This is a genomic window from Rufibacter roseus (assembly GCF_001647285.1).
In the GTDB taxonomy this organism is placed as follows: Bacteria; Bacteroidota; Bacteroidia; order Cytophagales; family Hymenobacteraceae; genus Nibribacter; species Nibribacter roseus.
Genome location: NZ_LRML01000001.1, coordinates 519,044 through 566,856, shown reverse-complemented (window position 1 = coordinate 566,856; position 47,813 = coordinate 519,044). Strand labels below are relative to the sequence as shown.

At 46.3% G+C, this 47,813-nt stretch carries 37 protein-coding genes and 2 tRNA genes; 23 read left to right on the top strand and 16 right to left on the bottom strand.

Going from position 1 to position 47,813, the window contains the following annotated elements:
- Positions 1-132: 132 nt before the first annotated feature.
- On the bottom strand, positions 133-330 hold the full coding sequence (locus A8O23_RS01910; protein ID WP_066615792.1) for a hypothetical protein: 198 nt from the start codon (positions 328-330) through the stop codon (positions 133-135).
- A 213-nt stretch (positions 331-543) separates the two neighbouring features.
- On the opposite strand from A8O23_RS01910, the gene A8O23_RS01905 reads away from it, so the two are divergent.
- Together A8O23_RS01905 and A8O23_RS01900 are read left to right on the top strand one after the other, a co-directional pair.
- On the top strand, positions 544-1,509 hold the full coding sequence (locus tag A8O23_RS01905) for a YheT family hydrolase (RefSeq protein ID WP_066615789.1): 966 nt from the start codon (positions 544-546) through the stop codon (positions 1,507-1,509).
- A 319-nt stretch (positions 1,510-1,828) separates the two neighbouring features.
- A complete protein-coding gene (locus tag A8O23_RS01900) occupies positions 1,829-2,482 on the top strand; it encodes a C40 family peptidase (RefSeq protein WP_239693304.1) in 654 nt (217 codons plus the stop codon).
- Positions 2,483-3,096: 614 nt separating this feature from the next.
- Here A8O23_RS01900 and A8O23_RS01895 read toward each other — a convergent pair.
- Entirely contained in the window at positions 3,097-4,245 is a 1,149-nt protein-coding gene (locus A8O23_RS01895; RefSeq protein ID WP_066615785.1) for a hypothetical protein, read from the bottom strand.
- Positions 4,246-4,255: 10 nt separating this feature from the next.
- Positions 4,256-6,844, bottom strand: coding sequence for a TonB-dependent receptor (locus A8O23_RS01890; protein ID WP_066615783.1), 2,589 nt, complete (start codon positions 6,842-6,844; stop codon positions 4,256-4,258).
- A 452-nt stretch (positions 6,845-7,296) separates the two neighbouring features.
- On the opposite strand from A8O23_RS01890, the gene A8O23_RS01885 reads away from it, so the two are divergent.
- The 3 genes from A8O23_RS01885 to A8O23_RS01875 all read left to right on the top strand — a co-directional run bounded on the left by A8O23_RS01885 (position 7,297) and on the right by A8O23_RS01875 (position 12,445).
- On the top strand, positions 7,297-10,530 hold the full coding sequence (locus A8O23_RS01885; protein WP_066615781.1) for a TonB-dependent receptor: 3,234 nt from the start codon (positions 7,297-7,299) through the stop codon (positions 10,528-10,530).
- Positions 10,531-10,718: 188 nt separating this feature from the next.
- Positions 10,719-10,792 (top strand) — tRNA-Ala (locus A8O23_RS01880).
- A gap of 150 nt (positions 10,793-10,942) precedes the next feature.
- Positions 10,943-12,445: an SLC13 family permease gene (locus A8O23_RS01875; RefSeq protein ID WP_066615779.1), complete on the top strand. Its 1,503-nt coding sequence runs from the start codon at positions 10,943-10,945 to the stop codon at positions 12,443-12,445.
- Positions 12,446-12,619: 174 nt separating this feature from the next.
- On the opposite strand, the gene cysK is transcribed toward A8O23_RS01875, so the two are convergent.
- Together cysK and A8O23_RS01865 are read right to left on the bottom strand one after the other, a co-directional pair.
- Positions 12,620-13,534, bottom strand: coding sequence for a cysteine synthase A (gene cysK / locus A8O23_RS01870; RefSeq protein ID WP_066615778.1), 915 nt, complete (start codon positions 13,532-13,534; stop codon positions 12,620-12,622).
- Between the two features lie 156 nt (positions 13,535-13,690).
- Positions 13,691-14,524, bottom strand: coding sequence for a serine O-acetyltransferase (locus A8O23_RS01865; protein ID WP_066615776.1), 834 nt, complete (start codon positions 14,522-14,524; stop codon positions 13,691-13,693).
- A 205-nt stretch (positions 14,525-14,729) separates the two neighbouring features.
- Here A8O23_RS01865 and A8O23_RS01860 point away from each other — a divergent pair, with 205 nt between their 5' ends.
- Positions 14,730-16,583, top strand: coding sequence for an ABC transporter ATP-binding protein (locus tag A8O23_RS01860; RefSeq protein ID WP_066615773.1), 1,854 nt, complete (start codon positions 14,730-14,732; stop codon positions 16,581-16,583).
- 444 nt (positions 16,584-17,027) lie between these two features.
- On the opposite strand, the gene A8O23_RS01855 is transcribed toward A8O23_RS01860, so the two are convergent.
- On the bottom strand, positions 17,028-18,215 hold the full coding sequence (locus A8O23_RS01855) for an MFS transporter (RefSeq protein WP_066615772.1): 1,188 nt from the start codon (positions 18,213-18,215) through the stop codon (positions 17,028-17,030).
- 260 nt (positions 18,216-18,475) lie between these two features.
- Between A8O23_RS01855 and A8O23_RS21315 the strand changes: the two genes are divergently transcribed.
- Positions 18,476-20,422: a peptidylprolyl isomerase gene (locus A8O23_RS21315; protein WP_082882841.1), complete on the top strand. Its 1,947-nt coding sequence runs from the start codon at positions 18,476-18,478 to the stop codon at positions 20,420-20,422.
- Positions 20,423-20,565: 143 nt separating this feature from the next.
- Complete coding sequence (locus A8O23_RS01845) at positions 20,566-21,645, top strand: AAA family ATPase (RefSeq protein ID WP_066615770.1); 1,080 nt, start codon at positions 20,566-20,568, stop codon at positions 21,643-21,645.
- Positions 21,646-21,996: 351 nt separating this feature from the next.
- Here A8O23_RS01845 and rsmG read toward each other — a convergent pair whose 3' ends face one another.
- From rsmG to A8O23_RS01825, 4 genes are all read right to left on the bottom strand, one after another.
- A complete protein-coding gene (gene rsmG, locus A8O23_RS01840) occupies positions 21,997-22,638 on the bottom strand; it encodes a 16S rRNA (guanine(527)-N(7))-methyltransferase RsmG (RefSeq protein ID WP_066615768.1) in 642 nt (213 codons plus the stop codon).
- A 554-nt stretch (positions 22,639-23,192) separates the two neighbouring features.
- Positions 23,193-23,801 carry an RNA polymerase sigma factor gene (locus A8O23_RS01835; protein WP_066615766.1) on the bottom strand — a complete coding sequence of 203 codons (609 nt, stop codon included), beginning with the start codon at positions 23,799-23,801 and terminating at the stop codon, positions 23,193-23,195.
- Positions 23,792-24,895, bottom strand: coding sequence for a glycosyltransferase (locus A8O23_RS01830; protein WP_066615912.1), 1,104 nt, complete (start codon positions 24,893-24,895; stop codon positions 23,792-23,794). The genes A8O23_RS01835 and A8O23_RS01830 overlap by 10 nt, the downstream gene beginning before the upstream one ends.
- Positions 24,896-24,985: 90 nt before the next feature.
- Positions 24,986-25,480 carry a hypothetical protein gene (locus tag A8O23_RS01825; RefSeq protein WP_066615765.1) on the bottom strand — a complete coding sequence of 165 codons (495 nt, stop codon included), beginning with the start codon at positions 25,478-25,480 and terminating at the stop codon, positions 24,986-24,988.
- A gap of 183 nt (positions 25,481-25,663) precedes the next feature.
- Between A8O23_RS01825 and tgt the strand changes: the two genes are divergently transcribed.
- The 3 genes from tgt to A8O23_RS01810 all read left to right on the top strand — a co-directional run bounded on the left by tgt (position 25,664) and on the right by A8O23_RS01810 (position 29,087).
- The gene (gene tgt / locus A8O23_RS01820) at positions 25,664-26,794 is read left to right on the top strand and encodes a tRNA guanosine(34) transglycosylase Tgt (RefSeq protein ID WP_066615764.1); all 1,131 of its coding nucleotides are present in this window, start codon (positions 25,664-25,666) and stop codon (positions 26,792-26,794) included.
- 108 nt (positions 26,795-26,902) lie between these two features.
- A complete protein-coding gene (locus tag A8O23_RS01815) occupies positions 26,903-27,979 on the top strand; it encodes an LptF/LptG family permease (RefSeq protein WP_066615762.1) in 1,077 nt (358 codons plus the stop codon).
- Between the two features lie 184 nt (positions 27,980-28,163).
- On the top strand, positions 28,164-29,087 hold the full coding sequence (locus A8O23_RS01810; protein WP_066615760.1) for a DMT family transporter: 924 nt from the start codon (positions 28,164-28,166) through the stop codon (positions 29,085-29,087).
- On the opposite strand, the gene ispE is transcribed toward A8O23_RS01810, so the two are convergent.
- On the bottom strand, positions 29,064-29,876 hold the full coding sequence (ispE, locus tag A8O23_RS01805; RefSeq protein WP_066615758.1) for a 4-(cytidine 5'-diphospho)-2-C-methyl-D-erythritol kinase: 813 nt from the start codon (positions 29,874-29,876) through the stop codon (positions 29,064-29,066). The two genes, A8O23_RS01810 and ispE, sit on opposite strands and share 24 nt — an antisense overlap.
- A 191-nt stretch (positions 29,877-30,067) precedes the next feature.
- Between ispE and A8O23_RS01800 the strand changes: the two genes are divergently transcribed.
- The 4 genes from A8O23_RS01800 (at position 30,068) to A8O23_RS01785 (ending at position 33,641) form a co-directional block, all read left to right on the top strand.
- The gene (locus A8O23_RS01800) at positions 30,068-31,165 is read left to right on the top strand and encodes a transglutaminase domain-containing protein (RefSeq protein WP_066615756.1); all 1,098 of its coding nucleotides are present in this window, start codon (positions 30,068-30,070) and stop codon (positions 31,163-31,165) included.
- 81 nt (positions 31,166-31,246) lie between these two features.
- Positions 31,247-31,861 carry a sugar transferase gene (locus A8O23_RS01795; protein ID WP_066615755.1) on the top strand — a complete coding sequence of 205 codons (615 nt, stop codon included), beginning with the start codon at positions 31,247-31,249 and terminating at the stop codon, positions 31,859-31,861.
- Complete coding sequence (locus tag A8O23_RS01790) at positions 31,858-32,508, top strand: acetyltransferase (protein ID WP_066615753.1); 651 nt, start codon at positions 31,858-31,860, stop codon at positions 32,506-32,508. The genes A8O23_RS01795 and A8O23_RS01790 overlap by 4 nt, the downstream gene beginning before the upstream one ends.
- A complete protein-coding gene (locus A8O23_RS01785; RefSeq protein WP_066615751.1) occupies positions 32,505-33,641 on the top strand; it encodes a DegT/DnrJ/EryC1/StrS family aminotransferase in 1,137 nt (378 codons plus the stop codon). The genes A8O23_RS01790 and A8O23_RS01785 overlap by 4 nt, the downstream gene beginning before the upstream one ends.
- Positions 33,642-34,378: 737 nt before the next feature.
- Here the strand turns inward: A8O23_RS01785 and A8O23_RS01780 are convergent.
- The 5 genes from A8O23_RS01780 to A8O23_RS01760 all read right to left on the bottom strand — a co-directional run bounded on the left by A8O23_RS01780 (position 34,379) and on the right by A8O23_RS01760 (position 40,621).
- Positions 34,379-34,966, bottom strand: a complete 588-nt coding sequence (locus tag A8O23_RS01780) for a 50S ribosomal protein L25/general stress protein Ctc (RefSeq protein ID WP_066615750.1) — start codon at positions 34,964-34,966, stop codon at positions 34,379-34,381.
- A gap of 99 nt (positions 34,967-35,065) precedes the next feature.
- Entirely contained in the window at positions 35,066-35,998 is a 933-nt protein-coding gene (locus A8O23_RS01775; protein ID WP_066615748.1) for a ribose-phosphate pyrophosphokinase, read from the bottom strand.
- A gap of 222 nt (positions 35,999-36,220) precedes the next feature.
- Complete coding sequence (locus A8O23_RS01770; RefSeq protein ID WP_066615746.1) at positions 36,221-37,408, bottom strand: aldose epimerase family protein; 1,188 nt, start codon at positions 37,406-37,408, stop codon at positions 36,221-36,223.
- A 174-nt stretch (positions 37,409-37,582) separates the two neighbouring features.
- Positions 37,583-40,276, bottom strand: a complete 2,694-nt coding sequence (locus A8O23_RS01765) for a metallopeptidase domain-containing protein (RefSeq protein WP_153042038.1) — start codon at positions 40,274-40,276, stop codon at positions 37,583-37,585.
- A gap of 272 nt (positions 40,277-40,548) precedes the next feature.
- Positions 40,549-40,621, bottom strand: a tRNA-Gln gene (locus A8O23_RS01760).
- Between the two features lie 456 nt (positions 40,622-41,077).
- Here A8O23_RS01760 and A8O23_RS01755 point away from each other — a divergent pair.
- The 8 genes from A8O23_RS01755 to pth all read left to right on the top strand — a co-directional run bounded on the left by A8O23_RS01755 (position 41,078) and on the right by pth (position 47,787).
- Complete coding sequence (locus A8O23_RS01755; protein ID WP_066615738.1) at positions 41,078-41,473, top strand: hypothetical protein; 396 nt, start codon at positions 41,078-41,080, stop codon at positions 41,471-41,473.
- A 4-nt stretch (positions 41,474-41,477) separates the two neighbouring features.
- Positions 41,478-41,714, top strand: a complete 237-nt coding sequence (locus A8O23_RS01750) for a hypothetical protein (RefSeq protein WP_066615736.1) — start codon at positions 41,478-41,480, stop codon at positions 41,712-41,714.
- A gap of 262 nt (positions 41,715-41,976) precedes the next feature.
- Positions 41,977-43,482: a F0F1 ATP synthase subunit beta gene (gene atpD / locus A8O23_RS01740; RefSeq protein WP_066615732.1), complete on the top strand. Its 1,506-nt coding sequence runs from the start codon at positions 41,977-41,979 to the stop codon at positions 43,480-43,482.
- A 155-nt stretch (positions 43,483-43,637) separates the two neighbouring features.
- On the top strand, positions 43,638-43,886 hold the full coding sequence (atpC, locus tag A8O23_RS01735) for an ATP synthase F1 subunit epsilon (RefSeq protein ID WP_066615730.1): 249 nt from the start codon (positions 43,638-43,640) through the stop codon (positions 43,884-43,886).
- A 234-nt stretch (positions 43,887-44,120) separates the two neighbouring features.
- The gene (locus A8O23_RS01730; protein ID WP_066615725.1) at positions 44,121-45,113 is read left to right on the top strand and encodes a potassium channel family protein; all 993 of its coding nucleotides are present in this window, start codon (positions 44,121-44,123) and stop codon (positions 45,111-45,113) included.
- Positions 45,114-45,123: 10 nt separating this feature from the next.
- Positions 45,124-45,645, top strand: a complete 522-nt coding sequence (locus tag A8O23_RS01725; protein ID WP_066615909.1) for a DUF421 domain-containing protein — start codon at positions 45,124-45,126, stop codon at positions 45,643-45,645.
- A 237-nt stretch (positions 45,646-45,882) separates the two neighbouring features.
- Entirely contained in the window at positions 45,883-47,046 is a 1,164-nt protein-coding gene (locus A8O23_RS01720) for a trans-sulfuration enzyme family protein (protein WP_066615723.1), read from the top strand.
- Positions 47,047-47,226: 180 nt separating this feature from the next.
- Positions 47,227-47,787 carry an aminoacyl-tRNA hydrolase gene (pth, locus tag A8O23_RS01715; RefSeq protein WP_066615905.1) on the top strand — a complete coding sequence of 187 codons (561 nt, stop codon included), beginning with the start codon at positions 47,227-47,229 and terminating at the stop codon, positions 47,785-47,787.
- Positions 47,788-47,813 lie beyond the last annotated feature (26 nt).

Here is a 47,813-nt window from a genome sequence, read left to right as displayed (position 1 = left end):
GAAAAGGCACCTATTATGGTGCCTTTCTGTTTTAGGGCTGGTGCATAAAAAAAGGCCGCCAGAAGGGTGACTGGCGGCCTTTAAGGGTTCAAAGACAGAGCGGATTAATTTTCTTTAGAAATGTTTAGCTGCTTAAGCAAACTTTAAAGTTGGGTCAAACCCTAGCTTCTGACGGTACAGGGCCTTCAGTTGTGCCAATCTGGCAAAGGAAGACTTTTCCAGCTGTTCACCAGTCTGAAACCCGCCTACATCACCTGCATTTACTTCCTGCTGCGCTTGAGCCCCTTTAATTAGGTGCTCATCCTGCGTATCTTTCTCTTGAGACAGCATTGTTTGAAAGAGTTAAATTAAATCTACTCTACAAATTTAAGCAGCCTTGCCCTCTGCTTTTCAAATTTTAGCCCTACCGCTTCCGGCAAACGCCGAACACCCTTTTCCACCCGACGAATCTAAAAATACAATTTAACTATTACATTACCCCTCCTTTTTGCCATCTTGGCTTGAAAATGTTATTTTTGAACTGCTCAATCAAGCAACTCTTTAATGCCCTTATTACCAACGCCAGAATATCGCCCGCCCTTTTACATGTTCAACGGGCACTTGCAAACCATTCTCCCCAGCAAACTCAGATTCAATACACCTCTCCCCTACACCAGAGAGCGCATTTCTACCCTTGACGGAGATTTTCTGGATTTAGACTGGTCCGCTACAGGCGCAGCAGACACGGTGGTCATTCTTTGCCATGGCCTTGAAGGCGACTCGCACCGACCCTACATAAAAGGCATGGCCTTGGCTATGAAAAAAGTTGGCTGGGACGTGTTAGCTTGGAATTTCAGAAGTTGTAGCGGTGAGCCTAATTTACTGCTCAGGTCTTACCACATGGGGGCAGTGGAAGACCTTGATTTGGTTGTGCGGCACGCTTTAGCCAATAAAGCATATAAAAAGGTGTTTCTAGTGGGCTTTAGCATGGGTGGCAACCTTATTTTGAACTATCTATCGCAATGGAGCCAGCAAGTGCCACCACAGGTGCAAAAAGCGGCTGTATTTTCTGTACCCTGCCACATGGAAAGCGCCTGCGTTCAATTGGCAAAGCCGCAGAATAGAATTTACATGAAGCGCTTCCTGAAAACCCTGCACCAGAAGCTACAGCATAAAGCAAAACATTTTACCATAGATTTAGAAGGCTACGAGCAAATAAGAACCTTCCAACAGTTCGATGATCGTTATACCGCCCCTTTCCATGGGTTTAAGAATGCATTAGACTACTATGAGCGCTGCAGCTCTGTGAATCATTTGCACAAGATTCGAATACCTACCCTATTGGTGAACTCCAAAAACGATCCTTTTCTATCGCCTGAGTGCTTTCCGGTAGAACAGGCCCGAAAGAGTAAGTACCTGTACCTTGAGGTACTGCAGCAAGGGGGGCATGTGGGGTTTTCTGAAAGTTTTCTGAAGGGGCTGTACTATTCTGAGCGCCGTGCCGTTGAGTTTTTGCAAAGCAATCTCTAAACATTCTTTAGGTCACAGATGAGTTGATCACTTTTTCCTTCAATAAGGAGGTGTAAAAAAGCTTTCAAGGTTAGTCTATTTTAGAGCTCTTTTTTTAAAAATCAGGCTAAAAACAGACCCATTGCTTTATTTATCAGAATTTCAGATAGTAAATCTTACGACTACATAAAGATAAAAAACGCAATAGGCGAACTTAAAGTATTGCTTTAAGCAAAATTATTTTTTAGATGAATTTTTAGGCATTTACAGCCGAGACTCATTTTAAAAGAGAGGTTAAAATTTTATCTTTACCCTTCAAACCTGATTAAATTCTGTAGCCGTGAACCATCTGTCTAACTCCTCTTTTCTGATACTGGTGGGTCTAATGTTTATATTAGGCGCCTGCGGTAAATCTGCCTATTCCACCTTCAGCAAACCTGGCGAACCTTACCGTTCTGCCCAAGAGATTGCGGAACTTAAAAAGACAGAACGGCAGCAACGGCGCTTGGCCATACAATCTGGTCTGTTGAACAGAGAAGAGAAAAAGAAGATTGCTCAGAACAACAGAGTTAGGCGCACCCGTAACCTTGGTGTACTTCCAAGCAAAGAGATTGAAACTGTAATTTCCACGGCACGTTCTTACCGTGGCACGCCTTATAAGTTTGGCGGTACTACCCGTATAGGCATGGATTGTTCTGGTTTGCTTTGCACCTCTTTCATGGCCATAAATGTACAATTACCACGTACTTCATCAGAACAGAGTGAGTTTGGGGTTCCGGTGCCTACCAGAAAGCTTCAGGCTGGCGATTTAGTTTTTTTCAGTTCAACCCGCAGCACCAATAATATTACCCACGTGGGCATGGTCACTGATGTAAAAGACGAGAAAGAGATTTACTTTATACATGCCTCTACTACGTTAGGCGTCACCGAAGACAACCTTTTCGCTCCTTATTACCAGAAGATCTTTGTGAAAGCGGTTAGGCCGAACATCTAATCTTTCTATTAAGGAAAAGGCAATTGCAAACTGCTATATTATGGCAGCAGTATTCTTTAACCCCTATAGGCTAACTGCTAAGCTCTATTGAATAGGCTCAATAGAAACTTAAAGGATATAACTTCTAGGGCTTAGTTGCACAATAACTTCCTTTACGTGCATGACTCTCTTTGATATAGCTGGGCACTTTCAACTCTATGTGTTACTAGGGGAAGAATCTATTCACCAACTCCACTCCAAACGAACTCGTGATGCATAGGTAAAAGTCAGGAGACTTAAGAAAGGGCTAGAAAATAATACAGCGGTGTATTTTAAGTACAGAAAACCGTATGGCTTTGTATCCTGCAGCCGAACGTTCCTATTATACTCCCCTTCCACTTAGAATTAACTACTGGATACAAACACTATCCCCTTCCCGGTTAGTCTCTCATAGCCTTTCTGCCCACGGTCTAATTTAATAAACATTATATTCGCCAAACACCCTGTCTGTGATGCAAGCCAGCTGAAGTGGCACAGGATTGAGGGCATCAGGAATGGAGCTACAAATAAAAACTCCCCATCAAGGACATCCTTAATGGGGAGTTTAAAAGAAAGCCAGGCTATTGGCTTATATTTTATTGCGCAACTACAAATTCGCCGTTTACCATTTGCAAAACAACTGTAGCCGGGCCGGTAGGTCCTGTATGCACGATGTAGGTAACTTCATACTTCTGACCTTCCTGAGCACCAGGGAATCTGTGCTTCAACAAAGCACTAAGGGCAGAAATTATCTCAGCTTGGGTCCAGTAGTTTGCATTGTCAGCAAATCTCTGATAGAAATTATTAAACTGCTTTAAGTTATTTCTTTTTCCTTCCGTAGCAATGTTAGGGTTGTCACCAATCCAAGTGTAATCGCTGGTAGTAAGTACATACCTAATGATTGGGTCTGCCACCCAGGCACCTTGTCTTTTAACAAAAGCAAGAGTTGCAGGAGTTGTTTTTACCCAATTTGTACCGTTAAAAAACAAAGGCATTACTTCCATTAAAGTAGAGGAAGAGCTGTAGCGTACCATGTAGCTTACATATTGTAAGTCACCCACTTGAGCTCCAATGATATTATCCTTTAAGAACTTATTCACGGCAGCAGGAATCAAAGTTTTCTCATCTCCTGCGGCAAAGGCATTGTTACGGCTACGTTCTACAGAAGCGTACTCAGCCTCAGAAACAACATAGGTATTGTGCCACGAACCGTTTGCGTAAAAGAATGAATCTGTTACCGTGCGGCTGGTTGGGCTAGTGTTCGCGTTGTACCAGGTATAAGTCAAGGTAACTAAACGCCCTTCCTTGGCAACAGGATATTTAGCGTTCAAGAATGTTTCTATTTGACCTGGAGAATCAAAGTTTTTGAAACGTGAACCACCTGTTGCATAATCATCATCAGTAACCGTGTAGGATTCCCTTTCTGTTACCGTAGCAGGAGCAGCCAAGTTATAGGTCACATCAATGGCGTCTCTGTCATTAAGGTGAGGATAAGAGGCGTTCAAGAAGAGAGGGAGAAGGTCTCCGGCTTGCTGCTCAGAAATAAAATACTTGTCTGTGTTTACATAAGAAGGAACTCCGGTCTTACCTCTCAACGACTCGTAGTTAGACGGTGTTAAGGTAATAGACATAGTTCTTCTGGCGGCAGGAGTACTGTCCAAGGCCTCATAAACTTCTTCCAGAGGCTCATCGCATGAAGTCAATGCGACCAGGAGAGAACAGAATAAATAAAATACTTTTTTCATTTTACCTTAATTAAAAGTTGATTCTTAAAGTAGTGCTCCAGGTTCTTCCGATTCCATAATAAACAGAAGCGTTTCCTGCTGTGCTAACACCAGTTTCTCTGTCAAAGTTGCCAAGCGCGTCTGAAATGTATTCTGTGTCAAACACGTTGTTTACGTTTCCGATCAAAGAGGCATTTAAGCCTGCAAACTTAAACTTAAACACTGCATTCAGGTCTAAGAGTGAATAGTTAGGCACTTTCCAAGTAGCGGACGCTCTGTTGCTTGGTAAGTTTATAGGGTTGAAGTCAGAAGAGAAGTTAGCATAATAGTTATAGTCAACTCCTATTTTGAAATCCTCTATGAATCTAAAGTCTAAACCAAGGGCAGCAGTTGTTTGAGGAGCATCACCTACTTTAAGTCCGGCAATATTGAATGGACCAATAATTTGCTCGCTGCTCAGGTTAGAGCTTTCAACTACCACTTCGTTTACGTTGTTCAACCAAGTCCAGTCACCTACAGATAACATACCAGTAAGAGTTACTCTTCTGATTGGCTCATATCTGAAGTCAACTTCAACTCCTTGGTGCAAGGCGTTCACACCTAGTAAGTTTACGAATACAGGGTTACCATCTTGTCCAGTAAAGTTTCTAGACAATGTTCTGTCTTTCCAGGTAGTTCTGTATAAGTTAACGTTCGCGTTGAAAACTGAGCTTCTGTATCCGTATCCTAACTCATAGCTAAGAATTTTTTCGTTCTCGGCATCTGCGTTAGGCACGTTTTGGTTCGCAGAGAAATCACGGCCTGGGAAAACAGTAGTAAAGAAAGGTGCTTTAGTGAAATAACCCACGTTTGCGAACACATTGTGGTTCTCGGTCAGGTTGTAGTTAGCTCCACCTTTTGTTTGGTAGCCAAAGAAATTTACTTTTTCGCTGGTGCGGTTGGGATCATCAGCTAAGTATCTGAAACGGTCAACTCTTTGGTAAGAGGTGTTAGAAGCAGCCAAAGAAACAAAGGCAGCCAAAGGACCAGTCTTGTACTCAGCCTGCAAGAATCCACCACCCCAGTTTACAATACCATCCCAGTCAAACTGAATTTTATCACCTGTTCTGGCCATGTTCAAAGGATTGTTGATGTCCCCTCTACCTCCGGTGTATCTATCTAATACATACTCAGCACCTAATAAATTACGAACTGAGTTGTAGTGAATACCTCTGTAATATCTTAAGTCTAAGCCTCCAAGTAGTTCAAGATTATCACCAACTCTTTTTTGATAAGTACTTAAAACACCTGTCCAGATATGGTCGTTTCTGTTAGACTGCAAATAAGCAACTGCATTACCGTCTGGCGAGGCTACGTTCATATCTACCAATGCATTGATATCGACTGGAGAATATCTTCCCCCTGTTCTTGTTCCTAAGAATAAGTTAGCATTGTTAGGGAACTCGTTTCCACCCCGGCCAATTGAACCGTAAAGAGCTGTTGAAACAGAAGAGGTTTCATCAATAGTCCAGTAGTGGTTCAATGAAACCTGCGGCTTGTGGTAAAAGTTACCGCTGATAGTTTTGTTTTCTCCGTTCAAAATACCCCAGTTAGGGTTAAAGCGTCTGCCTTGTGGGGCATTTCTGTAGTATTGAATACCCTCACGCTCAAATCTTGAACCGTGTTCCTGTGGAGCACCAAATCCGGTTAAAGATAAAGTGTGTTTCTCGTTAATGATTTTAGAGATGTTGAAGAAGTAGGTATAGGCCTCATAAGCCAATCCTTCAAACCAACCATCACCTGTGTTACGTGAACCGGCAATAGAAAAAGCCCAGCCGTTCTCTGTTAAGCCAGAAGAAAGCGAGAAAGCTGTTTTGTTGAAGTTGTTGTTACCAATAGATTGTGAGATAAACCCACCTTGCTTGGCATCTGTAGTTCTTGTTAAAATGTTGATAGTACCACCAATTGATGGAACAGCCACTTTAGAGGCTCCTAAACCTCTCTGGGTCTGCATTGATCTGGTTACATCTGTTAAACCAGCCCAGTTAGACCAGAAAACCCGGCCACTTTCCATGTCATTAACCGGAATACCGTTGATCAATACTGCAATGTTTGCACTTTGGAATCCACGCATGTTGATTCTGGCATCACCGTAACCACCGCCAGTACCGCGGGTGGCGTAAACACCTGGTGTAGACTTCAACAGTTCAGGAAACTCCTGCTGGCTCACTTTCTCAATGATTACATCACTGGTAATGGTAGACATGGCCACTGGAGTCTGTCTATCAATAGCATAGCTGGCTCCGGTAATTACAACCTCACTAATGCTGTTTTCAGTAGCCTGCAATCTAATAGTTCCGGCATTAGAACCAGATACAGCCACTTCTTTTTGGTTGTACCCAATGTAATTTACTACTAGTGTAGGGTTTTCAGCATTTACATCAATGCCAAATGTTCCGTCAACACCAGTAGCTACTGCTTCAGACCCGCCTTTCACAGTAACTGTTGCCCCCGGCAAAGCTTCCTGTGTTACAGCATCAATAACTTTACCTCTAACCGTTCTCTGTGCCAAAGCAGAAGAGCTAACCAGAAGCATCAGGGCAACTATATAATATAGTTTCCGTTGTAAAAAGTTTTTCATATTTGAATGGTTGTTCTTTGCCGCAAAGGTAAGAATGAATTTACAGAATATAATCTGTCTTGTTTAAAATTATATAAACAAAGCCACTCCGTATCAGCAGCTTATAGAGGCACAACAACAAACTTATTATATAGTGTTATTCCTACTTCTATAGCCTCTTTTTTATTCTTTTTGCAACAGAATTACAAGAAATCAACAATTCAACAAGCCATTATTCCCTTTCTTTTGTCATTATACTATTAGAAAAATATCCCTTCTTTATTTTCCTATAAAACCCATCTCCACTTCTCTCCATTATTATTCAAACAAATCTTGAAACTACTCAATAATTTCCTTTTTAAAGAATACCCTTTTCCTTCAAACTACCCTGCATTCTTAACGCTAACTTAACAACAGCCCTTCTTCTTATTCCATTTAGCCGCCTTACTTTTGGCAAAAATTCAAACCCTTTTATGAAAAACCTATTTACACGATTAATGCTGATTGTGGCGATGTGTTTGCCTGTGCACCTTAGCTGGGGCCAGGGATCAACCACCGCCTCCATGAGTGGAGTAGTTACTGACGACACCGGAGCAGGGCTGGTAGGCGCTACTGTTGTGGCGGTACACACTCCAACTAACACCCAGTATGCTGCCAGCACAGATGCTAACGGCCGCTATAATTTCCAGAACATGCGGGTGGGCGGACCTTATTCCGTAACCACTTCTTATGTGGGTTATCAAGAACAACGAAAAGAAGGCCTTAGATTGGTTCTCGGCCAAAACTTGATTGTCGACTTCACTTTATCCTCAGGGGCAGTTGGCCTGAATGAGGTTCAAGTGGTAGGTAGCCGCAATGCAATCCTCAACTCAGACAGAACAGGAGCAGCCACTACTATTTCTAACGAGCAGATTGCTACTTTACCTACAGTAACCCGTGGTATAAATGACTTTGTGCGTTTAACCCCTCAGGCAGATATAAAGGGAAGCGCGATTTCTATAGCTGGTATCAACAACAGATTTAACCAGTTAACCATAGATGGAGCTGTAAGCAATGACGTTTTTGGTCTTTCTGACACGGGCACCAATGGGGGTAGCACCGGCACCTCGCCTATTTCACTAGACGCCATTGAGCAATTCAGTGTTCAAATTGCCCCATTTGATGTACGATTAGGTGGCTTTGCCGGCGGTGGTATTTCTGCCGTAACCAGATCTGGTACCAATGAATTTACAGGCTCGGCTTACTACTTCTTCAGAAATGAAGACTTGGCGGGTAAAACCCCTGTAGGGTTGCTTTCTGAGGGTCAGGAAAGACTAAAATATAATGAATTCACTGACAAGCAATATGGCTTAAGAGTTGGTGGACCTATCATCAAAGACAAGTTGTTCTTCTTTTTAAATGCTGAGAAAACCGAGCGTGTTACTCCATTAAGTTTCGCACCAGGTCAGGCTGGCTCAGAGTTTACTGTAGCAGAGCTAGAAACAATTGCGACAAGAGCAAGAGAACTGGGTTACGACCCAGGAAGCTTTATCAATCAGGAAGAAACTGGCTCATCAGAGAAGTTCTTTGCCCGTTTAGACTGGAACCTTTCTGACATTCATAAACTAACTGCCCGCTACAGCTATACATTTGGTGAAACTACCCAGTTGAGCAGATCTGCCAGAACGGTAACGTTTTCTAATGGTGCCATTTTAAGAGAAAGCACAACCAACTCAGGAGTTATAGAATTAAACAGCCGTTTTTCAAACACTATCTCTAATAACTTCATAGCTGGCTACACCAGAGTAAGAGAACCAAGAACCGCTCCAGGTGCTGCGTTTCCTAGAGTTACCATTAGAATGTCTGGCAGCAGAACGGTAAACCTTGGTACAGAAGCATTCTCTACTGTAAACCAATTAGACCAAGATATTTTTACCTTAACAGATAACTTATCTGTATTTGCTGGCAAGCACACGTTCACCTTTGGTACCCACAATGAGCTTTACAGCATGTACAATGCCTTTATTGGACAGGCATTCGGTGATTACCAGTTCGGTGATTCTCCTGCCGCCGGTACTACTCCTGCCAGAACCGCTATTGAAAACTGGAACCTAGGATTGGCCAACAGCTTAGTTTACCAATACAGCAGAACAAGTGACCCTAGAGAAGGCGCCAAGTTCAAAGCTATGCAAATAGGATTCTATGCTCAGGATGAGTTCCAGATAACGGACAACCTGAAATTAACTGGTGGTATGCGTTTAGACATTCCGCTTTACCTTGACAAACCACTAGAAAATACAGATTTCAACAATTCAGTTCTGGCCCAGCAATACAACGTTAAAACCAACAGAATGCCTAAGGCTGCCCTTATGTGGTCTCCTAGAGTAGGTTTTAACTGGGATGTAACCGGTGACAGAAGCACACAGGTAAGAGGTGGTACCGGGGTATTTACCTCTAGATTTCCGTTTGTGTGGGCTGGCGGTGCCTTCACCCAGTCTGGTGTTCTTTTAGACCAGAACCGTATAAACACTGCCACTGGTGCTCCTGCTGATGTTCAATTCATTGCAGACCCGAACGGACAACCTAAAAAAGCTTCAGCTTCAGGTCCAGGTGGAGTAATCACTGTGATTGACAATGATTTCAAACTTCCACAAATAGCCAGATCAAATATTGCTATTGACCAGCAGCTTCCGTTTGGTTTTGTAGGAACAGCTGAATTCCTGTATTCTAAGAATATCAATTCGTTCAGATTTACGAACATCAACTTGGTGAATCCATCTGAGACGTTGGCTGGCGCAGACAACAGATTACTTTATCCGGCTTCAATTCCGGCCAGAAAAAGATTGACCCAGTATGATGAGGTGGTTTATATTGACAATGTTAACGAAGGATACTCTTGGACTGCTACTGCTCAATTGCAAAAAACTTTTGAGAGCGGCTTCTATGCATCTCTTGCTTACTCTTATACAGAGTCAAAAGATTTATTCCCTGGCACTTCTTCACAAAACCACTCTAACTATTACAGAGTTGCTTCTGTGAATGGCTCAAACAATGTTGAGTTAGGCTTCTCTCCTTACAATGTTGGTAGCAGAATAGTAGGTGCTGTGTCTTACAGAAAAGAATACTTAGGTTTTTTGGGTACTTCAGTTACCTTATTCTACACTGGTCAATCAGGCCCTGGCTATTCCTACTTAGTGAGAGGAGATCTAAACCGTTCAGTTTTGGGTACTTCTGCCAGCAACCAGTTCAGCTTAATGTACATTCCCAGAAATGCAAGTGAAATTCAATTTGACGGAACTCCTGAGCAACAAGCAACCCAGTGGACTCAGTTAAACAATTTCATTGAATCACAGGAGTACTTAAGAGAGCGTAGAGGAGAATACGCCGAGAGAAATGCCGCAAGAACTCCTTTCACTCACCAATTCGACCTGAAAATTATTCAGGACCTTTTCGTGAACGTTGGTGGAAAACGTAACACGCTACAGCTTTCTCTTGATGTTCTTAACGTAGGCAACCTTATCAATAAGAACTGGGGCGAGAGAAGCGGATTTACCGGCTCTTATTGGGACAACAACTTCCAGGTTCTTGATTTAGCCCGTTTTGAAGGAAACACTCCAGTTTACAAATTCTCATTAAGAGATGGTGCTCAACCATACAATATCTCTGATGAGCCTATTGGTGGTTCAAGATGGACTGGTCAGGTTGGCTTACGCTATATCTTCAACTAAGTGCCTCATTTATTATTTACAAAACAAAGGCGAAACAAATGTTTCGCCTTTGTTTTTAACTTAAACATCACCTCTTACTCCTTCACTATAAGTCGTTTACTTCTTTGCATCAATTTTATTTAAACTATTGCTTTTAGAAAATTTGGCAGGAAAAGAATTCTCTATTACTTTTGCATCATCAAAACCACGGGGGATTAGCTCAGCTGGCTAGAGCGCTTGCATGGCATGCAAGAGGTCATCGGTTCGACTCCGATATTCTCCACATCAAAAGGCCCACTACTAAGTGGGCCTTTTCTGTTTATGCCCTTTAGGAACTGAGCGTTGTAAGTTCTTGCCTACGTTACCGGCTGTTGTGCTTTTTCCAATTGTTGGGCTAACTTGTGCCCTAAACTAACAGCGCTCCATCCTCTACATGAATTCAACCACCTTCAAGGCTTCCTCTTTCCGTAACACCCTGTCCCTGCTGCTTGGCCCTGCCCTGTTCTTACTTATTATAAACCTGAGCCTGCCCGAAGGTATGACTGCAGAGGCATTGGCAGTTTTGGCTTGTACTGCCTGGATTTCTACCTGGTGGATAACAGAACCAATTCCAATACCGGCTACCTCCTTGCTGCCAATTGTGATATTCCCTCTTTCCGGCGCTTTAGGATTAAATCAAACTACCTCCCAGTATGGTAACCCCATCATTTTCCTGTTCTTGGGCGGCTTTATTGTGGCCATTGCCATGGAGAAATGGAACCTGCACAAACGCATAGCACTCAACATCATTCATTTAGTGGGCACAAACCAAAGGAAGATAGTACTTGGGTTTATGCTGGCTACGGCCTTTCTTTCTATGTGGATTTCCAACACAGCCACTGCCATGATGATGCTTCCTATTGGCGTTTCTATCACCATGCAGTTGACCAGCTTTTCTGGGGAAGGCCCTATCAGCGCTGGCAATAAATTTGGGAAAGCCTTGATGCTGGGCATTGCCTACTCTGCTTCCATAGGCGGTTTAGCCACGCTTGTGGGTACTCCGGCCAATGCCATTCTGGTAGCGGTAGTAGGGCAGCAATTCCAGATGGAAATTTCTTTTTTGCAGTGGATGCTATTAGGAGTTCCTGTAACCTTTGTGCTTTTGTTTATATGCTGGTTTTATCTGGTGCGGGTGTCTTTTCCGCTTCACAATGAGAAGAGCCAAAACGGTAAAGCAGAAATAGAATCTCAGTTAGCAATATTGGGACGCATTTCAACGGAGGAGAAGTGGGTGTTGGCTGTGTTTGCCTTTACAGCCCTGGCTTGGTTAACCCGAACTTTTGTATTGAACAGGTTCTTTCCGGAACTAGACGACAGTATGATTGCCATGTTTGGTGCTATCTTGCTGTTTCTGATTCCGGCCTCTTCTACCCAAAACAAAGAGAAACTGTTAGACTGGAGTATTGCCGAGAAGATTCCGTGGGGAATATTGCTGCTGTTTGGCGGCGGCTTGGCCATTGCCTTAGGCTTTAAAGACTCAGGACTAGCTGCCTGGATTGGTACCAAAATGACCCTGCTCCAAGGCGTAAGCGTGCTGCTCATTTTCCTGACAATTATTGCGGTTATCAACTTCTTAACCGAAATCACCTCCAACACTGCCACTGCCACCATGATGCTGCCTGTGCTTTCCTCTCTGGCTCTGGCTATTGACATTCACCCATTCGGACCTATGGTGGCTGCTTGTATGGCCTCCTCTTGCGCCTTTATGTTGCCCGTGGCCACGCCACCCAATGCCATTGTCTTTGGTTCCGGCTTTATAAAAATGCAGGACATGATCAGAACAGGCTTTGTACTGAACCTAATTTCTGTAGTGGTTCTGACTCTGGCAGTATATTATCTCCTTCCTGTGGTATGGCATATAGATGTTTTGTCTCTGCCTGCTGAGCTCAAGCCCTAACAGGTAAACAGCAGAAGCTTGTTTTGAGCCCATTTTTCAAAAATCAGCTTAAAAACAGCCCAGCCGTATGAGCATTTAACAAAACAGGCTCTTTAAGATGACTTTACTGCAAAAGAGCGCCTCTGCACTGAGCAGGGGCGGCTTTTCTTTTGCAGTAAATTGTTTTGTGGGGGCTTAAACAAACAGTCCTTCCACTGAAAGGTACCGCTCACCGGTGTCATAGCAGAAAGTTAACACACGGGCTCCTTTCTCAACCTCCGCCAGTTTTTGGGCAACGGCCGCCAATGATGATCCAGAAGAAACACCAATGAAAAGTCCTTCTTCTTTGGCAGCGCGGCGGGTATACTCAAATGCATCTGGTGGAGCCACCTGAATTACACCGTCTAAAACCTCTGTGTCTAAAATAGAAGGCACAAAACCGGCACCAATCCCTTGGATTGGGTGCGGGCCCGGAGCTCCGCCACTTAATACCGGTGACAGCGTAGGCTCAACGGCAAACACCTTCAGGTTCGGGAATTTCTCTTTCAGTACTTTGCCCACACCTGTAATATGGCCACCGGTACCAACGCCAGTGATCAAATAATCCAGCCCGTCAGGGAAATCTGCCAGTACTTCCTGCGCGGTGGTTTCAACGTGAATTTTGGTGTTGGCTTCGTTATCGAACTGCATAGGTATCCAGGCATTCTCATCTTGGTCAGCCAGTTCATGTGCGCGCTCAATGGCACCTTTCATGCCTTTCTCACGCGGAGTGAGTTCTAATTGAGCACCGTAGGCGGCCATCAGGCGGCGGCGCTCAATTGACATTGATTCGGGCATAACCAGTGTAAGGGAGTATCCTTTCACTGCAGCCACCATGGCCAAACCCACACCGGTGTTTCCTGAAGTAGGCTCTATGATGCGGCTGTTTTCTTTTAAGATACCGCGTTTCTCGGCGTCTTCGATCATAGACAAGGCAATACGGTCTTTGATGCTTCCGCCTGGGTTGGCCCGCTCCAACTTCATGTACACTTGGGCATCAGCACCGAACAAGCGGTTAATCCGCACTACTGGCGTGTTGCCGATGGTCTGTAAAACGTTTTCTGCTTTCATATTATAAAAAGACTGTTGCTAGTGAAGAGGCAGTTGCTAAAAAACTGCTCTCAAATGGTAAAACAAGTAGATGTTACTCCGTCAAGTCAATAAAGTTAGTAGACTTAGCCAAAGATTAAAATTCTTTTTAGTCAGCTACCGTAATCGTTGATGAAACTATATAGAGAAATCAAGAATGTCTTCAGGGGCTTCAGAACGACTTACCTTAATCTGGGCTCTATGATAGAGCCTTGAAAAGGGCGGGACACTTTCCGTAAGCCACACATTTCCGCCAATGATACTGCGCGCACCAATGGTAGTACTGCCTCCTAGTATAGTAGCCCCGGCGTAAATAATGACGTGGTCTTCCAGCGTAGGGTGCCGTTTCAGATCTTGCATATGTTTGGCCACGCTCAATGCGCCCAGAGTCACGCCTTGGTACAGCTTCACGTATTTGCCAATGACCGTGGTTTCGCCAATGACAATGCCGGTGCCGTGGTCAATGCAAAACGGAAAATCAATGCTGGCGCCTGGGTGAATGTCAATACCCGTCCGGTCATGGGCAGATTCGGTGAGAATGCGCGGCAGCAACGGAACTCCTGCCTGGTACAGCACGTGCGCAATACGGTAAACGGCAATGGCATAGAACCCTGGGTAAGAACGCATTACCTCTTCTACGTGGCGGGCGGCCGGGTCTTCCTGCATGATAAAATGAGCATCGGCAAGGAGCTGCTCGTGTAACCAGGGCAATTGTTTTATAAAGTGGTTTACGGTCTCGGAGGCGGAAAACGGACTGATATGCTGCACCCCTTCCAATAATTTTTCCAGTTCCTGCTCCAGAAAACTGGCCTCCTGCCCCAGTGCCTGTGCGCTTTTAAAGGGCTGCTCGGCCAACGGCGGAAACAACATTTGCAGCAACCTGTTCAGAAACTGGCAGAGCAACCCAGTAGGGATCCGGAGCTGGTTTTGCTGGTGCAACCCCCACAGTTTCTGTAAAAAAGATTCTTCCATAAAAGTACGTACGCAAATAGGTTGCAAAGCTATACACCATGGCTGTAATAACACAGAAAACCTGATACCCTTTGCTAAACCAACTCTCGTTAAGGCACCACAACTATACGTTTTCGACCTATTTTCTTTAAAACAGACCAAAAAGAGTGTCTGCATCTCAAGCCCATCTCTTCCGTACTAACAAGCTTTGTGTAACTTCACGCCTATGGCAATTTGGTCTAACTTCTTTGGCAAAAAGCCTCCTAAACTGGGGCAGCCAGCTCTTTCAGTACAAGAGAGAGTGAGTGCCCTAAAGCATTTGCCGCCCTTCCTGAAGATGGTGTGGCAAACCAACCCCCGTATGGCTTTGGTCAACGTGGTGCTGCGGGCACTGCGGGCGGGTATTCCGCTGGCAATACTGTATGTGGGGCAACTGATAATTGACGAGGTGGTACGCCTTACCCAAACCACCGGCGGCTCCACCAACTACCTTCTTACGCTGGTGGCCGTAGAGTTTGGGTTGGCCGTTGTCTCAGATGTATTGAACCGGGGCATTGCCCTAATTGATGGGCTGCTGGGCGATTTATTTGCGAATCAGTCTTCTATAAAACTCATGGAGCACGCCGCCGAGCTAGACCTTGACCAGTTCGAGGACTCAGCTTTCTATGACAAACTGGAGCGCGCCCGCCGCCAAACCCTCAGCCGAACCGTGCTCATGAGTCAGGTGCTGGGGCAGCTGCAGGATATATTGACCATGGTGATTTTAGCAGTGGGTCTGGCAGCTTTTAACCCTTGGCTGCTGCTGTTACTGTTTATAGCCGTGCTGCCAGCTTTTTTGGGCGAATCACATTTCAACGAAAGAAGCTATTCGCTGGTGCATGGCTGGACACCTGAGCGCCGTGAGCTGGACTACCTCCGCCAAACCGGTGCCAGCGATGATACTGCCAAAGAAGTGAAAATATTTGGTCTTTCTGGTTTTCTGGTGAACCGCTTCCGGGAATTATCTTCTAAATTTTACCTCGATAACAAAAAGTTGTCTACCCGCCGGGCCGCTTGGGGAAGCGTGTTTGCCTCGCTCGGAAGCGCGGGTTACTATGGCGCCTATGTTTATCTTATTCTGCAAACCGCCGCTGGCGTAGTTTCCATTGGCCAGCTCACTTTTTTGGCCGGCTCTTTTATGCGCATGCGGGGTCTGCTGGAGGCTGTATTGAATAGGTTCACCAGTGTGGCCGAGGGATCGCTGTACCTGCAGGACTTTTTCGACTTTTTTAACCTGCAACCTAGAATACAGCGGCAAGCTTCGGCTCCTACATTCCCGCGCCCTATTCTGCACGGCTTTACGTTTGAAAACGTAGGCTTCAAATACCGTAACACTGAAAAATGGGCCATCCGGAACCTTAACTTCACACTTAGAGCCGGTGAAAAACTGGCTTTGGTTGGTGAAAACGGTGCCGGCAAAACTACCCTTGTCAAACTCCTCTCCCGCCTCTACGACCCCACCGAAGGCCGTATTTTATTAGACGGAGTAGACCTGCGAGAGTATAACCCAGAAGACTTGCGTCGCGAAATAGGGGTTATTTTCCAGGACTTCGTCCGTTTTCAGATGACCGCGGGCACCAACATCGCCATTGGCCGCATTGACGAGAAGGAAAACCGCCCCCGCATTGAATCTTCGGCGCAACAAAGCCTGGCAGATACGGTTATTTCCAAACTGCCCGAAGGTTATGACCAAATCATTGGTCGCCGGTTCAGCAAAGGTGTAGATTTATCTGGCGGAGAGTGGCAAAAAATAGCTTTGGGCCGTGCCTACATGCGTGACGCTCAGCTCCTGATTCTGGACGAGCCAACCGCCGCCCTGGATGCCCGTGCCGAACACGAGGTATTTCAGCGATTCTCTGAGCTCACCCAAGGCAAAACTGCCGTGCTCATCTCCCACCGCTTCAGCACCGTTAGAATGGCCGACAGAATTCTAGTGATCGAGAACGGTCAGTTCGTGGAAATGGGCTCACATGAAGAACTCATTGCCAAAGGCGACAGATACGCTGAGTTGTTCCGGCTGCAGGCAAAGGGGTATTTGTAACTGATTGTTGGTTGCTGATTGTTGATTGTTTTAATGTGAAGGATCAAAACAAACCACTCACGTAAACATTTTAGACCTACTTTTAGAAAAAGAGGCCGATAATTGGAAAGCGCCATTCTCTCTCCCCAAGGGAGAGGGTTAGGGTTAGGGGCACGGTAACTATGAAACAAAAGCCTCAAAATTCTCCAATTCCCCGCTTATTGGCACAGACGCTCGCAGGTCTTGAAGACGCTGTGAAGTCTATTGAGCTACCATTTTAGGCTAATTTTTCAGAAAACAGGCCAAAAACGCACTTCCTCATCAAGCGTTTGTCCATACCCATTGCTACTCTTGGAGATATTCCCCCCTTTGAAGGGGGCGAAGGGGGATGTTTACACCTGCCGGTCCACGCATTCCTAAAACTGTTTTCGGCCTATTTTTCAGAAAGCAGCCTTAAAACAGCACCTACCCAGCCTTCTCCAGAGACCTATACTTGCTGTGATTCCCAAAAACCAGATAAAGAAATGCCAATGCACAAAGCCCGGCTGCGGCCCAAAACGGATAAGGAAGCGTAGAAGCATCATTACCGTACAACCATCCCGATACAAAAGCGCCCATGCCAATACCGGTTTCCAATGCAATATAAATAGTGGCCATGGCACGTCCCCGGTTCTGGGGGTGGCTCAGGTCAATGCACCAGGCGTACAACGTAGGTGAGTTCATGCCCGAACCCACGCCAAACAAAATGGCCGCAACTAAGAATTGAAACTTAGTTGTAGCCGTAGCCAGCGTGACCATAGAAATCACTAATATCACTGAAGAAACCTTTAACACCCGTACCCTACCATATTTATCAGAGGCGCGACCGGCTAAAAACCGGATACCTAGCGAGGAAACCGTGAAGAAAGTAAAAAAGAGTCCTTTGTTGCCCATCTGCAGGTGCTCACTGAAATCAGGAGCAAGAGTAAGTACCGCGCCAAAACAAAAGATATTGAGCAGCATGACAATGAAGGGAGGCAGTACATTGGGCTCGAAAATCTCATGGCGGCGCACCCTTAGCAGCCGTAAACTGAAACGCTGCGGACGAGGCAAGGTCTCCCTCATACCCGACAACACCAGCACCGACAGCAACGCCAGCCCTGCCGATCCTACGAACAGGTACTGTATGGACATAAACTTACCTAACTCACCCCCTAACGCCGGGCCGGCGGCCATGCCCAAACTTCCCGCCAAACCAAAGATTCCAATAGCCTCGCCCCTGCGTGACAACGGCACCACATCGGCTATGTAGGCAGAGTTGCCTGTGGGTGTGAAACCCGTGGAAAAACCGTGCAGCAGGCGCAAAAGCAAAAATCCGAAGACTGTAGTAAACACGGGGTACAGCAGTCCGCATACCACGCACACCAACACACCAAAATACATAACGGGCATTCGGCCCCAGGTATCGGCGAGCTTTCCGCTGAAGGGTCTGGAGATGCAGGCGGTAATGGCAAACAAACCAATGATTAAGCCTTTGTATTCTTCGCCACCCAGGCGCGTCAGGTAACTGGGCAGCTCGGGAATGAGCATGTTAAAGCTGGCAAAGAACAAGAAGGAGCTAAGGCAAAGCAACCAGAATTGCAGCGTATAGACCTGGGGAGTAGCTGAGGACATTCTTATATAAAACAGAAGCCGCAAAGGTCTGAAAGTTTGCCCAAGCCTACAAAGACAGATGTCCTTTTGACCTGTTTTCAGGAAAACAAGCTAAAAACGCAACTCCTGCACCCGCTAATCAGTAATGAACGCAACACAAAGATCCGCACATTCGCCCCCTCACAATAAGTGCTTCAAAACTTGTGACATTGCATAACGAACAACGATTAACGGATAACGAAAAACAAAATTCGTATCTTCCGTTTTTGAATTCCAACTCTATGAAAAAAAGATTCCGCAGTGCCGCTGCGCTACTCTTGATAGCGGCTGCCTGTAGCCAACCTGGTCAGAAAAGCAGCTCCGGTACTGGCAACAAATTCTCAGACGCCACCATCCGCAACATCTACACCTTGCAAGACGAGCGCAAAACTGAAGGCCTACTGCCTTTTCTGCAGCGCCCTGAGGCTATGTACCGTCGTGAAGCTGCCTTAGCATTTGCCTCAGTGCAGGACACTGCCGCTGTTTCTGCCTTGACTCCGTTACTGCAAGACCCAGAGGCCGAAGTACAGAAAGCCGCTGCCTATGCGCTTGGTCAAATAGGAAAATCGTCGGCAGAACAAGCTTTGATAGCAGCGTACGGCTCTATCACCAATCCTGCAGTTCGGGCTGAAATACTGGAAGTCTGGGGAAAAGTAGCTACTCAACGAGGTCTGGACATGTTATCTATGATTTCATCTGGTGACTCTGAACTTCAACGAGGACAAGCGTGGGCGTTATACCGGGCTGGCCAACGGAAACTGAATTATGGTGCCGCTTTAAAGAAAGCCAGCAATTTATTGAGTGCCAAAGATGAAGCCACCCGACTAGGGGCCGCTCATTTTTTAGGTCGTACGCCTAACTTAGATGTTAGTGCCCTGAAACAGCCATTGTTCACTGTGGTGCGGCAAGACCCTAGTGCCCACGTACGCATGGCCGCAGTGCTGGCCTTAGGTAAAATGACTGATACCAGCGGAGTTGCCCCTGTCATAACCCAGGTACTGCGCAACGATACTGATTACCGGGTGCGGGTAAATGCCGTACGTCCGCTGCACAATTTAGCGTATGCCCAGGTGAAAGACGCTGCCTTTGCTGCACTTTCAGACAAACACCCGCACGTGGCACTGGCTGCCGCTGAATATTTAACGGCCAAAGCTCCTGCTTCAGAATCGGGTAGATTATTAGAGGAAGCTAACAAGCAGTCAAAGTGGCGTGTGAGAGCTGCTCTTTTTGGAGCCGCTTTGGCAACAGCCCCCTCTGCTCAAAAAAGTGCGGTTGCCCAACAGATACAGCAGCGATATACTACTAGTAAAGACCCTTATGAAAAAGCCGCTCTTCTTACGGCTTTGAGCAAAGACCAGAACCAGTTCAAGTTCATTCAAGAGCAGGTATTCACTGCCAAAGACCCGGTTATCGGCACCACCGGACTAGAAACCTTGGCTTCTATCAGGGGCCGGAAAGACTTTAATCAAGCCAACGCCGCAGAATTCAGCAATATTTTTAAACGAGCCGTAGAGTCTGGCGACGTGGCTTTAGTGGGCATCGGGGCTGGAGCTATTCGTAATCCGGACCTAGGCATGAGATTCTCATTTCCAGACAAATCTTTCCTGACCCAAGCCCGCGACAAACTCACCCTACCCCGCGATGTGGAAACCCACATTGAGCTGCAGAAAACCATTGATTATTTAGAAGGAAAACCAGAAAGTCCGGTAGCCAAAACACCCTTCTCGCACCCTATCAATTGGGCAACGGTGAACAGCCTCTCTAAAGACCAGAAAGCTTTGCTCCGTACATCAAAAGGCGATATAACCCTTCAATTGTACGTAGAGGATGCCCCCGGCTCAGTAGCCAATTTTGTGGAGTTGGTGAAGAAAGGCTTCTATGATGGCAAGAATTTTCACCGTGTGGTGCCCAACTTTGTGGTACAGGGCGGCGACCCGCGTGGCGACGGCTGGGGCAGCTCAGACTACGCTATCCGCTCAGAATTCCCGAACCTGCACTACCTGGAAGGCACCTTAGGCATGGCCAGTGCCGGCAAAGACACCGAAAGCGTGCAATGGTTCATCACCCACTCCCCCACCCCGCACCTAGACGGCCGCTACAGCATCTTCGCCCATGTAATAAAAGGCATGGATGTGGTGCATCAACTGGAGATTGGCGATAAGATTGAGAAGGTGACGTTGGTGAAGTAGTATATGGTTGTTAGTGTTTAGGGGAAACTCATCTCCTCTTTTTTCTCCCAGCATTCGTTCAAGAAGCATGGATAAACTATCATTCCTTTAGAGTTGCTTACATTTTAACTACTGCAGTATTTAAGATTAAATAAAAAAGAGAAATGCCCCATTTGATAGATGCATTTGATGATTACAATGACTTCGGCCGGACCCGATATTTTATCATCTGTTTTGATAAGTTACCTTCTAGTTTAAGTTTTGAAACAGCCCTCAAGGCAAGTAAAGAATCAATGGAACAGGTAGTTACCTCCCTTGACTTTGAAAAAAATAAGCTAGTGGAGGTTTTCAAGAACTGGAGCACAGAAGATGACAAAGATTCAGACTCTTCAAAAGATTATCCCTACCAGTACCTATTGAAAAGTACAGCCAAGGCTTTACTTATTTGGGTTTCTCTGAACAACAATGAACTCTACGTTGAATTCTTGTATGATGCAACAGATTTGAATTTGGAGCAAGAGGTAATCTCTTTGAATAAAACCTTGCGTGTTGAATTTGGCACTAATAAGGCTCCTACGTTTAAAGTTCTCACTTATGATTCAAAGCATTTTGACACCGAGGATGTCAAGAGTGAGTTTCTACAGGTAAACATAGAAGAACATTATAATGATGACTTTCAGGAGATAAACAGCATCATAGAAAACTCCCTGGAACAGGAAAGATCTGGCCTGATTCTGCTGCATGGAGCGCCTGGCACCGGAAAGACTTCCTATATTAAGCACCTACTTTCACGTTTCCATGAGCACAATTTCATATTTGTGCAAAATGAATTTGTAAAGGATTTATTGAACCCTGACTTCATCTCGTTCTTGTTGAAGAACAGGAACTCTATTTTAGTCATAGAAGATGCCGAAAAAGTAATAACCACTAGAGAGAACATTCATGAGAACTCCGTGGCCTCTACCATTCTGCAATTAACTGACGGGCTTTTCAGTGACTATTTGAACATTAAAATTATCTGCACCTTCAACACCAATATTGACAGAGTTGACAAAGCTTTGCTCCGGAAAGGTCGTTTGATTGCTAATTATGAGTTCAAGCCTCTTTCATCAGAAAAAACAAATAAGCTATTGCAAACATTAGGTCACACCACTACCGACACAGACATGTCGCTCGCTGACATCTTCAATTATGAAGACAAAGCTTTTGAAACAGCAGGCTCCAGAAAGAAGATTGGCTTTTAACTCTGCTCCATCAGCGCAAATTTTTACTGAACAGTATCTATAAAAGCAGAAGCCGCCCCACTACTGGAGCGGCTTCTCTTTTATGGCCCTAGCTCTTTTCAGTCTGTTTTTCAGAAATTAGGCTGAAAACAGAAAAGCGGTATCCCCTCTCCCTCGAGTAGAGGGTTAGGGGACAACCATTTGCTATGAAGCAATACCTCTTGCCTAATTCAGGCTGTTAAACTTACCTTGAATAGCTGCTTTTACAGCTTGAACCGTAGTTTCCCCTCATCCTAACCTTCTCCCCTAAGGAGAAGGGACAGCGATAATGCGTTTTAAGACAGTTTTCCAGAAAACAGGCCAAAAATAGATTTACGCCGTTGGGTGCTGGGGCACGAACACCACTTTCTTGGTTTCAAAGAACTCTTCGTTGAAGTAACTGTTCAGTTCAAATACCTCATGCACCAGCCCTGCCTCGGCTAGTTCTTCTTCTAAATCACCGCCTTTCAGATAATACAGCCCTTGCTCCGGCACGCTCTCTTTCTTGAAGCTAAACTGAATCCACTGGTAGAAAGTAGCCAATCTGGCCACCGCACGACTCACTATATAGTCATACTTCTCATGCACCTGCTCAGCGCGGGTATGGCTGGCTTTCACATTATGTAATTTCAGCTCGTGCGCAATCTCCTGCACCACGTGAATCTTCTTGCCAATGGAATCTACCAAATGAAACTTCACCTCGGGGAACAGAATGGCTAATGGCAACCCTGGCAATCCGCCGCCCGTTCCCACGTCCATTACGCTGGTACCCGCCGGGAACTGTACCACTTTGGCAATGCCCAGCGAGTGCAGAATATGGTTCACCATCAGGTTGTCCATGTCTTTGCGGGAGATGACATTGATTTTGGAGTTCCATTCCCCGTACAACTCCACCAGCTGCGAAAACTGCTGCTGTTGCTCAGGAGTGAGATCTGGAAAATATTGGAGAAGAATATCGACGGAGTTCGCGTTCATAGGCTCAAAGATAATTAAAAGAGTCCTGAGTCTCGAGTTCTGAGTCTTGAGTTTTGAAGTAAGTGCAGGAGGTGCGTTTTTGCGTTGTTTTCTAAAATTTAGGCTGAAAACGATTTTATATTTAAAGCTTCTCCTTTTACGCCTATTATAAGCAGACTTCCCCTTTGAAGGGGGCGAAGGGGGGATGTTTACACCTGCCGGGCATGGTGTTCCAACCATTTCTGTTTACGGACAGGGCTTTACCTTTCCGCTGCGGTGGCCAACGTGTTCCGCCTGCAATAGAACATCATCAATAACTAAGCAGGGCGTATGCTATACGCCCCTACAGATCAGCAATACGTGTCTCTCCTGTATACATCCCCCTTCGCCCCCTTCAAAGGGGGGAATCTGCTAGAGCATGCACTATCGCCTTGGCAACTGGAGAACACCTGAACAGCGTTTTCGGCTTAATGTCGCAAAAACAGACCTAAAACACCAGAAGCAGCCCTCGGGCTGCTTCTGGTGTTTTAGGTCTGACGTCTTGTGTCTAAAATCTAATATCCAACGTCTAACATCTAAATCAAGTGTTTCTTATTTTTCACCATGTCATAGAGCAACTCGCGGGCGCGGTGAAGCTGGGCTTTTACGGTTCCTAGCGGGGCACTCAATTCAGTGGCTATTTCTTCATAGGAGAGTTCATCAAAATAACGGAGGGTCACGAGGCGCTGGTACTTATCAGGCAGTTTGCTCACGATGTACTGCATGATCTCGATTTTCTGGTTTTTGATAGCCGTCTCCTGCGGGTTCAGGTTGTTGTCTTTAAAGTCGATGGTGATCTCGTCGCCGTTGTCAATCTTGATGGCGGAGTCAATGCTCATCGTTTTGATCTTGTTCTTCCGGATGAAGTCGATGCAGTTGTTCGTGGCGATACGGAAAAGCCAGGTACTGAAGGCATACTCGGGGTTGAACTTGTGCAGGTTACGGAAGGCTTTCGCAAAAGCTTCGATGGTGAGGTCTTCGGCGTCATCGGCGTTACGCACCATCTTGAGCACCACGTGATAAACCGGCTTTTTGTATATCTGCATCAGCTCTGCATATGCCTTCTCATCCCCATCTTCCACGGCCGACTGAATCAGTTTAAAATCGTGTTTCGCTTTCGCGGAGAATTGCTTGTTTACTTCCATCTTACCTTTTTAGTCGTTAGAACAGAGATTCCAATCCCTATATAATTGAGGTAATACCCCAGTTCCAGTACAGGCAACAGCCACCATTTAAGTGGGTCATGTAACCGGCGGGCTACTGGCAGATATGTGCAATATAGTGCCACATACCTCACTCCAATAATAACGCCAACCCAGTGCAATTGGTACTGAACCCCCAAAAGAACTCCTGATATTACATAAAACAGTATGTTAGACAGGACAAAAAGTCCGATTCTGAACTGTGCTTTTTTCTTATAGTGCCTTCCGGCGGCTAAATGTCTTCTTTTTTGTTTCCACCAGCTGAGCCACCGCGTCTCGGGGGCACTTTCTGTTTGCGCGTCTTTCTCAATGACAATCTGAACGGCAGAATGTTTGGCGGCTTCCTGCACAAACAAGTCATCATCACCGCCTACAGATCTGATATGGCTGGCAAAACCTTTATTCCGTAAGAACGTGGTTTTGGTGTAGGCTAAGTTTCGGCCCACTCCCATGTACGCTCTCCCCTTCTTGGCAAACGACAGATACTGCATTGCCGTCAAGAAGGTTTCAAAACGGATTAAATGATTTAAGAATCCATATATACGCATATACGGAGAAACGCCCAAAATGATATCCCCACCTGCTGAAAATCCTGCGGCCATTCGTTGCGCCCATTGGGCAGAAACAGGTCTGCAGTCAGCGTCTGTGAACAGTAGGTGCTCATTCTGTGCCGCTTTTATGCCCAGAAACAACGCCACTTTTTTATGGCTCATGTACCGCGCCTCTTCTTTTACCCGCACCAACTTAACCTGCGGGTGCTCCAGCATGTACTCCTTCACCAGCACGTGGGTGCCGTCCCAGGAGCGGTCATCTATGATGATAATTTCAAAAGGCGCCGGATACTCTTGCTGTACCAGCATTGGCAACAGTTCCTGCAGGTTCTTTACTTCATTATGGGCGGCCACCAAAATAGACAGCGGCGGCAGATCTTCTGCCCGTGCTGGCGCTGGATCTTTATAGAAAGCGAGCGGCAGAAAATAATAAAACTCATAAAAAAACTGAATCAGCACTATAAGCCCGAGCAGACTTAATGGCAAATATTGAGCTAAAATGGGTAAATCTGAAAACAAGCAAAAAAGATTAAAAGGAAGGGAATAGTTTGGCTGTAAAGATAACCTGAAGTAGGATTAATTTCTCCACCTCACATAGGCTACTTCATACCCGTTCATGCTAAGTACAAGGCTGTCATTCGTCAATTTTTTTATTCGGCTTCTCTCCGTTCCGTAATCATAGTAAACTATCAATGAATCTCCTTTCAACAGGTAAGGCATGTTTCCGTCGCCGTCATAGTCTACCACAAACAGACCATCTTTTGTTAAATCAAAAGTAGCATGCGGGTCATTTAAATCACTCACCCAGGCATGAAAAAGCTTTTCTAAAGGCACAGATGCATTCACAATCTGAGTTTTCTGCGCTTTCTTATCAGCAGTGGCATCAGAGACCGGTTCAGTTGAAGTCAGACTACCTGAAGCGGAGCCAGCGTCGCCTTCCATGGCTGCCTCACCGGCAATGGAAGTTTCAGAGGCTAGATTTGCCTCCCTCTCTAGGTTTTCCTTCCCCCCACATGAGCCAGTAAAAACCAGTGCCAACCATAAGCTTACAACTTTAACATACGTTTTCATTTATTGCATTTTTACAGACTTGAATGTTGAACCAAATGTAGCACAAATTTTGATGCGTGGCGGTTATCCGCAGGGCAATCTGTATCTTTGTGGTTTGGAGAAAGAGTGGCTTTGGCAAAAATGCCAACCTTCTGCCGCACAAGAACTAAAAGGTAGATTTCTCCGGCACTTTACCTGTTGTACATGACTTTTGATTTAGTAGCGAAAGATCCCGCTTCCAAAGCCCGCGCCGGCGTTCTTACCACGGCGCATGGCACCATACAAACCCCTATTTTTATGCCGGTAGGCACTGCCGGCACCGTAAAAGCCGTGCACCAGCGCGAGCTGCACGACGACATTCAGGCCCAAATCATTTTAGGTAACACCTATCACTTATACTTGAGACCAGGACTGGATGTGCTGGGTAAAGCTGGCGGATTGCACAAATTTAACGGCTGGGACAAACCTATCTTGACCGATAGCGGCGGCTATCAGGTTTTCTCCCTTTCCGGCACCCGCAAGATTGTGGAAGAGGGCGTGAAATTCCGCTCCCATATTGACGGCTCTAGGCACCTGTTCACTCCTGAGAATGTGATGGACACCCAGCGCGTGATTGGGGCCGATATTATCATGGCTTTTGACGAGTGCACCCCTTACCCTTGCGACTATAAGTACGCAAAGAATTCAATGGAGCGTACCCACCGTTGGCTGCAGCGTTGCATTGACCGTTTTGACGCTACTGAAGGACATTACGGCTATGAGCAAACCCTCTTCCCAATTGTGCAGGGCAGCACCTACAAAGACTTGCGCATACAGTCTGCCGAGACCATTGCCAGTAAAGGAAGACCGGGCAACGCCATTGGTGGCTTAAGCGTGGGCGAGCCCGCCGAGATGATGTACGAAATGACGGAACTGGTATGTGACATACTGCCCGCCGACAAACCGCGTTACCTCATGGGTGTGGGCACGCCAGCCAACATTCTAGAGAACATTGCCTTGGGCGTAGACATGTTTGACTGCGTATTGCCGACCAGAAATGCCAGAAACGGCATGCTTTTCACTACTCAAGGGATCATCAACATCAGAAATGAGCGCTGGAAAGAAGATTTCTCGCCAATTGATGCTGAGTTGGGTGGCTACGTGAGCTCGTTTTACAGCAAGGCTTATCTGCGCCACCTCATGCACGCCACCGAAATGCTGGGTGCCCAGATTGCCAGCGTGCACAACCTCACGTTCTTCCTGTGGCTCGTGGGTCAGGCCAGAGAGCAAATCTTAGCCGGCACCTTCCGCACCTGGAAAGACGAAATGGTGAAAAAGTTAATGACCAGACTTTAATTAGAAATTAGAAATTATGAATTAGAAATTGGGGATGCTCCTTTTTCAGTTGTCTTAGAAATCAGAAGTCATTTCTAATTTCTAATTTTTAATTCATAATTAAACAGTGTGAAGCTTTTAGATAAATATATTCTCCAGAAGTTCCTGACCACGTTCGTGTTTGTGGTGATCATTCTGATTGCGGTAATCTGCGTGATTGACTTTGTAGAGAAGAATGATGATTTCATTCAGCACAACCTCCCCGTGAAGATCATTGTGTTCGATTATTACATGAACATGATTCCGCATTACATCAACATGCTGAGCCCTATCACGGTGTTTATTGCTACGGTGTTTGTGACGGCAAAGCTTGCCACACGTACGGAAATTGTGGCTATTCTGAGCAGTGGTGTCTCTTTTAAACGGATGCTGGTGCCTTACATCATCGGGTCTATCATCATCGGGATACTTATCTTCTTTTTCGCTTCGTATGTTATTCCTACTGCCAACAAAACACGCGTTGCTTTTGAGATTAAGTATGTAAAGAACCCTTACACGTTTGAGGGGCGAAATGTGCATTTCCGTATTGGGCCAGAAACTTATGCTTACCTGGAAAGCTATAACAACCACGCCAATGTGGGCTATAAGTTTACGCTGGAAAAAATCAGAAAACAGGAGCTGCTGAGCAAATTGACTTCTGAGAGCATTCGCTGGGACAGTACCAAACAAAAGTGGCACATGGACAGCTACACCCTGCGCACCTTTAACGGCGATAAAGAGACCATTCAACATGGCGGAGCGGTTGACACCACGCTCAACATGCTGCCCAAAGATTTTGCCAGTACCTACCGCCTGAAAGAAACCCTCACCAATGCAGAGCTAAACGCACTCATAGATGAGAAAATCTTACGTGGCGCCACGGATGTGGAAATGTACATGACTGAAAAGTACGAGCGCATGAGTTACCCTTTTGCCATTACCGTGCTTACCATTATTGGCGTGATTCTGAGTTCCAGGAAGGTACGAGGAGGCGTCGGCCTGCAGATAGCACTCGGATTCGTGCTGGCCTTCGTGTTTATTATCTTCGTGATGATGAGCCGGAGCCTAGCCTCGGTAGGCGGTATTCACCCCATGTTTGCCGCCTGGATTCCGCTCATTGTATTCTCCGGCATTGGTATATTCCTGTACAAAACGGTACCTCGGTAATGGTTGATTGCTGATTGTCTATTGCTGATTGTTCATTGACTGATCTCTTCTGGCGCAAGCGTCCGCTTGCGCCAGAAAATCAACAATTAGTTACTCCTGTTTTAGGCTTGATTTCACAAAAACAGGCCTAAAACAACACAGAAACTTAATTGCTCCTTCTTCATTGTTCATTACTCATTCTCACTTGGAAGCACCTCGTTTTAAAGACTTTTTTGAGCTTCACTTCATTATTCTGCTGTGGGGATTCACCGCTATTTTAGGCAAGCTTATTTCAATTCCGGCGGTGGAGTTGGTGTTCTACCGCACCCTGTTCACAGCTCTTGCGCTGGCAGTTTTGATCAAATACCGGAAGCAGCCATTCAATATTGGGCGGGCAGAAATCATTAAAATTGCGAGTGTAGGCTTTCTGATTGCCGGGCACTGGATTCTGTTTTTCGCCTCTGCCCGGGTATCTTCGGTGTCAATCTGCTTGGCGGGATTGTCTACCGCCAGCCTCTGGACTTCTATTCTGGAACCCATCTTCACAAACAAGAAAATTAAGCCTCATGAGGTGGCCTTGGCCGTTCTCATAATGGTGGGGCTTTACATTATCTTCCGATTTGAGTTTGACCATGCCCTGGGTATTTTTATGGCCGTGGCTTCTGCGTTTTTGGCTTCTTGCTTTACCATCATCAACAGTGGCCTCACCAAACGGCTGCCTGCCACCACCATTACCTGCTATGAGATGGCCGGTGCCTGGCTGGCTACTACGCTGTTCCTGCCCTTTTATCAACTTTGGTTGTCAGAAAATGGCGAGCTTCAGTTAGGGGTAAACACATCAGATGTGCTTTGGATAGGAATTCTAACCATTGTCTGCACGTTCTATGCCTACACCGCTGCCGTACGCCTCATGCAGAAATTCAGCGCCTACACCATGAACCTGACGGTGAACTTAGAGCCTGTATATGGAATTCTGCTGGCTTTCTTCATTTTCAAAGAAGGCGAAAGAATGTCGGCGGGCTTTTACTACGGGGCGGCTATCATTCTATTCAGTGTATTCCTGCACCCAATTCTGGAAGCGCTGATCAACCGCCGGCAGCGCAAGCTAAAGAGTGCCCTGCCAAACTGAGTATTCTGCTGGGAAACTCACGTTTTCGGGCTGATTTCCGGAAAACAGGCCGAAAACGGTAGAGCCGGAACCAGACATAGATGCGCACACCGCTCCCATTTGGTACAACTGTTCCTTTAACTCTCCCAGCACCGGGTATTTGGGGAAGAGGCTCAGCTCAAAGTCATTCACCACTTCATTTTTCCAGGTTATCGGGTCCTGCTTCAGTAGCGATCTTAAATCTTTTTCAGGAGTGCGTGGCACTACCCCCGCGTAAGCCTCAGCGGTGCTAATAGCCAAGTTGGGGTACACTAGCACAATGTGCCACCCTTTCAGGTCCAGATTGATTTCTTCAAACACATCACCTTTCTCTACTGCCAGCACCGGTTCGTTTTTAACGAAGAAGGCACAGTCGCTGCCTAACTGGCGGGCGTAATTCTGAAGAATCTCGTCTGATAAACCTAGGTCAAAGGTGCTGTTCAGAATCTTGAGCGTGAAAGCGGCATCGGCGGAGCCGCCTCCCAAACCCGCGCCCATAGGTATGACCTTGTGCAGGTGCATTTTAATGGGTGGCAACTGGTATTCCTTCCGCAACAATTCATACGCTTTCCAACAAAGGTTTTGCTTTGGCTCCCCGGGTACAGGAAGTCCAGACAAGGTAAACGAAGGCTCGTCGTTAGCAGGTAGAATTTCCAAGGCATCAGACCAGCCTACCGGGTAAAAACAAGATACCAGGTTATGGAAGCCGTCTGGCCGTTTCTCCACCAACTGAAGACCCAGATTAATCTTTGCGTTCGGAAATTGAATCATGGGTGCAAATTTAGCAGGTTCCTTCATATTCGCCTCTTCCGCCCGAACCTTCAGCTATCTTCTTGTTGTTCAATCAATACTGAAGCAGCACGTTTTTAGGTTGATTTTCAAAAAATAAGCTTAAAACGCCCGCTGACTCACTACCAGTTACTTGTTTATCGTTATACATCTGAATTTATTCTTGCCTTTACATGCGAGTTCTAATATATATTTTACTCATTTCTGTTCTTCCGCTACAACTTGCCGCCCAGGCTACTTCGCCGTTTGCCCAGGTAGACCAAAAGGTGCTGCAAATTCCGGCGCAGGAGACACAAACTATTGAACAACTTTCGGCTTATATAAACCGTCATTTCCAGACGCCGCAAGACCGGGTCAGGGCGGCGTATATGTGGCTGGCCAATAATGTGGCATATGATGTAGCCAGTCTGAACGGCAACATGCTCCTTAGAAAAGGTCAGAATTTTATTGACCAGACCCTGCGTACCCGCAAGGCGCTTTGCCAGGGCTATGCCGAGGTATTTCAGGAGCTTTGCAACCGGGCCGGCGTGAAAGCTTATTTTGTAGGTGGCTACACGAAACAATTTGGTCAGGTAGATTACCTCAGGCATGCTTGGTGCGCTGCCCAGATAGACGGCAAGTGGTACCTCTTCGACCCCACTTGGGGAGCTGGTTTTGTACAGGCCAATAAATTTGTCAAAAAGCCTACCGAAAAGCATTTCATGGTAGCACCTTCTGACATGATTCAGTCACATTACCCGTTTGACCCGCTCTGGCAGTTCTCGCTTTCGCCCATTAAAAGCAAGGAATTTGATGCTGGTATTTCCCCGGCTACGCCTCGCAAGCCTTTCTTCCAGTTCACCGACACTTTAAAGGCGTACGAGGCAGAAGATGACTACCGCCGCTTAGAGAGCACCGCCCGCCGCATGGAAGCCCACGGCGCAGAACATCCATTTTTGGCTGAGCACCTCCAGCACCTAAAGCAGGGTGTTGAAATAGAGCGTTACAACGCCATCACTAACACCTATAACCAAGGCATTGATTTGCTTAACGAATTTATTCATTACAAAAACAACCGCCTGCTTTCTAAAAAAGGAGAAGCGGAGGTAAAGCGGATACTCACGAGTTCGGTGGAGAACCTGAAGTCTGCCAAAAGTCAGATAACGGCTGCCCAATGGAAACAACGGAAAGACATTACCTCCTTCGCCAAAAATATTGACTTGGCTCTTGCGCACGCACTGTCACAAGAAACCTTCATAGATAATTATTTTAAAGCTTCTAAGGCGCGGTAATTTTCTAATTTCACTCCATATTTAGGCTCAGTAATCAAAAACTGTCACTGTTTACTGATAACTAATTACTGGAAACTGTTCATGTACCAACCCCACGGGAAACGCCTTTTTGATATTTCTTTGGGCAGCGCTACCTTGCTGTTGCTCTGGCCCCTGATGGTGTTGGTGGCGGCAGTATTGTGGTTCAGTCTGAAAGGGCGCATTCTGTTCCGGCAGCAGCGGCCCGGGCTGCATGGAAAGCCGTTTACGTTCTACAAATTCAGAACCATGACGGATAAACTTGACATACATGGGGAGCTTTTACCAGATGCAGAACGGCTCACCACTATTGGCAAGTTGATCCGCCGCACTTCTTTAGATGAACTGCCCCAGCTTTTAAACGTGTTGCGCGGCGACATGAGCTTTGTGGGCCCAAGGCCGCTGCTCATGGACTACTTGCCGCTGTACTCTCCTGAACAAGCGCGCCGGCACCTCGTAAAACCGGGTATAACAGGCTGGGCGCAGGTGAATGGCCGGAATCTTCTCAAATGGGAAGAAAAGTTTACCTTTGATGTGTGGTACGTGGAGCATGTTTCGTTTAAGCTAGACCTGTACATTCTCTGGCGCACCGTACGCCATTTGTTCAAACCAGAAGGAGTTTCGGCGCCAGGCACGGCCACCATGGAGCGTTTTACCGGTTCATCAAATCAGACATGAGTTTAAAAAAAATAGTGATAGTAGGTACAGGCGGCTTAGGCCGCGAAGTTCTGATGCTACTTCACCAATTAAATACGGTTTCGCCCCAATGGGAAGTTACCGGCTTTTATGACGATGCCGAACCAGAGCAATTGCCCAATCACTTGCCTTACCTGGGCACAGTGCGAGACCTGAACAATGCCCAGTTTCCGGTGCACGTGGCCATTGGCATTGGCAACCCTACTGCTAAAGCCGATGTGGTGAAACGCCTGTTCAACCCTCTGCTCATGTTTCCGGTGCTAGTGCACCCTTCCGTAGCCAATGAAGAGTATCAGGGCAACACCTTCGGCGCCGGCACCATAATCTGCCAGAATTGTATTCTTACCACCAATGTAACGCTGGGTCAGCACGTTTTCCTGAATCTATCCTGCACCGTTGGCCATGATGCCGTTCTTCATGATTTCTGCTCTCTTATGCCACAGGTAGCGGTAAGCGGCGGCGTAGTTTTGGGCAAAGGAGTCTACGGTGGCACCAACAGCACCATTTTACAAAACCGTAAAGTAGGAGCTTTCACCACTATTGGCGCAGGCGCCGTAGTCACGCAAGATTTACCCAGTTACTGTACTGCAGTGGGTGTGCCAGCCCGAGTTACCACCCAGAGCGCATGAGCCAGTCTCAAGACTTTATCTATCTCTCGCCCCCGCACATGGGCGGCCAGGAGCAGCGGTACGTACAGGAGGCTTTTGACCAGAACTGGATTACCACCGCAGGCGCCAATGTAGATGGTTTTGAAACAGAACTGGCTCAGTATTTACAGGCTCCTGCTGCGGCAGCTTTGTCTTCGGGCACGGCCGCGTTGCACCTGGCCTTGCTTGCGTTAGGCGTAGGCTCCGGAGATGAAGTCTTCTGCTCTACCTTCACCTTTGTTGCCAGCGCCAATCCAATCTTATATGTAGGGGCCACACCCGTATTTATAGATAGTGAGCCCAACACCTGGAACCTCTGCCCTCTCACCTTAGAAAAAGCTCTTATAGACCGAAAACAAAAAGGCAAACTTCCGAAAGCTCTCATGTTAGTGCACCTGTACGGTATGCCTGCCAAAATGAGAGAGATAGTTGAAATTACCCAGCATTACGGTGTGCCCATCATTGAAGACACTGCTGAGGCGCTTGGCTCTCGTTTCCATGGTCAATTGCTGGGTACTTTTGGTGCAATTGGAGCCTTCTCCTTCAACGGAAATAAGATAATCACCACCTCAGGCGGCGGAGCGTTGATCTCAGCTGACAATCAATTAGTGAAAAAGGCAAAATGGCTGGCTCAGCAGGCTAAAGATGATAAGCCTTTTTATCACCACAGCACCGTTGGCTTTAATTACGGGCTTAGCAACATCAGTGCCGGTATTGGTCGCGGTCAGCTGCAGGTATTAGAAGAAAGAATTGAGCAGCGCCGTGCTATATTCAACAATTACAAGAACCTGCTGCAAAACATAGAAGAGATAGAGTGGCATGAGGAACCAAAAGGTTTTTTCTCAAACCGCTGGCTTTCCTGCTTCACCACCAAGAAGGGCAGCAAAATCTCTCCTGAAGATCTGCGGCTAGCTCTTTTAAAGGAGAACATTGAAGTCCGCAGGCTCTGGCAACCAATGCACCGGCAACCATTGTTCCAAGGCGCTGAAAGCTTTGGCGGCGAAGTGAGCGAAGACCTATTTGCCCGCGGCCTCTGCCTCCCCTCCGGTTCCGCACTTTCATTAACAGATCAAGAACGTATTGCCGACGTTATTTCAAAAGCGTTTTTGGCCTGATTTCCTGAAAAAAAGTCAAAAACATGGTTCACTAATGAAATATATTAGGAAGCTCCTATCTCTATACCAAATAAAAGGTGATGCGCGCATCGCGGGTAACTCTACCAAGGAACTACAGAAATAATAAACCAATAACTTCAAATCAGGAAAATCACAGGCAGCAGAATTGGAACTGATACCAGCCGTGGGGGTGAGCGCCTCGCTTTGAGCGGTGCCGCGGCAGCGGCAAGACCGAAGGTCTAGTGAAAAGGGCAGTGCGAATCCACAGGGCAGGGCCTCGCGGCCGTGAGCGCTCAGCGCCAAAGAGACGGAGAAGGCTGTCCTGTGAGGCCTTGGATAAGCAGTTGCTACTAAAGCTCGGGAGCGGAAAAATGTACGGACAGGTCGCGACCTGTCCATTGCGGTGGCTAATACATTGCTGCCTACAATGGTACATCTTCGTTAGATCCTTCGGCTAGTGCCCAGGATGACCATGGAAGATACAGAATGAGTGGAACTTGCCCCCGCCTTTCCAAAGAGGGGAGTATCAAAAATGCATGTACCGGCAGGTATAAACATTCCCCTCGCCCCTTCAAAGGGAGGTATCTTAAATGCGTTTTAAAACTGATTATTGGAAAATTTCACCTTATGTGTTTTAGGCTTCATTTCTCCAAAACAGTCCTAAAACGGAGGTAAATAAAAAATCCTGCCCCGCGTGTAGCAGAACAGGATTTTTAGAAAGGTTGAAAAAGCAGCGCTTATTTCTTGCCACCTTTTTTCTCTTCGGCCTGAGCACTCTTCAGCGCTCTTGGGATAGTTACCGTAGCTACAGGAGCAAGACCGTTGGTCAAGATAGTGTAGTCGGCTGGTGCGATTTTGTTTACTTTGATAGACTTACCTAATTCCAGTTCAGAAATGTCTACTGCAATAGAATCTGGCAGGTTAGCAGGAAGAGCCTTCACGCGTAGTTTACGCAGTTTAGTCACCAGTTTACCACCGGCAATCACACCCGGAGAAGTACCTACGAAACGTACAGGCACATCAACTTTCACTTCTTTATCGTCTTGCAACAACAAGAAATCCACGTGCAGGAGTTGCTCGTTCACTGGGTGGAACTGCAGGTCTTGCATGATCGCCTTGTAGTGTGTTCCTTCAATGTTCAAGTCTACTTGATACACATCTGGAGTGTATACCAACGGACGGAACAGAATGGCTGGGGCAGAAAAGTGAATTTGCTCTGCGCCACCGTATAACACACATGGAACTTGAGCTTCATCACGAAGCGCCTTAGCTTCGGATTTACCGAGATTTGCTCTTTTAAACCCTATAATCTCTAAGCTTTGCATAAAAAATAGTTAAAAAATAAAAAATAAAAACTCTTTTAGGAGCGATTCAACAATGACTTTCGCCTCTGTTTAGTTCACTCCAGATATATTTTACAGCTCTTAGATGAACAGTGAGCTGATAGAATCATGCGTTACCACGTTGCTGATGGCTCTGGCGAAAAGATCAGAGAAGGTTAGAACCTTTATTTTAGAGCTCTCTTTGCGCAACGGAATAGTGTTTGAGATAACCAATTCCTCTAAAACTGAATTTTCTATTCGCTCGTAAGCTGGGCCTGACAAAACTCCGTGAGTGGCGATAGCTCGTACACTTTTGGCACCTTTCTCTTTCAACAGCTCAGCGGCTTTGGTGATGGTTCCAGCAGTATCTACCAAGTCGTCTACCAATACCACGTCCATACCTTCTACATCACCTATTACCTGCATAGAGGCAATTTCATTGGCGCGTTTCCGGTGCTTATCACAAACAACCATCTCTACCCCAAATATTTTGGCGAAGCTTCTGGTTCTTACCACCCCTCCTACGTCTGGCGAGGCGAAAATCAGATCCTGCCCCAAGTCAAGGCTGCGCAGGTAAGGCACAAATATGGCCGAACCATCTAAATGATCCACCGGAATATCAAAGAAGCCCTGAATCTGACCAGCATGCAGGTCACATGTCATCAAGCGGTCGGCTCCTACGCACTGAATGGCATTAGCCATTACCTTAGCCCCAATAGAAACCCGTGGCTTGTCTTTGCGGTCCTGGCGGGCATATCCGTAGTAGGGCATAACCACAATTACTTTATGCGCCGAAGCACGCTTAGCCGCGTCTACCATCAGCATGAGTTCCATAAGGTTCTCAGAAGGCGGGAAAGTAGACTGGATCAGGAACACCTCGCACCCGCGCACAGACTCATTGAAATGAACTGAAATTTCACCGTCTGAGAAGCGCTGAATGGTTAAGTCTCCCAAAGGCAGACCATAAGAAGCAGCTACTTGTTCAGCAAAATACCGGGAGGCAGTTCCGGAGAAGATTTTAACCGTAGGGCTCATGGAGTAGGCGAGGTTGCTAAATGGAGCCGCAAAATTACTCCTTATTTCTTAAGGCTCAAACGAAGTGACCAAAAATATAGCTCATATTATAAAGATGTTTCCCAACAAGAGTCTGAATTCTATCTCTACACCGGTTAAACCTTTATTAAACTTATAAGGCTTATAGATAAGAGTCATATAAAATATCACGCCTACCCATGGGCAGGCGTGATATTAGAATGTCTATTTCACAGAGAACTTGTATACCGAAGTGGTATTATAAGTTTCTCCTGGCTTAAGCACTGTGCTAGGAAAAGAAGACTGGTTTGGGGAATCAGGGAAATGCTGGGTCTCCAGGCAGAAAGCTGTTCTAAACTCATCTTTCGCCCCTGACTTAAGTGTGTGCGTTGCGTCCATGAAGTTACCGCTGTAAAACTGCAGGCCAGGTTCTTGGGTGTAAATATCCATTTTGATACCGCTCTTTTCACCAACCACAGTGGCGGCATGGAACATGTCATCCTGGGCGCTGCGGTTTAAAACAAAGTTGTGGTCATAGCCTTTGCCATACTGTAGCTGCTGGTTCTGGTTTTCTATTCTGGCGCCAATGGTAGTGGCCTGCTTGAAATCAAATGGAGTATTGGCCACTGGCTCAATGCCCGTAGGAATCAAAGTAGAATCTACTGGATTGTATTTGTCTGCATTTATTTGCAGCTGGTGCCCCAGAATATCTCCACTGCCCTCTCCGTTTAAGTTGAAATAAGTATGGTTGGTCAAGTTTACAATGGTTGGTTTATCAGTTGTGGCCTGGTAGTTAATTTTCAGTTCGTTTTCATCAGTGAGGGTATAAGTCAATTTCACATTTAAATTCCCAGGATACCCTTCTTCCATGTCTTTAGAAAGATACGTCAACTCCAAGGTCTGGTCATCAATTTTGTTGGCATTCCAGACTACACGTGAAAATCCTTTGTTGCCGCCGTGCAAATGATTTGCGCCATTATTGGTAGCCAAAGTATATTCTTTGCCATTCAAGGTAAACTTGCCTTTGGCAATACGGTTGCCGTAGCGTCCAACAACAGCCCCAAAGAAGGTGTCTGCCCCTTGGGCAAACTCTTTCACGCTGCCTGACCCCACCACTACATCTGTCAACTTACCATTTTTGTCTGGCACTAGCAGGCTCACCACTCTGCCGCCGTAGTTGGTTATGGCGGCCTGTGCATTGTTTTTATTCTTTAGCACGTACAGGTCCGTCTGCTTTTCATCTATAGTAGATTGAAATTTAGAGGCATCGGGGAGCTGGGCTTGCTGCCCTTCAGCAGTTTCTGTCTTAGAAGAATCGGCTTGTTCTTGGTTGCTGTTTTGGGTACAGGCGCTTGCATACATTAGCGAAGCCAGCAGGAACGCCGGAACTGTCTTTCGGAACAAAATCATCATGAAGAATTAGTTTGGTGTTTGTAGTTAAAATTATTTTGAATGGAAATATACAATAAAGATTAAAGCCCTTGCCGCACCATTGGCCAATTCTAATTGCCGCAGGAAAGTTGTTCCGCTAAAAGTTTAGGATAACCGTTCCCTTGACTGACAGGCAGGCAACTAAAATTTGGCAAATCATAAACACCCTCCTTTAATGAGAGAATCTGAATTATAAGCCAAGTTCTTTGCATTTGCCCCTGTCACCTTAGCTGATGGGTGCAGGCAGATCTTTCCTCCTTTTTCTACATTTATTTTCCCATAGGAACTTAAGCTTATGTTAGCTACTGCCGGAATGACTAGTCTGCCCCCTGGCCGTATGGTTATTCTGTAGTTCACTGCCTGGGCGTTTCTGAGTTCCAGCACCCCTCCTCTCTCTACCATCAACTCCACTGAACCACCCGGCGCTGCTTTCAGGTTACCAGCCAGCACTAACTGCCCATTTTCTTGCACCCTTACTTTGCTGTTCTTTTCCAGGAAAAGGCCGTGGCTATTTTTATCTAGCCGCACAGCACCATGATGAATGGTGAGAACTCCTGCAGCTCCTAATGAAAACTTAGCCTCAGGCTCAACCACTAAGGAACTTCCCGCTTTTACATCAAAAGAGGCTCCTTCTTCCAAAACAACACTGGCCCCATTTCTCACCGTGAAGGTGCTGCCATTGGTAACCACAACTGCAGAATTTCTTTCCTGATGAGAAATACTGCCCTCTTCAACAGTGTAAGACGTGGGATTGATAAATTCTTTAGACGGGGTAGGAAGATGTCTGTTGGCTGTTCCGCTTTTATCAATAGTAAGGGTAATGCCTTTTTTTAAATTTATGTCATACCCGTGAGGCGTATCGGGCACCTTCTGCTGTACAATATTTCCGGTAAACCGCTGATTAACGCTGATGTCTACATTGTTATACCTCACTTCTACCAAATATTCCTCTCCGGCTTTTTTGCCACCAGTGTCGGCTCTTTTGCCCACTATTTTTACCGAAAGTCCGTTCAGGTAAATCGGTGAAAGACCGGGATTAGGGGAAGAGGAATGGTACTCCTGAAGCGGCAGTATGGGCGGGTTATAAGAAAGCCCCGCCCCTTGCCCCACTTGGTTAAATGCCACACTGGTAGAGCCCGGCACCTTCGGGTCATAGGCACCCCACCAGCCGTAAGTAAAATTTGCACCTTTTTTCAGGACCGTCACATGCTCAAGTTTGCCGGTGTTCATGTTGGAACTGTTGTACTCAATTATATTATTTGGTCCAGCTAAGAACTCCGCACTGCAGTTGGGCACCTTTTTATAAGTAGTATAGTCGCCGGGCACCACGCTAATGTCGTTGGTGCCGCTCATAGGGTTTGTAACCTGCAATGGCGACAGTTCACCTACCAGATTACACCAAATTCTTTCTTCGGCAGCTATTTTCTGCACGGTGTAGTCATAGTTGCCGGCAGCATGAAGTAACCTCATACTGTTATTGCGTTTGTACACCAGTGGCTCTGGGTTTTCGCGGGTAGGAGCCATGTCTTCTACATATAAATAAAGACCAGCAGGAGGCTCGGGGATTATATTGCCTAGGTTGTCTTTGTGGTAGGTAGAACGCTCATCGAAGAGGTGTACGCGTTGTCGGTTCTCTATCCAGAGGTGCTGAACAGGATTAGTATGCGGTATTGCTACCCGAATAGGTTCTCTGTATGTCAGGTAATCACGCACTACAATGGGTTTTTGAGGCACTCTTGCTGGCGTAATATCATAAGATGGTTTCAAATTTAGCCATCCTAAATACCACGCTTCCCAGGCATTACAGCTTGAGGTGAGTTCCCCGTGCTTCATCATGCCTATTCCGTTGCTCAAAAAGAACCTGTTCCAGGTGACATAATTGGCGGCAAAATAATGGGGACAGTCAAACAGTTCGTGCGCCAACTCATGAATAAAAAGGCTAGGCTCAAAGTAGAAACCTTTGGCATAAGTAAACCCGGCTCCTTTTCCGAAGGAATACATTTTATTGCCCGTGCCTCTAATTTTCAAGTCACCTGCGCCACTCAACCTGGAGGAAGCATGGAAGTTGGTGGGCAGGCTTCCTATTTTATTGTTGTTTCGGTACACAATGATGACATAATCTGGCTCACCGTCTGGTCCGCTGGCGCTGTTATCAAACCGGTAATTAGGGTAATTTGTCCTCTGATCATACCTCCCCCAGTTGAACTTACCATCGAAACGTTCTTTAATCTGCTCCAATACCCTGCGGTTTGCTTGCTCCCAATTGCGCAGGTTCTGGGGGCTAATGTTAATCCGCTCGGCTTTACCTGTCAATGGGTTCTTGAAAACATCGGCAGTCACTTTTAACTTACCCCCTGACATTTCATACAGGTAATTAGAAATGGATTTATTTGCTGGCTGCCCTACTACTCCAAACTGCTTATTGTCGCTATAAAACATGCTGGCAGGGTCACCACCCCGCTCGGCATCAAATATGTTTAGAATATGGGTGGAATCGGCAGACCATAAATCCATTGGCGCCCTTCCTTCCGCACTATTGAACCCTGCAAAAATGATCAGGAACCGGATTTCACCTTTGGGAGTGAACACTTTACCGTTGGAAGAAAGCGGACCTGAAAATGCCTTTTCTACCGCAGCCTTTTGCCCTGAAGCTGACACTGACGCTACAACAGAAGCTTCCTTTTCAACATCTGCAGCTGCACTATCAGCCACTGCTGTTGAATGCTGGGTTGTTCCCGAGGCAGACAGGCTGTCTCTTTTGCAGCTTGCCAGCAAGAACACACCAGACAGCAGCAACAGAAGCAACCGCGTTTCGAGCGCGACGAATGTTTTGAGAGAAGTAAGTTTCATGCAATACTCAAGCTATCTTTCCAGGAGGACAGGTTTTCAGTCAAAACGGCAACTATTCAAGACCCGAGCCTTTACGGCAATATAGCGGAATTTTTCAAGGGACTATTGCCATGGCACCAGAACCTTTAAGATGGCTAGGTTTTGCACCTGTTTTTAGAAAAACAGCCTAAAAACACATTTAACACACGGCTGAGAGAAGAAGGCTTGAGGAAAGGCAGCATTAGGCCAAAAGCAAAAAAGCCTCTCAGATTTCTCTGAGAGGCTTTTCTAAGTTGTCCGACCAGGTTTCGAACCTGGACTCTTCTGAACCAAAATCAGACGTGTTGCCAGTTACACCATCGGACAATTTCCCTTAGACAACGTTGTTGTCGTTTGGTGATGCAAAGGTAGGAAAGATTTTATTCACCGCAAGTAATCAGAACAAAAATTTTCTGAAAAAATATTCCAGAAAGGGCACCAGCGCGGTGCCATAGCTGTTTTTGGCGTTAGTTGCCGTCTAGAACACCTCACTTGCCGCCACACGGTTTTCAGAAGTTGCGTCGCTAATTTTCTTGGGAATCAATCGGTTGGCAAATTCTATTTTCCCTCCAGCCTTTGCCCCGCTGGTGTTGCTTTGGCCTGCATCTCTTATGTTTTTAGCCTGTTTTTAGAAAATCAGCCCTAAAACAGCCACAATGTTACCTTTAGGTTACCACCATGTTTCCGGCGCTTTATGTTTTAGTTAAGGCTTTGGCTAACAGTAGATTCCTTGGCTGTGATTTCGTAGACTTGTTTCAGGTCTAATGCTTTACACCGTTTGCCATGCGCGCTCCTGTTAAAAGAATAACCTTGTATGTCTATTTCAAGTCAAAAGAACCAATAGGTAAAATTGAATTGGCAGAAGACGACCGGCTTTTAGATTGGCTAAAAAGCAGCATGACCCTAATGCCCTGTGGCGAAGACGTAGCCCTGCGGATAAGCGATAAAAGTGAACTTCGCCAACTACGCCACCACTTCCCTTTGGTTGGCAAGAGCAGCAGGCACCTACGGTTTAGGGGCATTATCCGGAGAAAAGCCACCAAAAAGGAAGCCATTCATATTGAACGCTTCACAGAGCATTACACCCCAATCCTGTTTGAGAGCCCTAAGATGAGTCTCTTCAATATCTTCCGGACCAAATGGATATCAGCTTTGTTTAAACGCACCCTTAACAGCTAACAAAATGAAAACCTCCTCTGCTGTCTCTCTGTGGATCTATTTCCGCTCTGCCTCGCCGGTGTATACCCAAACGTTGCCAGCCCATGACGAGCGCCTGACTCAAGTATTAGATGACGTGCGGATGGTGCGCCACGGCAGCCACATCTTCATTCACCTGCGCAGTGAGTATGAGTGGGAACGGGCTATGTATTTTTTAGGTGAACCCACCGAACTTGCTACAGAAGATTCTTCAGCAGCTTAAATTTATTTCTGGCCTTTGCCCACACTTATATAATAAGAAGTTCTACTTCTTTCGCCTACCGCTGTTTTTGGCCTCTTTTTCAGAAAAGAAACTTAAAACAGCCTGTGCCACACCCCTCTACCGCCGGAATATCAACACTAAAGATATTGGCTTCTTTCTGCACAAAACTTTTTTGGTTCTTCTATGGAAATCAGAGCAGAATGCCGTAGTTTTGCAGCCTGAAAGAAGTGAGTATCTTTATAAATAATTATAAACCAACCAAATGGCGAATATTGGCAGAATTGCCCAGGTGATCGGTCCCGTGGTGGACGTAAGCTTTGCGGGTGAGAATTCTAAGTTGCCCAACATCATGGACGCTCTGGTAGTGGTGAAAGAGAACGGTGCCCGCGTGGTACTGGAGACTCAGCAGCACTTAGGCGAAGACCGGGTACGTACTATTGCGATGGACGCAACCGAGGGTTTGACCCGCGGCATGGAAGTAACCGATTTAGCGGCTCCTATCTCAATGCCTACCGGCGATGGCGTGTTAGGCCGTCTTTTCAACGTAATTGGCGAGGCCATTGACGGTATTCCGCAGCCACAAAGCCCAGTGGATCTGCCTATTCACCGCAACGCCCCTAAGTTTGAAGACCTTTCTACTTCTTCTGAAGTTCTTTACACTGGTATCAAAGTAATTGACCTGATTGAGCCATATTCTAAAGGTGGTAAAATTGGTTTATTCGGTGGTGCCGGGGTAGGTAAAACTGTATTGATCCAGGAATTGATCAACAACATTGCAAAAGGCCACGGTGGTCTTTCTGTATTTGCCGGTGTAGGTGAGCGTACCCGTGAGGGAAATGACTTACTTCGCGAGATGATTGAGTCTGGCATCGTGAAATACGGCGATGAGTTCATGGAGTCTATGGAGCACGGCGGATGGGATCTATCTAAAGTAGATACCGCTGCGTTGCAAGATTCTAAAGCTACCTTCGTGTTCGGTCAGATGAACGAGCCTCCTGGGGCTCGTGCCCGTGTGGCTTTGTCTGGCCTTACCATTGCGGAATCTTTCCGTGACGGTGATGGTACTGGTGCTGGTCGTGATATCCTTTTCTTTATTGACAACATCTTCCGTTTCACCCAGGCAGGTTCTGAGGTATCGGCTCTTTTGGGTCGTATGCCGTCTGCGGTGGGTTACCAGCCAACTTTGGCTACGGAGATGGGTGCCATGCAAGAGCGTATCACGTCTACTAAGCGTGGTTCCATTACTTCTGTACAGGCCGTTTACGTACCTGCGGATGACTTGACTGACCCTGCGCCAGCAACCACTTTCGCTCACTTAGATGCTACGACTGTACTTTCCCGTAAAATCTCTGAGCTTGGTATCTACCCTGCGGTAGACCCTCTGGATTCTACCTCACGTATCTTGACTGCTGACATTGTAGGCGACGAGCACTACAACACAGCCCAGCGCGTGAAAGAGATCTTACAGCGTTACAAAGAATTGCAAGACATCATCGCTATCTTGGGTATGGACGAATTATCTGAAGAAGATAAATTAGTTGTACACAGAGCGCGTCGTGTGCAGCGTTTCTTGTCTCAGCCATTCCACGTAGCCGAGCAGTTCACCGGCTTGAAAGGTGTGTTGGTTGACATTAAAGACACCATCCGCGGTTTCAACGAGATCATGGACGGTAAGCACGACAACCTGCCTGAGGCCGCCTTCAACTTGGTTGGTACCATTGAAGACGCCGTTGCCAAAGGACAGAAAATGTTGGCCGAAGCAAAGTAAACTTTGAGTTCTGAGTCTTGAGTCTGTAAAAGATTTAAATTCAGAGCTTAAGGCTCAGAATCAATATAGTTTTCATTCATTCTAAGTTAAGAATTCTGGGTCTCTTTAAGATGTTGACTCAAGACTCAAGACTCAGAACTCAGAACTCCTAAGAAATGTATTTAGAGATCATCACCCCAGATAAAAGAGTGTATGAAGGCGACGTGACGTCGGCTCAGTTTCCGGGCATTAACGGGGGCTTTGAGGTTTTAAATAACCACGCGCCATTGATTAGTGCTTTGGGCAACGGAACGGTGAAAATCACGCCTACTACTGGAGCTCAAGTTTTCTTCAACATTGACGGGGGCGTAGTAGAAGTGCAGAACAACAAAATTATCGTTTTGGCCGAAGCCGTTACCGCCTAAGACTTTTCCTGTTTTTCATAATGAAAGCCCGCTTTCCTGTAAAGGAAGTGGGCTTTCGCTTTTATAGCTGTTTTGAGACTGTTCTTCAAAAAACAGCACCAAAACGCCTTTCTTTTTTCTGCTCTTCTACCTTCTAATTAAAGGACTTGTAGAGTCTAGAACTAAGGTAGTTGAACACCTGACTTTAACAAATAGCCTGCTCTTCCCGTTTTGTAAAGGAGACACTACATACTTATGAATACAGTTCTACTCATTACAGGCATACTCCTTCTCATTATAGCTTTGGTTGAAGGCCTTTGGACTACCATCTGGGTTGACGGCAACTCCGCTCCAATAACAGGCCGACTTACGTCAGGAGTTTGGAAAGGAATGCGGGCGGTCATCAGTTCAAAAAGTCATAAAGCCCTCAGTTTAGCTGGCCCTTTCATTCTGTTCTTAACAGTGATCTTCTGGATTGTCTTATTGTGGCTAGGCTGGAGCCTTGTTTTTTATGCTGACCAAAGTTCTATCGATGCGAAAGACGGGTCACCCCCAGATTTATCTGATGCCATGTGGTACGTTGCTTACTGCATGTTCACCATTGGCAACGGAGACTTTATGCCCAAGGAAGATGGCTGGCAGCTCCTGAGTTCTTTGGTTGGCCTCACGGGTATGGCTTTGGTTACCTTGTCCATTACATATGTTCTACAGGTGGTATCAGCGGTGGTGAACAAGAGAGCTTTCGCCAGCCAGGTCACCAGCATTGGCCAATCAGCGGAAGAGTTTGTGTTGAAGCAGTGGAACGGCAAAGACTTTGGCGCCATTGAACTTCAGCTCAACTCCCTCTCGGGGCAGTTGGCGGTGCTAGATGAGCAGCACATGGCTTTTCCTATCTTACACTACTACCATGCCGCCGATTATCAAAAATCGCAGGATGTGGCCATTACTATCTTAGATGACGCGCTTACCCTTATTGAGTTCGGAATCAAGGAAGAACATCAGCCGGCCCAAACCATTTTAGCTTCTACCAGAAACTCCATCAGCACGTTTCTGCAAACAGTGCAGTCAGCCTTTATAACTGCTGCTAAAGAAACACCTGAAGCTCCCAAACTTGTGAAGCTCACTAACAAGGGACTGCCCACAGTACCAGAGCAGGAGTTTCACCATAAGCTGGAGGAAAAGTTAAAAGACCGCAGAAAACTGTTGCTAGGCCTGACCCAGAATGGGGCTTGGGAGTGGCCTGCTTAAAACTGAACTCATGGATAAAGTAATTTTTTTCTGGAACGGCTGGGAGCCGCTGCTAAGAATACTGGTGGTGGGTAGCATTACCTACTTTGGCATTGTCCTGCTGCTCCGCATTTCAGGTAAGCGCACCCTAGCCAGCATGAACGCTTTTGACTTTATAGTGACGGTAGCCATGGGCTCGGCCTTCGGGCGTATTCTCACTGCTAAGCAAGTATCTATTGCCGAAGCACTGACCACTTTTGCACTCTTGGTTTCGCTGCAATTCATCATATCTTTTCTACAGAAAAGGTCAAAACTGTTTTCGCGTTTTATCACGTCAGAGCCTACCCTGCTGTACTACCACAACCAGTTTCTGGAGAAGAACATGCGCAAAGAGAGAATCAGAAAAGAATCTTTGCTGGCTAGTGTCAGAAAGAATAAATTGAACAGCTTAGAAGAGGTAGATGCCATTGTCTTAGAAACCGATGGCACTGTTTCCGTGATAAAAAAAGGCGAAAACAAAGACTCTTCTTCATTTGAACAGTTAGCAAGCTGAAGTCTGTAAACTTCCTTAGTTTCCAAAAAAGTCTCTACTCCACCATGTGCTTGATTCTGTTTTAGGCTTATTTTCTAAAAGCAGCTCAAAAACAGTAGCCTTAGGTTCTGTAGAATCCATTTTCATTCATAATCCTGACAAAGAATACCTAGCACAAGCTTCTAATATTATAGGCATTCTTCTTACCTTTCTGAAGCATTTATACCATTGAGAATAAAGCTTGCCTAAAGCCGCTTCTTGACTCTTAATTCTTACTTCCAAATTCACCACGCCGTGTCTATATCACCCAAAGTCACCCCAATTTATCAGACCTCTGTTTTCACGTTTGAAGATTTAAATGCGCTGGAAGCTTATTTCCAGGAGCCGGGCCAGCATTACATGTACACACGCTACGGCAACCCAAACACCGAGGAACTCGCACAAGAAGTAAACAAACTGGAGCAAGGGCACGGGGCAGTAGTCACCTCTTCCGGCATGTCGGCTATCTTGACGGCGGTATTGGTGTATGCTAAGGCTGGTGACCATGTGTTGTGCGCCGAGGAAATCTACGGCGGCTCCTCCTCTCTCCTCTCGCAGGAACTCACCCACATGGGCATAGAGGTTTCTTTTGTGCCTACAGATGATATCTTTTCTCTGGAAGGCTATGTGCGCGAAAACACAAAGTTGCTTTTAGCCGAAACCATCAGCAACCCCATGATGATGGTGATGGATTTACGCCAACTGGCACAGACCTGCCAAAACCACGGCATCAAACTAATTATTGACAATACATTTGCAACTCCTATCATCACCAATCCTTTGACGTTGGGTGCTGACCTGGTAATCCACAGTGTCACCAAATATTTGTCGGGGCACAGTGATGTGACCGCTGGCGTGGTGGTGGCCTCTACTCCAGAAGATGTTACCCGCGCTTCCCAAATTATGCGCACATGGGGCTTAAACCTGAGTCCGTTTGAAAGCTGGTTAGCCGTACGCGGACTTAAAACCTTAAAGCTGCGGGTTCGGGAACACTCTAGCAACGCGCTGGCTGTAGCGAAATGGCTACAAAATCACCCCAAGGTGCAGGAAGTATTTTACCCCGGTCTAGAGCAACACCCACAGTACGATTTGGCTACGCAGCAAGGCAAAGGCCTGTACGGAGGCATGCTTTCTTTCCGTATTACAGATGATACTGAAGCTGTGAACCGTTTCATGCGGGGCTTATCTCAAGTTCCTTTCTCTCCTTCACTGGCTGGAGTGACCACGTCTATCTCTTATCCGCTAGGTACGTCGCACCGAGGCCTGTCTAAAGAAATGCAAGAGAAAATGGGCATTACGGTGGGTGTAGTTCGCCTGTCTGTTGGCATTGAAGACGCCGATGAAATTATTAAGGATTTAGAAAAAGGCCTGGCAGCGGTGTAGGTTGGTAGTGATTAGTTGATGGTGTTTAGTTGTTAGTGTTTAGATTGAAAAAATCCACTTGCCTTTACTAAACATTAATCACTAATCACTAATCACTAAATTTGCCAAATGCTTAAAAGTTTAATGAGTTGGTTAGGTGGCACCAGACAATCTGTGCCCGCTGACGACACTCCTCCTAATATGAAATATTTACTTGTAGGCCTTGGGAACATTGGGCCTGAATATGCAGATACGCGCCACAACATCGGGTTTATGGTATTAGACCATTTAGCCAAACAACATGGAGCTTCTTTTGATACAGGCCGCCATTCGTTCGTGACGGAATTCAAAACCAAAGGCCGTCATTTCACCTTGGTGAAGCCTACCACTTTTATGAACCTAAGCGGAAAAGCGGTAGCGCACTGGCTGAGCGTTCTGAAAATTCCGGCGGAACAAATGCTGGTTATCACAGATGACTTAGCTCTGCCCTATGGCAAACTGCGAATGCGCGCCAAAGGCAGCGCCGGCGGGCACAACGGCCTCAAGCACATTGAACAAACCCTGGGCACCAATGAATACCCTCGCCTTCGTTTTGGGGTAGATGCGCAGTTTTCTAAAGGCCGGCAGGTAGACTATGTGCTCAGTCCCTTCTCTGAAGACGAGAAGATTGATTTATCCACGCACATTGAGAAAGCAGGTGAGATGTGTATTTCTTTTGGAGCCATTGGCCTGGAACGAACCATGAACTTCTTTAACAAGTAATATCTTCTCAGCACTGCCAAGTCCCG

What these genes read in the sequence shown, in the direction of transcription:
- A8O23_RS01825 (WP_066615765.1), bottom strand. Translation starts at nt 25,480, where the DNA reads ATGAAAACGTATGTTAAAGTTGTAAGCTTATGGTTGGCACTGGTTTTT.
- pth (WP_066615905.1), top strand. Translation starts at nt 47,227, where the DNA reads ATGAAATATTTACTTGTAGGCCTTGGGAACATTGGGCCTGAATATGCA.
- A8O23_RS01855 (WP_066615772.1), bottom strand. Translation starts at nt 18,215, where the DNA reads ATGTCCTCAGCTACTCCCCAGGTCTATACGCTGCAATTCTGGTTGCTT.
- rsmG (WP_066615768.1), bottom strand. Translation starts at nt 22,638, where the DNA reads ATGAACGCGAACTCCGTCGATATTCTTCTCCAATATTTTCCAGATCTC.
- cysK (WP_066615778.1), bottom strand. Translation starts at nt 13,534, where the DNA reads ATGAAAGCAGAAAACGTTTTACAGACCATCGGCAACACGCCAGTAGTG.
- atpC (WP_066615730.1), top strand. Translation starts at nt 43,638, where the DNA reads ATGTATTTAGAGATCATCACCCCAGATAAAAGAGTGTATGAAGGCGAC.
- A8O23_RS01770 (WP_066615746.1), bottom strand. Translation starts at nt 37,408, where the DNA reads ATGATGATTTTGTTCCGAAAGACAGTTCCGGCGTTCCTGCTGGCTTCG.
- A8O23_RS01905 (WP_066615789.1), top strand. Translation starts at nt 544, where the DNA reads ATGCCCTTATTACCAACGCCAGAATATCGCCCGCCCTTTTACATGTTC.
- ispE (WP_066615758.1), bottom strand. Translation starts at nt 29,876, where the DNA reads ATGATTCAATTTCCGAACGCAAAGATTAATCTGGGTCTTCAGTTGGTG.
- A8O23_RS01730 (WP_066615725.1), top strand. Translation starts at nt 44,121, where the DNA reads ATGAATACAGTTCTACTCATTACAGGCATACTCCTTCTCATTATAGCT.
- A8O23_RS01785 (WP_066615751.1), top strand. Translation starts at nt 32,505, where the DNA reads ATGAGCCAGTCTCAAGACTTTATCTATCTCTCGCCCCCGCACATGGGC.
- A8O23_RS01780 (WP_066615750.1), bottom strand. Translation starts at nt 34,966, where the DNA reads ATGCAAAGCTTAGAGATTATAGGGTTTAAAAGAGCAAATCTCGGTAAA.
- tgt (WP_066615764.1), top strand. Translation starts at nt 25,664, where the DNA reads ATGACTTTTGATTTAGTAGCGAAAGATCCCGCTTCCAAAGCCCGCGCC.
- A8O23_RS01790 (WP_066615753.1), top strand. Translation starts at nt 31,858, where the DNA reads ATGAGTTTAAAAAAAATAGTGATAGTAGGTACAGGCGGCTTAGGCCGC.
- A8O23_RS01755 (WP_066615738.1), top strand. Translation starts at nt 41,078, where the DNA reads ATGCGCGCTCCTGTTAAAAGAATAACCTTGTATGTCTATTTCAAGTCA.
- A8O23_RS01875 (WP_066615779.1), top strand. Translation starts at nt 10,943, where the DNA reads ATGAATTCAACCACCTTCAAGGCTTCCTCTTTCCGTAACACCCTGTCC.
- A8O23_RS01890 (WP_066615783.1), bottom strand. Translation starts at nt 6,844, where the DNA reads ATGAAAAACTTTTTACAACGGAAACTATATTATATAGTTGCCCTGATG.
- atpD (WP_066615732.1), top strand. Translation starts at nt 41,977, where the DNA reads ATGGCGAATATTGGCAGAATTGCCCAGGTGATCGGTCCCGTGGTGGAC.
- A8O23_RS01860 (WP_066615773.1), top strand. Translation starts at nt 14,730, where the DNA reads ATGGCAATTTGGTCTAACTTCTTTGGCAAAAAGCCTCCTAAACTGGGG.
- A8O23_RS21315 (WP_082882841.1), top strand. Translation starts at nt 18,476, where the DNA reads ATGAAAAAAAGATTCCGCAGTGCCGCTGCGCTACTCTTGATAGCGGCT.
- A8O23_RS01835 (WP_066615766.1), bottom strand. Translation starts at nt 23,801, where the DNA reads ATGGAAGTAAACAAGCAATTCTCCGCGAAAGCGAAACACGATTTTAAA.
- A8O23_RS01750 (WP_066615736.1), top strand. Translation starts at nt 41,478, where the DNA reads ATGAAAACCTCCTCTGCTGTCTCTCTGTGGATCTATTTCCGCTCTGCC.
- A8O23_RS01895 (WP_066615785.1), bottom strand. Translation starts at nt 4,245, where the DNA reads ATGAAAAAAGTATTTTATTTATTCTGTTCTCTCCTGGTCGCATTGACT.
- A8O23_RS01775 (WP_066615748.1), bottom strand. Translation starts at nt 35,998, where the DNA reads ATGAGCCCTACGGTTAAAATCTTCTCCGGAACTGCCTCCCGGTATTTT.
- A8O23_RS01795 (WP_066615755.1), top strand. Translation starts at nt 31,247, where the DNA reads ATGTACCAACCCCACGGGAAACGCCTTTTTGATATTTCTTTGGGCAGC.
- A8O23_RS01725 (WP_066615909.1), top strand. Translation starts at nt 45,124, where the DNA reads ATGGATAAAGTAATTTTTTTCTGGAACGGCTGGGAGCCGCTGCTAAGA.
- A8O23_RS01885 (WP_066615781.1), top strand. Translation starts at nt 7,297, where the DNA reads ATGAAAAACCTATTTACACGATTAATGCTGATTGTGGCGATGTGTTTG.
- A8O23_RS01845 (WP_066615770.1), top strand. Translation starts at nt 20,566, where the DNA reads ATGCCCCATTTGATAGATGCATTTGATGATTACAATGACTTCGGCCGG.
- A8O23_RS01865 (WP_066615776.1), bottom strand. Translation starts at nt 14,524, where the DNA reads ATGGAAGAATCTTTTTTACAGAAACTGTGGGGGTTGCACCAGCAAAAC.
- A8O23_RS01765 (WP_153042038.1), bottom strand. Translation starts at nt 40,276, where the DNA reads ATGAAACTTACTTCTCTCAAAACATTCGTCGCGCTCGAAACGCGGTTG.
- A8O23_RS01910 (WP_066615792.1), bottom strand. Translation starts at nt 330, where the DNA reads ATGCTGTCTCAAGAGAAAGATACGCAGGATGAGCACCTAATTAAAGGG.
- A8O23_RS01800 (WP_066615756.1), top strand. Translation starts at nt 30,068, where the DNA reads ATGCGAGTTCTAATATATATTTTACTCATTTCTGTTCTTCCGCTACAA.